We start from the raw sequence: 43,225 nt of genomic DNA on the forward strand, positions 1-43,225 counted from the left end.
CGGGTGGTTTAAAGCTGGGCGCTGCGCGGCCAGCAGACTAAAGTCTTGAAAAAACAAAAGCGCGGCCCAAAAGGCCGCGCACCATCTTTAATTCAGATCTATGTTGCCCGTAACGGCAGCGCCGAGGCAACGCAGGCCCGAGGGCGGCCTTCCTTTCCGGCGCATTCCGCAGGACGAAAGAACCTCCGCCGCACGTAGTGCGCAGCGGAGGTTCTTTCATGTCCGAGGACGCGCCGGAAAGGAAGGCCGCCCTCGGGCCGGACAGGTAAGTCAGCTTACGCGACGGTGTAAACCCAGTTGTGCTTATCTTCAACAGCACCAGACTGGATACCAGTCAGGGTCTCGCGAAGCTTCTTCATCACAGGGCCGATCTCGGTGTAGCCAGCCGGGAAGGTCACGGTCTCGTCGGCGCCGTAAACCTTGTTGTCGATCTCGCCGACCGGGGAGATAACGGCAGCGGTGCCGCACAGGCCGCACTCGACAAAGGTACCGGCCTTGACCTCGGCCCACTCGACGGGACGCTGGTCGACGGTAATGCCCAGGTCCTGAGCAACCTGAACGAGCGAACGACGGGTGATAGAGGGCAGGATGGAGTCGGTGTGCGACTGCGGAACGACGAGGGTGCCGTCCTCCTTCACGAACAGCACGTTGGCGCCGCCGGTCTCCTCGACATAGGTGCGGGACTCGGAGTCGAGATACAGGTTCTCGGCATAACCCTCGCGATGGGCCTCCATCGTGGGTTTAAGGGACATGGCGTAGTTCAGGCCGGCCTTGATGTTACCGGTGCCGTGCGGTGCAGCGCGGTCATACTCGGAAACGCGCAGCTTGACGGGCTTGAGGCCACCCTTAAAGTACGGACCGACCGGGGTCACGAGAATGCGGAACGTGTACTCAGGAGCGGGAGCCACGCCGATCACGTCACCGGAGCCGATCATAAACGGACGCACGTACAGGGTCGCGCCGGAACCGAAGGGCGGAACCCAGGCGGCGTTGGCAGAAACGACCTGCTTGACGGCCTCGACAAACTTGTCCTTGGGGAACGGGGGCATCTCGAGGCGCTGGGCAGAGTTATACATACGCTCAGCGTTCATGTCGGGACGGAAGCAGACGATGCTGCCGTCCTCGGCGGTGTAGGCCTTCAGGCCCTCAAAGACCTCCTGGCAGTAATGGAAGATGCCGCCGCACTCGGAAACATGCAGGGTGTGGTCGGTGGTCAGGCCGCCCTCGTCCCACTCGCCATCCTTCCAATGAGCCTCGTAGCTGTAATCGGTTTTCATGTAGCCAAAGCCGAGGCTACCCCAATCGATATCCTTCTTCTCGACAGTCATATGTCGCTCCTTACATACACAGTTGCATACTCGCGAACCCGCACGCAAAGACCGAAGCCGACCGCGTCGCAACGTCGCACGCCCGGAGCGTAGAGCCGGACGGGACACGCGAACGGCATCAAAGCCGATGGCACGTCGATTCGCATGCACGAGATTGTACTCCCCGTACGCGTCTGATAAAACGCTTTTCTTTAACTAAGTAAAGTATTTTCATTTGACCGAAGCAGAAAGGCCCGCCACCGTAAAGGGTGACGGGCCTCAACGGCACGGTTTGCGCGCTGGCTCGAGCTACGCGTTCTTTTTGCCCAGCTTAGCCTTAACCAGACCGACCACGGTCGGGATGATCGACACGGCGACGATGCCGATAATCAGCAGCTCAAAGTGCTCCTGCACAAAGGGAATGCCGCCAAAGAAGTAGCCCAACAGCGTAAAGACCGTCGACCAGGTAATGCCGCCCAGCACGTTAAAGATGACAAAGTTGCGCCAGTGCATGCCGCCCATGCCGGCGATGAAAGGCACAAAGGTGCGGATAAACGGGAAGAAGCGACCCAGGAAGATGGCCAGGTGGCCCCACTTGTCCAGGAAGTCCTCGGACTTTTTGATTCGCTCGGGCGTCATGGCCTTGACCTTACCCGAAGCGATGATCTTTTTGCCAAAGAAGTGACCGATCATAAAGTTGCACTGATCACCCAAAATGGCAGCCGTCCATGCGACGGCCAGCAGAGCCACGATGTTAAAGCCGCCGTTGTGGGCAAAGAAACCCGAGGCAAACAGCAGCGAGTCGCCGGGAAGGAACGGGAAGAACACCACGCCCGTCTCGATAAAGATGATCAGGAACACGCAGCCGTAGGCCATAAGCGGGCCAGCGGCGATCCAGCTGGCGATCGCGGTGCGCGGATCCTTAAGCAGCTCGGCGATAAAATTGATGAAACCCATGAAGTAAAACCTCTCAGTTGTGGGCGCGGATACGTCCAAGTTGACCAGTATACGGTTGTGACGCGGCAACGCACACGACCTTACAAAAGCGTGACTTCATTACCAGCAAGTTTGCATAATTGACACCTGTCGCGCAAAGCCGAGCAAGATTGCTCTTCCTAATCCCTAGCGAATCGCTATACTTTATTGAATTGCATTGTCGCGGCGCTAAGGGAGGGCGGCCGGTGAGCTTTATCAATACCATTCGCGAGGACATCAAGACCGTCCAGGCACAGGACCCCGCCGCGCAAAACGGCCTAGTCATCTTCCTTTCTTACCCCGGCCTGCACGCCAAGTGGAACCACGTGCCCGAGCACTGGCTGTGGGAACATGGACATCGCTCGCTCGCCCGCGTGCTCTCGCAAATCACCCGCCATATCACTGGCGTCGAGATTCATCCTGCCGCACAGATCGGCAAGCATTTCTTTATCGACCACGCCATGGGCGTTGTCATCGGCGAAACCGCCATTGTGGGCGACAACTGCGTGCTCTATCAGGGCGTCACACTTGGCGGCACCGGCAACGAGACCGGCAAGCGCCACCCCACCCTGGGCAACAACGTCACCGTGGGCACAGGCGCCAAGGTGCTCGGCAACATTCGCATTGGCAACAACGTCAAAATCGGCGGCAACTCGGTCGTCGTCAAGGACGTACCCGACAACTGCACCGTCGTGGGCGTGCCGGGCCGCGTCATCAAGCGCAACGGCTGCCGCGTATTCGAGGAAAGCTTCGACGCCAAGCAGCACCGCGAATACATGCCCGACGATGCCGCCGAGCAGAGTGCCCTCAACCGCCAGGGCATCACCGAGAATGCCCGCCGCGTCAAGGAACTCGAGCGAGAGGTGGCCGAGCTCAAGGCCCTCGTCGCCAAGCTCATGGACGAACGTTAGGAACGCAAGCGGCACAAAACAATATCGGCACCGACGCAAAAGGCGCGCCAGGGAATCAATCCCCGGCGCGCCATTCCTTTTGATGTGACATGCGGGACTGTCCCTTTGTCACATTATGCGAACTGACTCAGATAGAGGTCGGCGTAAGCACCCTCGGCAGCCAGCAGTTCCTTATGCGTGCCTTGCTCGATAATGTTGCCGTGGTCCATGACCAAGATCAGGTCGGCGTCCACGATCGTCGACAGGCGATGCGCGATCACAAAGCTCGTGCGCCCGCGCATGAGCGCGTCCATGGCGCGGCCGATAGCAAGCTCGGTGCGCGTGTCCACACTTGAGGTCGCCTCGTCCAGGATGAGAATCGCCGGGTTGTTGAGCAGCACGCGTGCGATGGTCAGCAGCTGACGCTGGCCCTGGCTGATGCTTTCGGCATCGTTGGCTACGCGCGTGTCGTAGCCCTGAGGCATGGTGCGCACAAAGAAGTCGACCTGGGCGGCGCGAGCGGCCGCAACAATCTCCTCGCGCGTTGCCTCGGGGCAGCCGTAGGCGATGTTCTCGGCAATCGTGCCGTCGAACAGCCAGGCGTCCTGTAGCACCATGCCAAACTGCTGTCGCAGCTCGCCGCGATCCATGCGGCTCGTATCCACGCCGTCGAGCGTAATACGCCCGCCGTCAATCTCGTAGAAGCGCATGAGCAGGTTGATGAGCGTCGTCTTGCCTGCGCCCGTGGTTCCCACCACGGCAATCTTCTGGCCCGGCTCGGCGGTAAACGACACGTCGCGCATGAGCGGCTTGTCGGGCGCATAGCCAAAGCGCACGTGCTCAAAAGCGACGCGGCCCTCAATGCGACCCGGCAGCTTGGCGGCCTCGTCCGGCAGCGGATCGGCCTCTATCTCGGGCTCATCAAGCAGGTCGAAAACGCGCTCCGCACTCGCCAGCGCGCTCTGCAGCGAGTTAAAAGTGAACGACAGCTGCGTCATGGGTTCGGACGCCTCGTAGATAAACTGGAAGAACGCCTGGAACACGCCGACGGTCATGTGACCGGCGACCAGCATGCTGCAGCCCACGAGCGCAATCACAATCTGCGCCAGGCGACCAATAAAGCGAACCGCGGGTCCGACGGCGTTGATCATAAAGTCGGCCTTGGTGCTCACGCGCGCCAGCTCGCCCGAGGCCTCGTGCACCTCGGCAGAGCTCTGGTGCTCGCGGTTGAATGCGCGAATCACCAAACGGCCCGAATAGCCTTCCTCGACCGCGCTCGTGATTTTGGACACCCACTCCTGACGCTCGCCCGTCACATCATGCGTACGGCGCGAAACCACCTTGGTCACCAGCAGCGACAACGCCGTAAAGAACAAAAAGACGAGCGTAAGCGGCACGCTAAACACGAACATCACGCCCACGGCGCCCACCACGGTGCCGATCGACACAAGCAGCTGCAGCAATCCGCGCTGCATGCTCTCGGACATCTTGTCCAAGTCGTTGGTCGCACGGCTGACGACCTCACCGGGACGATGCGCGTCAAAGAAGGCAAGCGGCAGACGGTTGAGCTTTTGTGCGATGCGGTTGCGTAGACGCAGGTTGAGGCGTTCGGCCACGCTCGACATCAAAAAGCTCTGGAGCGCATAGAACAAGGCAGCGGCAGTCCAGATCATAAAGTAGACGAAGATGGTCTTGCCGCAGTTCTCCCAGGTGATGTTGAAGGTGGTTCCGTTGGCAAACGCCACCTGAATGTGGCCCCACAGCTCATCGATCACGCGGGCGCTATATGTCGGTGCAGCGGTGTTAAAGATAACATAGAACACAATGCTCGCAAACACGATGTAGAAGCGCCAATGGTCGCCGACGGCCTCGCTCCACAGGCGGCGCACCGTCGCCCAGGTATCCCGGGGCGTCTCGCCCTCTTCTTCGTCGTCCACGTCGCGCATACGCTCTGCCTCGGCGCGGGCACGCTCGTCCTCGGCACGCTCGTTTTCCTCGTAGAGCGCTTGGCGGCGAGCCTCGCGCTCGACTGCAGCCTTGGCGGCGTCATCCAGCTCGGTCGACGTGACAGCCGTTTCCTCGACCAGCCCCGCGGCAACGGCGTCATCAACGCCGCCCTGCTTCTCGAGCTCCTCGGTCATGCTACTCACCTCCCTTCATCTGCGATTCCGCGATGGCGCGGTACACCTCGCAGGTTTCCATAAGCTCGCCATGCGTGCCCAGGCCCACGACCTCGCCATCCTTGAGCACGACAATCTGGTCGGCGTGCAGAATCGTCGAGATGCGCTGCGCGATGATGAGCACCGCGGCGTCGCGCGTCTCGTCCTGCAGCGCATGGCGCAGGGCCGCATCGGTCTTAAAGTCCAGGGCCGAAAAACTATCGTCGAAGATATACAGATCGGCATGCTTCATGAGCGCACGGGCGATGGCCAGACGTTGGCGCTGGCCGCCCGAAAAGTTCGTACCGCCCTGCACCACCGGGGTATCGAGCCCCTGCGGCTGATCGAGCACAAAGGTGCTCTGGGCAACCTGCAGCGCATGAAGCATGTCCGCCTCGGTCGCGTCTTCGTTGCCAAAGCGCAGGTTGCTTGCCACGGTGCCCGAGAACAGCCACGCCTTCTGTGGCACGTAGGCGATGCGCCCGCGAATCTCACCTTGCGAAAGCTCGCGCAAATCGACGCCGCTCAAGCGAATGGCACCCTTCGTGGCATCGTGGAAGCGCAACAGAAGCTTTGCCACCGTCGACTTGCCCGAGCCCGTCGAGCCCACAATCGCTGTCGTCTGACCACGACGACAGGTAAAGTTCAGATCGCACAGCGTGTCCTCGTCGGCGTCGTCAAAGCGAAACGACATATGATCGAACACGGCAACCGCATCAGCCCCGTCCTTTGAGTCGGACGCGGCCGCATCAAGCGTACGCTGGCCATCGACGATGCTCGGCTCAATCTCCAGCACTTGCTGTGCACGGCTTAGACATGCCGCGGCGCGTGGCAGCGTTAGCACCACCATCTGCGCCATCATCACAAAGAACAGGATCAGAAGCGCGTACTCCAGCACCGCCGAGATGCTCGCGATCTGCATGGCGTGGGCGCCCACGCGGTTGCCGCCAACCCACAGCACCGCTACCTCGGCGATGTTCATCAAAAAGAAGCTTGAGCTGTCGAGGCCCACAAACAGGTGGTTGACTTTGATGGCGTTGGCGGCGTAGTCGCTGAACACCTCGTCCAGGCGCCGCTCCTCGTGACGCTCCTTGTTAAACGCACGGATGACGCGCACGCCCACGATGTTTTCGCGCAGCACCACGTTCATGCGGTCGATAAAGCTCTGCAAGCGCATAAAGATCGGAGCCGCGTTGGCAACCGTAAAGACCGCCGCCACCAGCACAATCGCAACCACGACGCCCAGAAGCGTGCCCATGGCAGGATCGATAAACCAGGCGAAGATGATGCCCGCCACAGCCAAAAACGGCACGGGCAGCACCAGCTGAATCGTCTGCAGAATCGCCTGCTGAATCACGTTGATGTCGTTGAGCGAGCGCGTGATCATCGATCCGGTGCCAAAGCGCTCAAAGTCGCTGGCCGCGAGCTCGAGCGACTTGTCGTACACGGCATTGCGGATATCGCAGGCCACGTTGGCGGCCAAGCGCGCCGAAAGATAGCAGCCCAGCACCGCGCCGCCGCTGGCCATGCCGGTCGCGATAAGCATGTAGAGGCCATTGCGCAAAATGTAGTCGACATCACCCGTGGTGATACCGGTGTTGACCATGTTCGCCAGCATCGTGGGAACCAACAGCGTGCCGACGTTATCAACCAGCAGCACCAGCAGCGTCACTGCGATAAGCCCTCGATAGGGCTTCAGAAACCTCATTAACAGTCGCACGACTCCCCCTCACCTTGATTCTCGGCTTGGCTCTCGGCAGCGATATGCTGCTTAAATGCCTCGCACTCCTCACCGAGCACCTGAGAGAATTTTCCGATCAAGCGCATAATCTCGCGCTGCTCACACGGCTCAAGCGCGCCAAAGGCTCGCTGCTCGGCCTTGAGTGCCGGCAGCGCATAACGCTCGGCAAATCGCCTGCCCTCTTCGGTCAGGCTCACAACCTTGTTCTTACGACTGCCTTCGGCAAACTCCAACGTTGCGAAGCCCCGCGCCGTCAAGGTTTTAATGGCCGAGTTGATGGTCTGCTTGCTGTAGAACCATTCGCTTGTCAGACGGCTTACGGCAATACTGCCGCCCGCCGTGCTGGTATCGACGAGCATCCAGTAAGCGCAGTCCGAAAGGCCGCAGGCGCGCGAGAACTCCGAATAGATATGGTCGAGTCCATTGAGCAACCGGTCGAAGTCGACCAGCGTAACCGCACTATTCATCTATCCCACCATTCGATTGTCCGATTTTTGACCAATTTATGTCTCTAGATTAGTCCGAGTTTTGACTATCGTCAACAGTCGCTCTGCAAATGTTTGCACTTTATGGCCTATCGGCAGAAAAAGACCGCCGGCGCGGGGGCAGCGCCAGCGGTCACGTGAAAATCGGGTTTTATTGCCTGTTAAGCGGCGACGGCCTCATAGACCGTAGCGCCCGAGAAGCTATCATGCAGGCTCTTGCCGGCAATCCACGGCAGCTCGACGACCTCGCAGACCGTGTTGACCAGCTCGGAGCAGTCAGTAAAGTGGCCCTTATCGTTGAGGGCCTCGCAATCCTGAACACGCCAATATCCATCGGTGTGTGTGATGTAGTACTCGTGATCGTTGATCGACACGAAAGCGCGCGTCTTGGAACGCAGCAGCTTCAGAAATCCTTCGAAATCGGTCTCGATGACATCTCCAGCCTGGAACATGATGTTACCTCCTGGCCCGGCGCCACCACGGCGCATTGATAAACGTTGGTACTCCTTTAGTAAAACCTTTATCAGAGGTTATGCGTTCGTCATTTAGGCAAGTGGTAAAAAACCGCAGGGTAGACGGGATAAAACGTTTAACCATCCCATTTGTTTGTCACATTCTGAAGGTACTTTTATGCAAACCTACTTTCCCAATTGGAATCTATCCTTTTGGCCGGGCAATTGACCGTCTATCGTTTGAGCCCGGCGGGTATGAACGGGACATCTGCAACGCCACCGCAAGGAGACACCATGGAGACTATCGAAGCGCTCATTCACCGCCGCAGCTGCCGCAACTACAGCGATCGTCCCGTCGAGGCCGAAAAGCTTGCACGTATTATCGAAGCCGGCCAATATGCACCGAGCGGCATGGGGCGCCAGCCGGTGACGTTTGTCGCCGTCACCGACCCCACGACCGTCAAGCGTCTCTCGCAGCTCAACGCCCAGGTCATGGGCAGCAACGGCGACCCCTTCTATGGCGCCAAGACCGTTGTGGTGGTGCTGGTTGACCGCAGCGTGCCCACACATCTGGAAGACGGCTCGCTCGCCATGGGCAACTTGCTCAACGCCGCCTATGCACTGGGTGTCGATTCGTGCTGGATTCACCGCGCACATGAGGTCTTCGACTCGCCCGAAGGCTTGGAACTGCTGGCAAGCTGGGGCCTGCCCGCCGACGGCAGCCTGCGCGGTGTCGGTCACTGCATTCTGGGCTATGCCGAGGACACGCTACCCGAGCCCAAACCCCGCCGCGACAACGTGCTGTATGTAAAGTAATTAGTTCCGCCGTTCTAACGAACGGCGGACCCGCTCGCAACTTATCTTGCCGGTGGAGTTGTCGTCGTTTCGTTCGTTTGAGTCGTTTCGGCGCCGTCGCCCTGTTCGTCCTCGTCCTTTTGCGCATCGGCGATAGTGGAAGCTGCCGCAACGATTCCGCGCTGGGGCGCGACGCCCGTCTGGACCTGTGCGCCCTCGACAACTTCTATGCCTGCATGTGCGAGCTCGGGCGATTTAAACATTGCGTCCAAGTTGGCGCCGCCGCCGGCGTAGCCAAGCGCAGCGAGTGCGATGATGATTGCTGCAACGACAGCCACGATCGGCACGTAGCGATGCCAGCCGGCGGGATTGAGCCCGCTGCGACGAGCCGCCCCGCGGCTGATGTAACCGAGCGTTCCGTCGTGCTTGAGCTTTGAGCCCACCACGCGCTTGCGGCCCCACAGCGACGACTCGGCCTGCATGGCCAAGCGAGCGCTTGCCGAAGGATAGCCATATTTAGTGCGCTTGAACGAGCCATCAAACCCCGAGGCGTGTTTGCCCCACGTCACCGATGTCGTGCGTCGGTTAACCGGCGCGGCACTCCGCCTTCTGCGGCTCGGTTTTGAAGTCTCAGCCATATGCCCTCGCACGCCGTAACCAAATCGAAACAATAACGCTTTGGACTGTAGCACACGCGTCGCGCGCGGTCACGGGCGCCTCGCTCAACGGTCATCGTCCTTCAGCAAGCGCCACAGCGTTGTACGGCTTATGCCCAGCACCTCCGCCGCACGGGTTCGGTTGCCGTGTAGATGATCTACAACCAGATGCGCGATATCTCGCTCGGTATCGGCCAGCGGTCGCAGGATATACAGGTCACTTTCGAGTGTCGGGGCGCCAAAGGTTGCGGTCTTAATCACGTCCTCTTGGGCGAGCACTTCCTCCGCCACAGCGCGGTCCACCGCGCCCGCCCCCACCAATATATACAGTCGTTCCGAGACCTCGCGGAGCTGCAGATAATTGCGCGGCCAGCGGTAAGCATCGAGCGTCTTCGTCGCCGCGGCGGACAGCGTGGGCGCTGCCGTCCCAAATGCATCAGCGAGATATTCCAAATAGCGCGCAACCTTTGTCGACGCGGCTCCTTGCTCGGCAATCGCCGGCGCCACGCTCACCGCACAGGCGAAGCGCTCGGTCACAAAGGCGGCTTGATCACTTTCGCCGCCGCCCGGCATGTCATTCGCTGTCAGCACCACATGGCAGCGCGTCGCCAACGCGGTGTCAGCCATCGTGGAAACGAGCTCGCGGAGGCGCTGGGGGCCAACCGCGTTCCAGCCCTCAATGCAAAGGGTCAGCCCCGTTTGGAACAGCGGCGATTCGGAGCTTTTGAGCACATGGCGCCAGCCCCGATCGGTGAGCTCATCGAGCGCGACGGAAACAAAGGGTTGATCGGCAAAAGGACCGTCCAGATAGAGGCGCTTGGCGATCTCGACCTGACCCGCGCCCAGCTCGCCCTCGAGCATAAGGGGCACGCCGCGCGCATAGCTCTCGGCCACCGGTGCAGCTACCGCAGCGGCACCCTCAACGACGCCGTACGCGCTCGATTCGTAGCGGGCCTCAACTTCGTCGGCGTTGAGCCACTCGATGCCCGCATGCGCCGCGGCACCGCGCACCTCGCGGACCACAACGACCCAAAGCCTCCCGCCCTCTTTGTCGGTGGGGCGAACGGTCAGGCTCAGGCGCGCACCCGCACGTCCCATAACCAGACGCGCGCCGTCTCCTATACGGTCGAGGCGCTCAGCGACAAAAGCCGCCACATCCCGCTCAAGCGCCGCGTCATTCATGGTCGAAATCGCGACGTCCCCACGCACATCGATTGCCAATGCCGAGGCCCCGGCAGCAGCCAGGGCCTCGGTCAAGATGTTCAGCTTGGCATCGCTATCCATAATTTGCCCCTGTCCGCGGCGACGTGCAGCCGCCGACGGTCGCACGACCGAGTGTTTCAAAATTGAACGATATTGCTCACCAAACACTATAGGGCAGAAAGCGCCGTCCTGCGAGTATAGGTGTTGCCCCGCATCGCCATCCTGGCGGGGCGATAAGAGCTCTTCGGGACTTATAAACCTGCGGACAAGCCATACCCGCAAGAGCTCCTATCGCTCCACCGTGAGAATGCGCTCACCGGCACGCAGCACGCAAATAAGCTACTTCTCTACCAGATTCCCAGCACGTGCTGCATCCCCAAACTCATGCACGCAATGCCAATCCAGCAGCAAAAGCCCAGCGCGATGGGCTTGCCGCCCTTTTTGACCAGCTCGACGATATCGGTATTAAAACCAATAGCCGCCATGGCCATCACAATAAAGAACTTCGAAAGCTCCTTGATGGGCGCCGTAAAGGGCGCGGGAAGCTGAAGCACCGTGGTGATTACGCTCGCCAGCACAAAGAACAGCACAAACATGGGAAACGCGCGTTTAAGGGAGAACGTGCTTTTGGCGTCGCCGCCGGCCTTGCGCGCCAGATGCATCTGCCAGCATGCGAGAACCAGCGTGATGGGGATAATGGCCAGCGTTCTGGTGAGCTTGACCACCGTGGCGCTCTCGAGCACATTGGCGCCGGGATGCATGCTGTCCCAGGCGCTCGCCGCAGCCGTTACGGACGAGGTGTCGTTGATGGCGGTGCCGGCAAACAGGCCAAAGCCCTCGTCTGTCAGCCCGAGCATACCGCCGAGCGTCGGAAACACGAGCGCCGCGATAACGTTAAACAGGAAGATGACCGAAATGGCCTGGGCAATCTCGCGATCGTCGGCATCGATGACGGGCGCGGTCGCGGCGATGGCAGAACCGCCGCAAATCGACGAGCCCACACCCACAAGCGTCGCGATCTTACTCGGCACGTTCATAACGCGGCAGAGCACAAAGGCAATGACAAGCGAAGTCGAGATTGTCGCCACGATAATCGGCAGCGACTGGGCGCCCTTGGACAGAATCTGCGAGAGGTTCATGCCAAAGCCAAGCAGGATTACCGCGTACTGCAAGACTTTTTTAGACGTATAGGTGACGCCGGCGGCGAGCTGTTCGCGACGATTCTTGGGAAAGACGAGCGCCAGGACCATGCCAAAGAGGATGGCGAATACCGGACCGCCGACCACCTCAATTTGTTTGCCGAGCAACGTCGCGGGAATGGCGATGATCAGGCAGAACAAAACGCCTTTCCAGCGCTCGCGTACGATATTTGCCAGTTGCATATGGGATTCCTTCTTTCTATTTCACGTTTGCGACGGCTTATGATACGGCAACATTGAGCGCAGCCTTGCGCAAACACAGACTAAGATGCCGCAATAGTTCTCAGGCAACAGCCGAATTACCCACCGCGGAGAGCTGATTCGCGGCATAATTAACAACTGACATATGAGTTTGATAGAACAGTTGCGAGGCGCTATGGAAGAATCGATGCACGTCGGCGAGCAGGAAACGAGCCTACAGGACCAGTCCTACCACACCATTCGACGCAAAATCGTCTACCTGGACTACAAGCCGGGCGAAAAGCTGGGCGTCAAGCAACTTTGCGACGACCTGGATATGGGGCGCACGCCCGTGCGCGAGGCTTTGGTTCGCTTGGCGCAGGAAGGCCTGGTGCGCACCGTGCCCCAGAGCGGCACCTACGTCTCACCCATCAACCTCACCCTTGCCGAGAGTGCCTGCTACATCCGCGAACATCTGGAAAAGCAGGTGATTGTGGAGTGCTGTGCGCGAGCCACGTCGGCCGGCATCGAGCAGCTCGACCGCGCCATCGTGCTGCAGGAAAAGGCCATGGCCGAAGAGGATCGCATCGGCTTCTTTTTGAGCGACAACCTCATGCATCACATGATTTTTAGCATCGCATGTCGCAGCACCGTTTGGTCGTGGCTCGAAGAGACCAATGCCGACCTGGAGCGCTTCCGCTGGCTGCGCGCCGCCACGCAGGTTCTCGACAATCAGGACATCGTGAACGAGCACAAGCAGATTCGCCGCGCTATCGCCGGTCGCGACCCCATCGAAGCGAGCTTTTTGGTCAGCAAGCACCTGCACATGATGTTCCGCAACCAAACCGAGGTTCTGGACCAGTTCCCCGAGTACTTCGAGACCAGTAAGCTCCGCTAACCTGCCAAAAAGGGACAGGTTTATTTTGGCAGGTTTTATCTGGGCAAATGCAACAAGGCCCGGCTCCGCTGCAACGGAGCCGGGCCTCGGTCACTAGAACGGCGGAACAACAATTATTCGACCGTGACGCTTTTCGCCAGGTTGCGAGGTTGGTCAACGTCGCAACCGCGCAGGATGGCCACCTCGCGGGCGAGCAACTGCAGCGGGACGCTCGCCGTGATGGGGCTGAACACGTCGCGGACTGCCGGCACGCGGATGATGCAGTCGGCGATCTTGTTGATCTCCTCGTCGCCCTCAGTGGCAACGACGATGACCTTGGCGCCGCGCGCCTTGCACTCCATAAGGTTCGACACGGTCTTGTCGTAGGTGGCGCTCTTGGTGGCCACGGCGATGACAGGGAAGCCCGGATCGATCAGTGCGATGGGACCGTGCTTCATCTCGCCGGCGGCGTAGGCCTCGGCGTGCAGGTAGCTGACCTCTTTGAGCTTGAGCGCGCCCTCGTAGGAAATAGCGGCACCCATGCCGCGACCCACGAACAGCGCCGACTGCGCGTCCTTGCACAGCAGGGCGGCCTCATGCACGGCCTCGGTCTGGGTATCCAAAATCCACTGAATCTGCTCGGCCGTATCGGAAAGCTCGCGGAACAGCATGCGCGCCTGTTTGGTGGTCAGACGGTACTTAACCTGCGCCAACAGCAAAGCCAGCAGCGTCAGGCTCACGACCTGGCCGATGAAGCTCTTGGTCGAGGCGACCGCGATCTCCTTGTTGGCCTTGGTGTAGATGACGCCGTCGCTCTCACGCGCCACGGGGCTGCCCACCACGTTGGTGATGCCGAAGACCTTGGCACCCTTGATGCGCGCGTCGCGAATGGCGGCAAGGGTATCGGCCGTCTCGCCCGACTGGGACACGGCAACGACAAGCGTCGTCGGCGTAATGATGGGGTTGCGATAACGGAACTCGCTGGCCGCCTCCACCTCGGTGGGGATGCGAGCCCAGCCCTCAATGAGATTCTTGGCAATGAGGCCAGCGTGATAGCTGGTTCCGCAAGCGATCACGTAGACGCGGTCGATGTCGTTGAGTTCCTCGAGCGAAAGGCCCAGCTCGTCGATGTCGAGCTCGCCGGCCGGCGTCATACGACCGACCAGCGTGTCGCGCACGACGCGCGGCTGCTCGTGGATTTCCTTGAGCATAAAGTCGGGATAACCGCCCTTTTCTGCCATGTCCAGGTCCCAGTCGATGTGGGTGACCTTGGGCTCGATAACGTTGCCGGCCTCGTCGGTATACTCGACGCCTGCGGGCGTGAGTTTGGCAAACTGACCGTCCTCGAGCACCACGACATCGCGGGTGGCGTCGATGAGCGCGATGACGTCGGAGGCGACATAGGCGCCGGTCTCGCCCGCGCCGACCACGATCGGGGAATCCTTGCGGGCCACGGCGATCACGCCGGGCTCGTCAGCGCACACGGCGGCCAGACCATAGGCACCGACCACGTGGGTGCAAGCCTCGCGCACGGAAGCCATCAGGTCGTGCGTCTCGGCATAGGCCTCTTCGATCAGATGCGCGAAGACCTCGGTATCGGTCTCGCTCTTAAAGTGGTGGCCGCGGCCCTCCAGTTCTTCGCGCAGCTCAGCGAAGTTCTCGATGATGCCGTTGTGGACGATGGCGATGCGACCGTCGCAGCTGGTGTGGGGATGGGCGTTGACAACGGAAGGCTTGCCATGGGTAGCCCAGCGGGTATGGCCGATGCCGCAGGTAGCGTCGCTGTCGATGCTGGAAAGCTCGCTCTCCAGGCCCGCAACCTTGCCCACGCGGCGGATGACGTCGAGGTGAGCCGCGGCGCCCTCGCCCACCTCGAGCGCGACGCCCGAGGAGTCATAGCCGCGATACTCCATACGCTTGAGGCCCGTGACCAGGATGTTCTTTGCAATATCAGAGCCGGTGTAGCCGACGATTCCGCACATAGGATAAATCCCTTCGTTCGCGTGACTGCAAGACGTCCACGCACAGGGGGCGCTGAGACGTATAACGTTCGAGTATTGTACTCACGCAAGCGCAAGCTGATATACCAGAAGTGGTATCTCAACTTAGATACCACCCGATGCACACATGCCCAGCCGGTCCAAACCGCCACAATGGGGACAGGAACCTTTGTGGTGGTCGCGCTGGCAACGGCGTTTCCCCAGATAAAACCTGCCAAAATAAACCTGTCCCTTTTTGGTAGGTTTGGGATGCTACAATCTGGCTTGTACTTGAAACGCATCAAAGGGGCCGCTATGGCAAAGGTAAAAATCAGCGACGTCGCGCGCGAGGCCGGGGTTTCGCTGGGCACGGTTTCCAACGCGCTCAACCACCCCGAAAAGCTGCGCCCCGAGACCCTCAAACTCATCAACGAGACCATCAATCGCTTGGGCTACCTGCCCAACCAAAGCGCTCGCCAGCTGGCCGGCGGCACCACCAAGTCCTTTGGCCTGGTCCTCCCCCGTCTCGATCACGGCTTTTCGCTCCAGATTGCCAGCGGTGCCCACAACGAGGCACGCAAGCACGGCTATGACTTGCTCATCGCCAACGCCGACAACGACGACATTCTCGAAGACCATTACCTGCGCTACTTTATGGGCACTCAGATGTCCGGCGTCATGGTTCAGCCCATGGCATCCCCCGACCGGCACCCGGCCATGACTAAAATGCCCGTGCCGATCGTCCATCTGGACGTCCATTGTTCAGAACCCGGTTACTACGTGGCCGCCGACAACGAGGCACAGGGGCGCATTATCGCCGAGCTCGCCATCGCCCGCGGCGCACGCCATATTGTCGTTGTGGGTCGAGCAGCATTCATGCAGCTCACTCTGCGCGTCCTTGGCATCCACAAGGCACTTGCCCTGCATCCCGATATCAAAATTGAGGTCATCGACGCCGGCGAATGGAATACCGCAGCCGACGGCTACAGTATCGGTGCCCAGATTGCCGAGCGCCCTGCTGACGAGCGCCCCGATTTTGTCATCGGTCTGACCGACGTATTAGCCTCGGGCGTTATCTCGGCGCTGACCGACAAGGGCATCTCCGTCCCCGAGCAGGTCCGCGTGGCAGGCTGCGACGGCAATCCGCTCGCCTGGAGCGGGTCGGTCCCGCTGACCACAGTAGCGCCTCCGGGCTACGAGATTGGCCGCAAGGGCGTTCAGTTGCTGATGGAGCAGATCGAGAACAAGCCCGCCGCCAAGACCAAACGCGTCCGCGTCGGCTCTGCCGTACGCACCGTCACCGCGGTCACGGCCATCGAGGACATCAACCGCCAAGAGCTCGTGCGGCCGTTCTTGCTCGAGCGTGCCAGCACTCAGGCAAGCAGCCAGGCCGAAGCCACCGCCATCAACCTGGGTGCCTACCTGTAGCATCTTTCCCCAACAATCCAATCCATCGCCGAACAAAAAAGAGCCCGACAAGCAAACACTTGTCGGGCTCTTCCCTATCGTTTCAGCCGAAGTTAGAACAGCGGAACACAGCTAGCGGCAGACAACGTCCACGGGCACGTTCAGGATCTTGGCGACCTTGAGGATCGTGCCGGTCTGGCTGCCCAGGCAGGCTGCCATGTGGTGGGTCGGACCCGTCTCGTTCCAGCGGTCCATAAACTCACGGGCGCCGATCGAGAACTTCATGCGCATGTTGGTGTCACCGAAGGTAAAGATCGGGCCGTCGACGTTCTCGCCCTCGGCAACCACGAACTTGAAGTTGCCGTTACCGTCCTGCGTGATGCCCAGGAAGGTGATGGTGCCGTGGCCGGGATAGAACTGGGTGAGGTAGCCGCCGCCGGTCTTGCCATGAAACACGGGGACGACCTTGAGCGTCGGCTTCTTGGCGGTCGAGATATCGGCATCGCCAGAGCCGGAGTGGCCGATGATGACGATGTCCTCGGGAAAGTCGATGGAGTACATCTCGGAAAGCTGGCCGGTGCCAGAGATGGTCTTGAGGATGCTCATGGCAATGGCGACCTTCATATCGCCCTCGACCGCGCAGCTCGTGCCCTGCTTGATGAGCATGGAGAACGCCGGGATGAGCATGGAGTCGAGCACGCCGGCCTGGCCCTTGGCATAGCCGTCGTAGTGGCTGGCGACCAGACCGATCTCCTCGTCCTTGACCCACTGCTCAAAGGCGACGACATACTTGGCCATCTCCTGGATGGGCTCGTCGGTGACCTTGGCGCCGCCCTCAACGTCGAAGGTGTCGAGAATCTCGGCAGCCCTGGCGTCCACAGCAGCCTGGTCGTCGATGTTGTCGGCAATGGCCCACATCTTCTCCCAGTCAAACTGCTTGGTGTAGAGGCCCAGACGGTTGTAGAGGTTGGTCTTGTCGATGTAGAGGTCCATCATGCCCGGGTACGGACGGCCGATCTGGGCGATGTTGGTGCGGCGCAGGCGACGACGCACCTGGGCGGCACGGCACCACTGCTCGAGCTGCTCGGTCACAGCCGGGTCGCCGCCCTCGACGACGCCGGTCACGACGGCGTGACGCTTGCCGGCGCGGTTAAGATCGGCCACGACCTCGCCGGGGGCGCCGCAGGCGTACAGATCGCCCAGCCACGTGGGGATGTCGGTGTTGGCGTAGTCGGGCTGGGCCTTCTTCTGCACGTTGACCACGACGACGGGCACGTCCAGGTCGCGCACGACCGGCAGCACGTTGTAGCTCGTGGCATAGGTGAGCATCTGCAGGATAACCAGATCGACGTCCTCGGCGCGGAACTTGTCGCCGGCGACCTGGGCCTGCTCCTTGGTGGTCACCATACCGCCGTCGATAAGCTCGACAGTCGTGGGCAGCGTGGCCTTAAAGTCCTCGTACTGCTGCTCAAAATTGGGCACGAGCTGCGGGAACTGTGGAAGATAGGCACCGAGGGCGATAGAGAAAACGCCAACCTTGGCCTTGGTGTTAACGAGCATGATTTCCTCCCATGGGAAAAGTTGATGATTGCAAGCAAGCGGGCGCGGCTGTTATCAGATCAGCAGCGATATAACGGCGGTTTCCACGAGCTCCCCAGCAACCGGAACCGCCGTTTTTCCTACCTACTAGTCAACAAATGCCTCGTTGATCTTGATACCGAAGTCGCGGCAGGTGTCCTTGAGGCCCTTGTCGCTAATCTTGTTGAGGAAGTCGTCCGAACCACCGTTGGCAGCACGCGCGGCCAGGTAGATCTCGGCGGCCTTCTCGACGGTGTGAGCCAGGCCAAAGGTCGTGTCAAAGTCGGGACCGGCGGCGAACAGGCCGTGGTGAGCCCAGACGATGGTGTCGTAGGTCTTCATGAGCTCGGAGCTCGCCTCGGCGATGGCCGGGCCACCCGGGACCATCCAGGGCACAACGCCCACACCGGTCGGGAAGACGACGACGCACTCGGTCATCATCTGCCACAGGATACGGGTGAAGGCACGGTCCTCCAGCGGCACCACGAAGGACATCTCGATGATGCCGGGGGTGTGAGCGTGGTAAATCACGCGGTCGGCGCCATCGGTACGGGCGGCGGCGACGCAGTGGTTCATGTAGTGGCTCTCGAACTCACTGGTCGGACGGGCGCCGTTGGCAAGGCCCCACACAATGCGGAAGGCGTCGCCGGTCTCGTTGATCTCGACGATGCCGATGTTGGCATACGGATCCTCCAGAACATTACGCATGTACTTGCCCGAGCCGCTGCTCACAAAGTACTGGCTGGCAAGATTCTCGCCGCGCACGCCCATCTTGACCCACTCGCGAGGCTCCTCAAAGAACGGCTTGGCCTCGGCGACCTCATCGTCGGTCATACGGTAGGTGAGGTTGCCGCCGTTGCGCTCATGCCAGCCCTGCTTAAAGCCATCATCGCACAAGCGGCAGAAGCCCTTGATAAACGCCAGATCTTCCATTGCCATTGTTTGTCTCCTCTCCGGGACCCGCAGGTCCAATTGAAAAACTTAGGTAAGCCGATTGACGGCGGCGCGGAGCATGGTTCGTGTAGGGCCTCCGCGCCGCATGTCATCGGAGAGAGCCGCTCGCGCCCGGCAGGAGTCGTTTGCCGCACGCGGGGCTGGGGGTAGGTGAAAGGTGAGTCGGGGCAGGCCCCGCCCTCGTTTAGGCCTGGGCGCCCTTGGGGTCGATGCGCTTGACATCGAAGGAGCGGGCAACGCAAGCGCGGGCATCGGCTAGGTCGGCAAAATCGCCGCCGGCGATCATCTGCACGATAAAGTTGCCGATGCAGGTGCCCTCGATGGGACCGGCGAACACGGGGAGCCCGCAGGTGTCGGCCGTCATCTGGTTGAGGTAGTAATCCTGGCAGCCGCCACCCACGATGTTGATGCTCGTGTAGTCGTGGCCCGAAAGCTCACGCAGGCCCTCGATGGCCTTGGCATACGAGCGGGACAGGCTGCAGTAGTTGGCGCGCATGATCTCGCCCACGGTGTGTGGGATCGGCTCGCCGCCCTCGGCGCAGGCCTGCTTGATCTCCTGGATCATGGAATCGGGGGCCAGGAAACGGTCGTCGTCGACATCGACATACGCCTCGAAGGGCTCGGCCTCGCGACAGAGCGTACGGAGCTCGTCAAAGCCAACCTTATGATCCATGAGGGCCTTATGCGAGGTCTTGCCCTCGACATAGTCGACGCCGTTGATCTCGCGGCGGACGGACTGGTTCATCCACAGGCCCATGATGTTCTTGAGGAAACGGTAGCGCTTGAGGTATCCGCCCTCGTTGGTAAAGTTCTGCTTGCGGGCGAGCTCGTTGGTGATGGCGTGCTGGTTCTCAACGCCCAGCAGACTCCATGTGCCGCTCGAGACATAGACGGCGTTGTCATCCTTGGCGGGAACGGCCAGGAAGGCAGAGCCGGTGTCGTGCGTGGCAGGCAGCACAACGGTCGCAGAGTAGCCGATCTTCTCGGAGATGTCCGCCGTGAGCTCACCGAGCACAACGCCGGGCGTGGTCGGCTCCAGGAAGATGCCCTGGGGAATACCAAAACGCGAAAGAATCTCGGTGTCCCACGTGCACTTCTCGGCATCGAGCATGCCAGTAGTGCTCGCGTTGGTGTACTCGTTGGCCTTAATGCCGGTCAGACGCCAGTTAAGATAGTCCGGAATCATCAGGAAGGTGCGAGCCGCCTCGAGCTGCTCGGGATGCTCGTTTTTAAGGGCGAGCAGCTGATAGAGCGTGTTGAAAGGCTGACGCTGAATGCCGGTACGGGCATAGACCTCGGCCGGATCCATAATTTGGTCGGCAACTTCGTAGATGCCGTCCGTGCGGGCATCGCGGTAGGCAACCGTATCGCCGACGATCTTGTTGTGCTCGTCGAGCAGCACAAAATCAACGCCCCAGGTATCGATTCCAATGGTGACCGGGGCCTGTCCGGTCTGATCCTTAACGGCGCGCAGGCCTGCGACAACATGGTCAAACAGAGCCTCAACGTCCCAGCAGTCGTGGCCGTCTACGCGCTTCTGCTCGTTATCGAAGCGGTAGACCTCCTGATAGGACATCTTGCCATCCTCGACCCAGCCAGCAAGAACGCGACCGCTCGAGGCACCGATATCGACCGCTGCGTAATGCTTGGACTCGATGCAACTCTCCATGTGCTCTCCCCTTTTTGAAGCGATTCATTTATAATTTTCATTATTATTTGAACCGTTTCAATTTCAATATGAGTCATTTTTAGTCCGGCGAGCGGTTGTTTTTAGTCGGTTAACGGTAGTTTTTGGGTTAAACCTCTTCCAAAGAGAAAGATGCGGCCAGCCGAGCTAAGCGGATGGCCGCATCTTTAAAATGCTATTGAAATGGCTCGGGTGCAAACGCTAGCGCACGGCCTTGACCGCCGCCGTCAGGTCGAACAGCGTATCGAGCACGACCTCGCAGCCATCCACCACGTCCTGCGGCAGCGGCACGATGTCGGGAACGGCAAAGACGTGGCAGCCGGCCGTGATGCCCGAGACGCAGCCGTTGCGGGAATCCTCGACCACGGCGCACTCCTCGGGGGCAAAGCCCGCGCGCTCGCAGGCGAGCAGATACATCTCGGGGTCGGGCTTGCCGTGCACGACGTCCTCGCCACACGTTACCGTTTCAAACTTGTCAAAAAGACCGACCATCTTAAGGTTGCGCTCGGCCGTAACGAGGCGCGACGACGTCGCTAGACCCACGTGATAGCCCGCAGCCAGCAGCTCGTCCAGGCACTCGGCGGCGCCGGCCTTAAGCTCCAGCTCGGTCTTGACCATCTCGTCGCGAATCTCCTTGTGGCGATGATAGATCGCCACAGCGGTTTCTCTACTGCCGTAATGTGCCTCAAGGATGTCCATGACATCGGGCAGCGTACGACCGATAAACTGATGAATCAGCGTATCATCAATCGCGACACCCAGCTCAGCAGCGGGCGCTTTCCATGCCTTGATGCCCAGACGCTCGGTATCGACCAGCGTTCCGTCCATGTCAAAAATAACAGCCTTGATCATATCGGTCCCCTCACCGGATTGCATTACTGCCACTCTACCGCACTTTACAAACTTGTATATAACGTATATAGCATATTGCACTTTCGTTACATAGGTAGAAATCTTATGACAAGCAGCCCGGTAGGATTATAGTTTTCGACCGAGTACTCAATGGCAAGGATCGTTTCATGTTTTCAGACACCACCGCACCTGCAGAGGAGCTTCAGGACAAACTCGCAGCGCTCGAGCAGCTGCTTTTGGCATATGGACGCGTCGCCATCGGCTTTTCCGGCGGCGTCGACAGCAGCTTTTTGGCTGCGGTCTGCGCCCGTATCATGCCTGCCGACACGCTTCTCGTCCACCTCACCACGCCGCTCATCGGCACACCCGAGCAGGCTTCGTTTGAGCGGTCCGTTGACGGACAAACCGATGAGGGGCCGCATTTTAAGCTCCCCGTGCTCAATCTTTCGGTCGACCAGCTGCAACTTCCCCAGGTAGCCTGCAACGATGCTGACCGCTGCTACCACTGCAAGCGCGCCGGCTTCACCGCCATCGTCAACCACGCCAAGTCGCTAGGCTTTCCCACCGTCATCGATGGCAGCAATGCAAGCGATCGCGGTGACTACCGCCCCGGCATGCGTGCGGCACAAGAGCTCGGTGTACGCTCACCCCTTATGGAGGTCGGCTTTACCAAGGACGAAGAGCGCGAGCTGCTGCGCGCATGGGGCTATCCCGTCTGGAACCTGCCGGCAGGCGCCTGCTTGGCCACGCGCATTCCCACGGGCGAGGAGCTTACGCGCGAGAAGGTCGATTTAATCCGCGCCTGCGAGGATTATCTGCACGATCTTGACCTGGCGCAGGTCCGCGCACGCCTGGTCGGCGGCTGCATGCATATCGAAGCCGCCCCGGCAGATGTCGCCAAGATCGCCGCCCTCGGCGGTACCGTGGTCAACGACGAGGGAAAGACCCCGCTGCCCGCCGCCATCGAGTCCGCGCTGCGCAACCTAGGCTGCGGACACATCTCCCCCGAGGTCGCCCCCTACATCCACGGCAACATGAACCTGTAGGTTGCGCCGTTTTACAAACGGCGCAACTGCTCGGCGCTGCGCGGGCTCCGAGCACGGCAATCTGACGTTCAACTTCACGGGCGCGACCAAAAGATCAGCGCCCGCTTTTTTCACGTCACCTTACCGCGCCCGGAGCCCGCTCGCTCGCATATGCTCAACCTGGACTGCGTTAACCGACCTGTCAATAAGGGACAGGTTTATTTTGGCAGGTCTTATCAGGGGAAACGCAAACAGGGCCGCGACGCCATGAAGTGTCGCGGCCCTGTTCTATTTATGCCAGCACGTACTGATACGTATCTCCCATGGGGACAAAGGTAACCGGCAGACCTGCGCCAGCGTCCCCGAGCGCGGCGGGCAGCCATTTCGCCATATACTCCATGCCCGGCTCCTCGCCATTAAAGTGACCCATATGGATGGCGCATTTTCCCTGACCGAGCATTGCGGCGTCGCGGATGTACTCGCTCACCGTAAAGTCGATAAACTCCATGGTCAAAATGCAATCGATGCCTTCGGAGTCGATATGGGCAATCTCGTCGTTATCTCGCCCCATGATGTGCATTGGAATCTCGACATTGCGAACGAGCGCGTCACCGTCGCCGATCAAGCGCGTTCCGTTTAATCCAAGCTTGTGTACGAGCGCCTGCGCAAGATCGCGGGCCGGCGTTGGCTCAATGCGGTACCTCATGAATGTCTCGTCTACCGCGGAGACAAGCCAATCCATCTTGACCGCAAATCCGTAAAAGATGCCGTCGACCATCGAACCGTCCGAGGCGAGCGGCACACCAGAGTGGATATAGTCATGGCAACGCCAGACCGCGCCACCCCATTCGTCAAGCAAAGCGCACTTTGCCTCAAAGGTCTTGTTCCCCGCAACCACTTCACGGCGGTCTCCGTGGTTCCAGAACAGCGCCTCGTGAGGAACAATCAGGTTAGCGCCAAGCTCCTTGGCACGACGAATCACCTCCGCCGTAGCCCAAATGCATGTAACGATTCCGGTACATTGCTGATCGATGTCGCCGTATAGCACCTGATCGCGCGTCGTCGCAAGCTCGATGGGCTTGCCGGTAAAAGCATCGATGCCGCTGCAATAGTCCTGGATAGATTGAATTGCCTCGCTGATAAGCATATGTAACAACAATCCCTTCGACATAATATGCAGGGCGGCAGCAAACATACCGCCCTGCGAAATCATCTATAGAAGGCACTTTTTGAGCTGAACCACCTATATGCGACCGCTTTTCTAGCGCTCGGAAATTGGGCCGTTCTCAAGCTCATCCTCGCTAAAGCCAAAGAACCAGGCAACAGCAAAGCTTACGATAAAGCCAGCCGCCGAAGCGATAGCGGCACAGATCAGGTTCTCGTTGCCGCCGCCGACAAACGTCATAATATTAAGCACGTTGGAAGCAGCACCAGCAAGATAGGCATTCACATGCAAAGCGAGCGCCGCGGCACCGGCGACAAACGAACCCGCCATGCAGGCAACGAACAGCTTACGATAGCGGAACAGCATGCCATAGATGAACGGCTCACCGACGCCTCCAATGAGCTGGGCGACAAGATAGCCGGCACATTGGCTCTTTTCCTCCTTGTTACGGAGCTTGAGCCATGACGCAATCTCCACTCCATAGGCAGCCCACAGCGCAACCGTAGGGGCGACCAGAATAAAGCTGTCAGAGCCCGTCGACATGAAGTTTGCAATGGCAATCATAATGACCGCGACATGCATGCCCGTAATGACCATGGGCAACCAAATTGCTGCAAGCAAGCCGCCACCAATAATCGCCACGATACCTCCCTCGGCACCGAGGAACTCAAAGACAACCGCCAAACCGTTACCGCACCAAGAACCAAGAGGAGCAAGCAGGCAAAGCGCAAAGGGGACAGTCAGGGCAAGCGTGCAAAGCGGCGTAAAGACCGTGGTGAGCGAATCGGGCATGTGCTTGCGCAAGAACTTCTCGAACACGGACATCAACGCAACCGTGAGCAGAATGGGAATAACCGTCTGCGCATAGTTTGCAGGCACGCAAGGGATGCCATAAACGCTAAAGGCTTTTCCCTCGGCTGCCATTTGCATAAACGTCGGTTCGATAAGCACACCGCCCATAAAAGCGCCGTACATGGGCGTGGCGCCAATGCTCTTGGCAGCCGTAAAGCCCAAGAAGATCGGAATGAAATAGAACGTCACGTTGTAGAGCATATTGAGCAGGACATAAAGATCGCTCGTATCCGCAATGAGATTGAGCATCGTTGGCCCGAGTACGACGGCAACGGTTTTGAACATGCCCGACGCGAGCAGCAATGGAATCATCGGAACCATGGAGCCCGAGAGGTAGTTAAGAATCGCATTGCCAACGGCTGCCGGGGTAAGCGGTGTTTTGACTCCACTTGCGTCGAGGTTCTCGTCGATGCTCTCCTGCTTGGCCAACCCGCTCATCTTGATGAGCTCGTCATATACCTTAGGCACGTTTTGCCCAATAATCACCTGGAACTGCCCGCCAGATATTTGAGCGCCGATGACGCCGTTAATTTTTTTAACAGCGTTAATGTCGGGCAACTCCATATCCTTAAGGTTAAAACGCAGACGCGTCATGCAGTGGGCTGCAAAGGTGATGTTGTCTTTGCCACCCAGCGCCTCGAGCACATCGGCTGCGATCTTCTTATTGTCAGCCATATCATTTTCCCTTTCGAACGATCCGGTTCCTCCCTCGCTGCGCGCGCGAGGAGACAAAGCGGACGGTGGCCCGTCGCCCGCACGGAAGTATTCGATTGTTGAGGGAAACGGCGTAAAGACAAAAGCTCCAAAACGAGACATCGACAGGTCGCCCTGTCTTTACGTCACGCTTCGGAAGCTCAGCTCTCGAATAACACCTTATGTCGCGCTAAGGGTATCAGCTTCACCATGCGAACGGCGGCCTCATGATGCCCAAAAGTCTGCGAACGGTACGCTTTCTTTGATGAACGGCATAGAAAGCGCCTATTTGTCGGCTGGCACCTCGCCCGTTACGTTGCCGGCATAGACCCGATTGACATGGAGCATGAGATACACCTTCTCCTCGGGCACGATGGAGGCATGATACGTTTCCTCGATAACATCTGCCATTTTGTCAACACAAGCCGCTATAGCCGGATGCTCCTCACAGAGAGGACGATAGAGCGCCGCATTATCGGTATTAAGCGGCTCCCCGGTGCGGACGCGCTCTAACAAGTAGCGTACATGAGTGTCATAGCGTGCATAGTCAAAAGCGTCGCGGTCAACGGCGATAGCAAGATCTTTCTCGATGATCGCTACGAGCTTTTCGATCAGGCGTTCCTCGCGGCGGACGTCGTTTGACTTCGCCTTACTAGAACTTGCCATAACGCTGTTAACGATGCAGAGTGCGATGCCCGCCCTCTCCCCGCGTGGCATAGATATACCGAATTCGCGCTCTATGCCAGCATGGGCAAGCATCGCGATCTTAAATTCAATGGGATATTGCTGTTGAACGTCACAAGAAAGCGGCATCTGAACATACATGTGCTCACGGCAGCGCTTGATGGCAAAACTAATGTGGTCGGCGAGCGTAAAAGGAAGGTTCGCCGACAGCTCGCGCGAAATGTTGGTGCGCGCGACATCGGCAATCTGCGCACTAAACTCCATTACCTTGGGATCGATCTCGTTAAGAAGTGGCAGATAGCGCGCATCAACGTTGTAAAACGTGCGCTCAATCTGCGCAAGCGAAACCTCATCGGGGCCGTCAGGAAAACCAATGCCTTTCCCCAGTGCCACAAGCTCGGTTCCCTTATCGTTGACAAGCAAGGCGGCATTGTGATTAATGCGCTTAACGACCCTCATGATGCCTCCGAAAATAGGCGCAGCCGAAGGGCAAGCGCAATGAATTCTAGTTAAGATGGTTCGCCTCGATTATTCCACGCAACGTCACGCGAAACAAGCAAACCCGAGCCCCCGCAACCTACTAAAAAAGGACAGGTTTATTTTGGCAGATTTTTATCGGGGAAAACGCGAAGAGGGGCACGCCATATCACCGTTGTGGGCAGAGCGGCATTCATGCAGCTCGCTCTGCGCATACCTGGCATCCACAAGACCCTCGCCCCGTATCCCGATATTAAAATTGAGTTCATTGGCACCGGAGAGTAAAATACCGCATCCGACGGCTACGGCATCGGCAGCCAGATTGCCGAGCGCGTCAGCACCCGGGCAAGCAGCCACGCCAAAGCTACCGTCATCGACCTCGGCACATACCTTTAGCACACGGCCTTGACCGCCGCCGTCAGATCGAACAGCGTGTCGAGCACGACCTCGCAGCCATCCACCACGTCCTGCGGCAGCGGCACGATGTCGGGAACGGCAAAGACGTGGCAGCCGGCCGTGATGCCCGAGACGCAGCCGTTGCGGGAATCCTCGACCACGGCGCACTCCTCGGGGGCAAAGCCCGCGCGCTCGCAGGCGAGCAGATACATCTCGGGGTCGGGCTTGCCGCATGCGACGTCCTCGCCAAAGGTCACCGTTTCAAACTTGTCAAAGAGGCCGACCGTCTTAAGGTTGCGTTCGGCCGCAACGCGGCGCGACGACGTCGCAAGGCCCACGTGATAGCCCGCGGCCAGCAGCTCGTCCAGGCACTCGGCGGCGCCGGCCTTAAGCTCCAGGTCGGTCTTGGCCATCTCGCTGTGTAGCTCAACGTTGCGGGCAAAAATCGCGTCGGCGGTTTCGCCCTTGCCGTAATGCGCCTCAAGGATGCCCTTAACATCGGCATTCGAACGGCCGATAAACTGATGAATCAACGCATCATCAATCTCAATTCCCAGCTCAGCAGCGCCCACCTTCCATGCCCTCATGTCCAAACGCTCGGTATCGACCGGCGTTCCGTCCATGTCAAAAATGACAGCCTTGATCATATCGGTCCCTTCATCGGCTTGCACGGCCTTCGTTACCGTCACTCTACCGCGCTTTACAGCTTGTATATAACGTATATATCATATTTGGCTTTCGTTACATGAATCAATAGCCTGTCAAAAAGGGACAGGTTTATTTTGACAGGTTTTATCTAGGGAAACGCCGGATAGCCCCACATTCACAACCGCCGCAGCTCCATATGAGGCAAATGAACCGGCGGCATTTGTCCCAAATCTTGAGTATTTGTTCGGCGGAGCGGCCTCAGCCGGCTCCTGCTAGACTGGTAGATTCGCAGCCGAACAACCAGGAGCCCCCATGTCGCGCAAGTCCGCCTACAAGCAAGTACTTTCCATCGGCACCGCCGTGGTGCTGGGATTTGCGCTGTTTACGGGATCGCTCGACGGGGCGCCCAAGCTGCTGTCGCCGCAAAGCGATGAGCAGGCGGCGGCCCTGGCCGAGAAGCAAAGCGAGAGCCCCAACCGCACCGACGACGAAGCGGGCTTGGTCGCCCGGCTCGAATCGGGAACAGCGAGCTCCGAGGACTCCGAAGGCGGCCAAAGCACCGGCGATGGCTCCGAATCCACCACAACCGGCACCGGCGACGACACTTCCGCAGATAGCACTGCCATCCCCATTGATGAAGTCGAAAATCCCGATCAAGACCGCGCGCGCGGCGTATACCTCACCAGCATTCCCGACTACGCCGGTAACCCCTACGTCGCCCTTCGCGCCGATGGTACGCACTCGCTCGGCACGCCGTCGTTCACGCTCGATGAATACGAGCGCGCCACCGAAGAAGGCTGCTTTAAGAAGTTCTCTAAACTCGACAGCCTGGGCCGTACCCGCAAAGCACTCGCCTGCATAGGACCCGAATCGCTCGGTCAGGGCAAGCGCGGCGATATCTCGCGTATCCACCCCGCCGGATGGCACCAGCAGCGCTACGACTTTATTCCAGGCCAGAGCCTCTATAACCGCTGCCACCTTATCGCTTGGTCGCTCTGCGGCGAAAACGCCAACCGCAAAAATCTCCTGACCGGCACGCGTTATCTCAACGAAACGGGCATGCTGCCCTTTGAGGAGCAGATCCTCGACTACATCCGCGACACGGGCAACCATGTGCTCTACCGCGTCACGCCCATGTACAACGAAGAGGAACTTCTCTGCCGCGGCGTGCGCCTTGAGGCCCAATCGGTCGAGGATCACGGCAAGACGCTGTGTTTCCACGTGTACTGTTATAACCTGCAACCGCATGTGCAGATTGACTACGCCACCGGCCGCAATCAGGCCTCAGGGGACTAGCCCTACCCACGACAAGAACCGATTTGCAATCCCCTAGGGATCAAAAAGGGCCGCTCCGGATCACCCAGAGCGGCCCTTGCATCAACATGCGTGGCGCAGGCAAAACCACACGTTACTTGGCGCGGCCCTCCTCATAGCGCTCGACCAGCTTGGCCTGAACGTCATAAGGCACCTGCTCATAGCCTGCGGGCTCCATGGTAAAGTCGCCCGTGCCGCGCGTAATAGAGCGCAGGCGCGTCGAGTAATCCGTCAGCTCGGCCAACGGGGCCTGGGCAATGACCACGGTATCGCCGCGCTCGTCGGTCTCCATGCCTGTCACGCGACCGCGCGAGGCCGAGATGTCGCCCATCACGGCGCCGGCATAGCTCTCGGGGATTGTCACCGTGATTTTCTCGATGGGCTCCAGCACCACCGGGTCGGCATCGGCGCACGCCTTGCGCAGGCCGATGCGGGCCGCCGCGCGGAACGCCATCTCGTTGGAGTCGACGCTGTGATACGAGCCGTCGTACACAGCCACGCGAATGCCCGTAAGCGGGTAGCCGGCAATGATGCCGTCCTTCATGGTCTCCTGAACGCCCTTGTCCACGGCGGGGATCAGCGAGCGCGGAATACGGCCGCCCACGACCTCGTCCACAAACTCATAGCCGTCGCTCGTACCGTCGGCGGCAATCATCGGCTCCACGCGCAGCCAGCAGTCACCATACTGACCGGCACCACCAGTCTGCTTCTTATGACGACCCTGGGCACTTGCCGTGCGGCGGATGGTCTCGCGATACGGAATACGGATCGGCACGCTCTTGGCAGCGACCTTGGTGCGGTCCTCCAGGCGATTGAGCAGGACCGAAACCTGTGCCTCGCCCACCGCCGAGATAATGGTCTGGCCGGTCTCCTCGTCGCGGTCGATGCTCATGGTTGGATCGGCCTTGCAGGCCTTCTCGATAAACGTGTAGAGCTTCTCCTCGTCGCCGCGATTCTCGGCCTCGATGGCGATGCGGTACTGCGAGTTGGGGAACTTAAACGCCGCCGCCTCGACCTTACCGGTAATGGAGAGCGTATCGCCCGTCTCGGCCGCCAGCTTGGGCGCCACAATAATGTCGCCGGCATAGGCGTGACCGACCTCGGTCATGTCGCGGCCGCACATCACATACAGGTGAGCCAGGCGATCGCTCTTGCGGGTACGCGCGTTGATCAGCTCAAGGCCCGGCTCAAGCGTACCCGTCAGTACTTTGATAAAGCTGATGCGACCCTGCTGCGGATCGGCCAGCGTCTTAAACACAAACGCCACCGGACGATCATCGTCACTCGAGATCTTAAGCGAATCGCCGTCGATAAGCGGCATCTCGCCGTAGTCGGTCGGCGCCGGGAAGTACGTGGCAATGTCGTCCATCAGCGAGTTGACGCCCTGCTCCTTAATGCAATCGCCCGCAAAGACCGGCACAAAGATGCGCTCGGCGATCGCCTTCGACAGCAGGCCTTCAAGCTCCTCCTGCGTCAGCGTCTCCTCGCCTTCCAGGTACTTCATCATCAGCTCATCGTCGGCCTCGGCCACCAACTCGCACAGATGGTCATGGGCTTCCTCGGCCTGGGCACGATACTCCTCGGGAATCTCCGACTCAACGGCCTCGGCGCCGTTGCAGTGGCGCGCCTTCATGCGCACCAGGTCGATGATGCCGTCAAAGTCCTCGCCCTCGCCCCAGGGAAGAGTCACGGCGCCCAGGCGCGTACCAAAGCGCTCCTGCAGCAGGTCCATTGTGGTCGCAAAGCTGGCCTCGGAGCGCGACAGGCGGTTTACGAACACCGCACGCGCCAGGCGCAGGTCCTCGGCGGCATACCAGAGCTTAACCGTCGTAGGCTGCGGGCCGGCCTCGGCGTCGACCACAAACAGAGCCGTCTCGCAGACGCTCATCGCGGCAAAGGCGTCGCCGATAAAATCGGGGTAGCACGGGGCATCGAGCACATTGATGCGCGCGCCCTTCCAGTCGATCGGCGCAATGGTCGTCGAGATGGAAAATGCACGCTTGACCTCTTCGGGGTCATAGTCGAGCGTGGGCCTGGTGCCGTCGTGGCCGCCCAGGCGGGCGGTCTTGCCGGAAAGGTGGAGCATGGCCTCGGCGAGTGAAGTCTTGCCCACCCCGCCTTGGCCTACGAGCACCACGTTCCTTACGTTACCGGTCTTGGGAGCACCCATGATGACCTCCTTGCAGGGCCGCGCGCAATGCGCGACGCCAACGGGGAGAGTTCGCGGTCGGTGCCGTCCCGGGAGCAGCATGGTCGGCAGCCGAGCCGACTCACCCTCCAAATGTCCTATGCCACCACCCTACCCTCACGGACGGCTGTCCATGCATACCTTTCGGCACACGTATGAATACAGGCGGCGAGAGGAAGAGACAAGCTTGTGGGGCAATTATTGAACCCCGTCGATGTAAACAAAAAGCCGCCACAGACCGTAAGACCTGTGGCGGCTTCGCCTCAATTAATAGTTGAGTAAATACCTGAGTCTACCCCTCGATACGGCTCAAGAACTCACGCGTGCGCCGCTCGCGCGGATGGTCGATAACCTGTTCGGCAGATCCCTCCTCGACAATGCGACCGCCGTCCATAAAGACCACGCGGTCGGCAACATCGCGCGCAAATTGCATCGCGTGGGTCACGATTACCATCGTCATATTCTGCGCCGCCAGGTCCTTAATGACACGCAGCACCTCGGCCGTCAGCTCGGGATCGAGCGCCGAGGTCGGCTCGTCAAAGAACAGGATCTCCGGGTCGAGCGCTAGGGCGCGGGCAATACTCACGCGCTGCTGCTGACCGCCCGAAAGCTCACACGGAACCTTATTCTCGTTGCCCATAAGCCCCATCTGAGCAATCAATTCATACGCACGAGCTTCCGCCTGCTCGCGCGGGCGCTTAAGCACGCGGATCGGCGCGTCGATGATGTTTTTCATCACGGTATAGTGCGGGAACAGGTTGTAATTTTGGAACACCAGGCCGAATCGCGAGCGCGCCTGCTTGGGAACATCTCCCTTCGCATAGACCGCGCCCGATCCCACATCCGTCGCAACCGCAAGGTCGCCAAACGAAAGCGAGCCACCGTCGAGTGTCTCGAGCAGCGTAGCGCAGCGCAGCAGCGTGGACTTACCGCCACCCGAAGGCCCGATAATCGCCACGACCTCACCGCGCTTTACCTCGAGCGAGATATCCTTGAGCACCTCATTGCCGCCAAACGCCTTGCGCGCGTTCGTTATCATCATTACCGTTCCGGACACGGGAACCTCCATGTGTTTGAGAAGTCAGCGAGCGTGTGGCTGACGAGACAATGTGCTTCGAAAGAGGAGCGCCGCGTACTTCTGTACGCAAGCGACGGTTTGAGGAGCAGATTGGCCGTCAGGCACGCGCGCAGCGTCGAGCAGTCCGCCGTTCGCTAGAACGGCGGAACGATCTAGTCATGATAATAGTCCAGCTTCTTTTCGGCAGCGCCCAGCAGCATCTCGACCACAAAGTTAAAGACCCAGTAGATCAACGCCGCAATCGCAAACGGCACCATGCTCACCTGCGAGGCGACCAGCGCCTTGGCGGTCGAGAACATCTCACCCACGCCAATGGCAAACGCCAGCGACGTGTCCTTGACCAGTGTGATGATCTCGTTGCCCATCGCCGGCAGAATACGCTTGGCGACCTGCGGCATCACGATATACAGAAACGTCTGCAGACGCGAGTAGCCCAGCACCTCGGCGGCCTCATATTGACCGCGCGGAATCGACTGCAGGCCCGAGCGATAGATCTCGGCAAAGTAGCCGGCGTAGTTGATGATGAATGCCACGACGCACGCCGTCCATTTGGAATCGGGCGTGAGCGAGATGCCAAACACGTAGTACGGGGCAAAGTAGATCGCAAACATCTGCAGCATAAGCGGCGTGCCGCGCATGACCGAAATATAGATGCGCGCGATCCAGCGAAGCGGCGCAATTTTGCTCATGCGCATAAACGCCACGGGAATTCCCAGCGGAATCGACCCCAACAGCGTCAGCACAAACAGCTGCAAGCTGACCAAGAATCCCTGGCCAAGCATCTGCATCATGACCTGAATAGACAACCCAAGCTCTCTTTCACAGTAACGGAACAGCGAACCCAATGCTAAAGCGGGTTTTCCAGGTGCCCGAGTTTGCCGTGAAAGAGGAGCGCCGCGTACTAAATGTACGCAAGCGACGGTTTGAACGGCAAAATCGGGTGCCTGGGAAAGCCGCTATTTGAGCACCCAGTTGTCGAAGGAAAGACCATAGCTTGAATACTTATCGCACAGGTCCTTGACCGTACCGTCCTCATAGAGCGCCTTGAGCGACTCGGTCACGGCGTCGGCCGACTTGCTGTCGCCCTTCTTAAAGCCGACGGCGTAGTGTTCGCTGGACAGCGGCTCATCAAGCTGCGTATAGGCATCGGGCTTGGCGGCCAGCTGATACTGAGCGATCGAGAGGTCACAGGCAACGGCATCGACCGCACCACTCTCGAGCTGCATAAACGCCGTGTTGTACTCACCGATGGTATCGAGCGTGGCAAACGTCGCGGCCAGATCCTTCTGGTCGCCCTCGAGCACATCCTGCGCAGCGGAATCAGTCTGGGTAATCACGGTCTTGCCGGCAAGATCGTCCCAGCTCTTGATACCCGCGTCCTTCTTGACCACCAACACCTGCTCGTTGAGCATATACGGCTCGGAGAACGTGTAGTCGTCCTCGCGGCCCTCCATGGTAAAGCCGTTCCAGATGCAGTTGATGGCGCCGGAGTTGAGCAGCGTGTCCTTGGCATCCCAATCGATGGCCTCGTAATCGACATCCCAGCCCTGCTTATCGGCAACGGCCTTGGCAAGGTCAAGGTCAAAGCCCGTGTACTCGCCGTCATCGCCCACAAAGCCGTACGGAGGGTAGGACTTGTCAAAGCCCACCACGAGCTTCTTGGACTCCGCGGCGCCCTTCACATCCTTGGCCGCGGCAGAACCAGCAGCGGAGCCCTTGCCAGCACCACCGCCGCAGCCGACAAGACCAAGGCCAAGCACCGTGGCGAGCGAGCCGGCTAGACCAACAAACTGACGACGAGACATATCGGTATTCATGGTATTCCCCCTCGATAGCACTTTAGTTAGGTAAAGTGAGTCATGTAACGTTCAGAATCATACACTTTAGCATGATAGAGCACAAGGCGAGTTTGCCCGCCGCGTGAGGGGTGTGGGGGTTAAGTTTCCTGCTCTACAGTCCTGCTCACGACGGAGGCCACATTAAGTGGCCTCCTGTTCGTGCGGAACTCGCGATAAACTTAACCCCCACACCCCTCACGCGGCGGGCAACCGTCGTTGGGCTTATCACTGACACGAATAAACCGCTTGTATATCGTCTGCTGGCTTGGCACGGTACAATACTTGCAGCTTTAATTCATGAATTAGTGGAGTTATTGATGGCAGAATCTCGTGCGGAGCGTAAGGCTCGTCGTGCTTTGATCGAGGCAGCTGAGGGGTCGGAGGAGAAATCTTCCACGAAATCCAAGTCTTCTAAAGCTGCAAAAAGCAAATCGACCAAGAGCAGGGCTAAGACCAAGCGTTCTGACTCTCGTCGGGGCGGGGACAAAGCACCTCGGACTCGTTCCAAGCGTCCGCATAATGATTCGGTTCCATCCGTGCGTAAGGCCACGGACCCCAAGTCTCCTTGTTCCATCATGAAAACTTGTGGTGGGTGCACGGCGCTCAATCGTCCTTATAAGAAGCAGTTGGCGGCCAAGCAGGCTGCTATGGAGGAGCTGTTTGCTGAGCTCTGCGAGCGCGAGGGCATTAGCGTCGACCCCATTCGCGGTATGGGAGTCACCCTGGGAGACCCGGGCAAATATCCTGCGCCGCGTGGTTTTCGTCATAAGGCTGCCACTCCGTTTGCTCCCGGCAAAGAGGGCGCTGTCCGCTGCGGCTTTTTTGAACGTGGGACACACAGAATCGTTGCTGTTCCTGAATGCCCTGTCGAGGCGCCGGGCGCTCGTCAGATTCTCAACGGCATCGCTCGCGAGGCCGAACGTCTGCATATTCCCGCCTTTAACGAAGACAAGCATCTGGGGCTGCTTCGCTATGCCGTCGTTCGCTGCGGCTGGCGCACCGACCAGATTATGGTCACCCTCGTGACCGCTCAGCGCGACCTGCCGCATGCGCAGGAGTTCTTTGAGGCTGTCGCCGCACTCGATCCGCATATCGTCACCGTCGCTCAGAACATCAACGGTCGCCCCGGAAATGCCATCTTGGGCGAGGAGACCCGTATCGTCTATGGCGCCGAATGCATGCGCGACCAGCTGCTCGGTTGCGAATTCGACATCTCCCCTACCGCGTTCTATCAGACCAATCCGCAGCAAACCGAGCTGCTCTATCGACTTGCCATTGACGGCATGGGCCTGCAGCAGGGTGACATTCTTATGGACGCTTACTGCGGCAGCGGAACCATCGGCCTGTGCGCCGCAAAGGATGTCCAGGACAAGGGCATCGGCATTATGCTGCTCGGCGTAGAGCGCAACCCGGCGGGCATTGCCGACGCACGTCGCAATGCCGAGCTCAACGGCCTCACCCGCAGCGCTTGGTTTATGGCCGACGACGCCACCGATTACATCCTGGACGCCGCCGACAACAACGAGCGGATCGATGTCCTTTCCATCGACCCGCCACGCGCCGGCTCCACCCTCGAGTTCCTCGAAGCCGCCTGCGCACTCAAGCCGCGCCGCATCACCTATATCAGCTGCAACCCCGTGACCCAAGAGCGCGACCTGCACCAGCTCCTCGACGGAGGCTATCGCCTGCTCAAGATCACGCCCGTCGACATGTTCCCCCATACCGACCACACCGAAACCGTAGCGGTCCTCGAGCGCCGCTAATCCACCCCGGTAGATTTTCGAGACAAGAAAGGGGGCGACCCGTCTGGACCGCCCCCTTCGCTTGGTTTATGAACTCCGCTACACCCCCTTGCGCAGGTCACACACGCCGGCTGCCGCCATCTCGCGCAGCAGCGTCTCGCGGTCGCGCGTCACGATCAAATCCAGCGGGAAGTGAATCTCGTCGAGCATCTTGCGCGCGTGATCGAGCTTGCCAATGGCCATGCCAATGTGGGCATCGGTCGACACGCCAATGCCCACGCCCAGTTCGGCACAGCGCTCGGCGATCTTGCGGCATACGGCCCAATGCTCAGTGTCGACACCGTGTTCAAGACTATGGTTGTTGATCTCGATAATCTTGTGCTTGGCCTTAGCCGCCAACAGCACCTCGTCGATATCGAACGGCACGCCCGAGCGCCCTGTGTGGCCCAGCATGAACACCTTGGGGTGCTCCAGGGCATTGATATACATCTCGGTCGTCTGGGCCAACGTCGCGCCCTCAGCGATCTGCGGATTATGCACGCTTGCCACCAAATAATCCAAATTACGCGTAACCAAATCGAACAGCGAATGCTCACGACTATACGAATCACCGGCGATATCGAGCGTGACAGGAGTATCCTCGCCAAACAGGCTTCCGTCCAGCGAAACGATATCGGCCTCGGCGCCGCGAAGCACCAGCACGCCGCTCCAAATGCGCGGCCAGATATCCTGGTTAATAAAGAATTGGAAACTGCGCAGGTCATTGGGACAAGGCGTAACCATCGAGCTTAAATGATCGGCGGAACCGAGCACCTGAAGGCCGCGCTCCGCCGCCCAATAGATGTTCTCCTCGATGGTTGAGTACGCATGCGCAGAGAACATCGTATGAGTATGAATATCACAAGAAAGAAGGTAGGGCATCGGGTCTCCTTGTCCAGTATGGCCGTCGCGTATATTCATTGTACGCATAGCTTTCGGCAGTCGTAAAACTGCTTCATCCCAATCACACAACGGCATAGACAACGGGGTCTGGCTTAAAACCAAACCCCGTTTCACGTAAAACATTGTAAGCAGAGCGCTTTACTTTCGACGATATTCGTCGGCCAGCTGCTTCCAGGCAGGCAGCGAGTTGACGATTGTCTCATAGCTCACGCAGTAGCCCAGGCGGAACCAGCCCGGCATGCCAAAGCTATCCGAAGGCACCGCGAGCAGCTCATACTTCTTCGCGCGCTCACAGAACGCATTCGCATCGGACTCCAGCGCTTTCACCCATAGGTAGAACGCGCCATCCGGCTCAACATAGGTGTAGCCGTACTCCGCTAGTGCATCGGTAAGCGCGGTGCGGTTGCGAGCATAGGCCTCGACATCACTCGGCTCATCGATGCAATCGATGATCACGCGCTGGAAGAGCGCCGGTGCGCACACGAAGCCCAGCGTGCGGGCGGCACCGGCGACGGCCGGCATAAGACGGGCAGCCTGCGGATTCGTATTGGGAACCAGGATCCACCCGACGCGCTCGCCCGGTAGCGAAAGCGACTTGGAGTACGAGTAGCACACGATGGTGTGCTCGTAGATCGAAGGCACCCAAGGCACCTCGGCGCCATAGACAATCTCGCGATACGGCTCATCCGAGATAAGCATAATCGGGTTCTCGGGATCGCGCTGAGCGTTGGCCTCGCGCAGAACATTGGCCAGTCGCGTCAGCGTGTCGCGTGTATATACGGCACCGGTCGGATTGTTGGGTGAGTCGATAATGACGGCAGCGGTCTTGTCGGTAATCGCCTTGAGCACGTTACTCACGCTCAGCTGGAACGTATCTTCATCGGCGAGCGCCTCAACACACGTGCAGCCGGCCTTCTCAATCCACACGCGATACTCCGGAAAGTACGGGGCGATAACAACAACCTCATCGCCCGGGTTCGTAACGGCGTTGAGCGTGCAGGTGAGCGAAGCCGCGGCACCCACCGTCATAAAGACGTCCTTGCCCTCATAGCTCGTGCCAAAGCGACGGTTGAGCGAGTCGGCGACGGCCGCTCGACATTGCGGCAGACCCGGCGCAGGCGTGTATCCATGCAGCTGGTCGCTCGGCAGCTCCAATGCCTTCTTAATGGACTCAGCAACAGCAGCGGGCGCCGGAACACTCGGGTTGCCCAGCGAAAAATCGAATACGTTCTCCGCACCGATCTGTGCCTTGCGCTCAAGGCCATAGCTAAAAATCTCACGGATGATGGAGCTTTCCGCACCGCGAGCATACATAGTTTCGTTGATCATCTGTTCCCCTTTCGCATAGGCGCTATTGTACGCTTTAGCCAACTAGAGCGCCACAATGTTGATTGGGGACAGACTTAAATGCGTGAAAACGCTCATTTAAGTCTGTCCCCAATCAACATATCGCTCAAAAGAAAAAGCCTCCACAGGTTTCCCCGCAGAGGCTTTCGCTACAAGAACTATTTGTCGGCGTCGGTGTTGCCGTCAGCGTTGACAGCATTGCCATCACCGGCATCATCGGATGCGGCTTCGGCATCCTCCTGCATGGCCGCCTGCGCAAAGGCCGCAGCATCAGCCGCCAGCTCCTCCTCGCTCATGCGAGGCGAGCACTTCTTGGTCGGCATGCCGGCCGCCTTGGCGTTGCGCTCCTCCTTGGCCGCCAGGATATCGCCCTCGCGCTCAAGGTAAGCATCCCACTCGTTGTCGAGCAGGGCGTTCACGGCGTCGCCTTCGACGGTCTCGCGCTCAAGCAGCACCTTCGCCATCAGATCGAGCTGATCGCGACGGGCATCCAAAATCTCGACCGCACGGCGATGGGCTTCGCGCATGATGCGCTGAACCTCGATATCGATGCGGCGCGCCGTCTCCTCGGAATAATCCTGGTGATCGGCGTAATCGCGGCCCAGGAACACCTGATGCTGCGCCTCGCCAAACACCTGCGTGCCCAGTTCCTCGCTCATGCCCAGACGCGTGACCATCTCGCGCGCCATCTTGGTCGCGCGCTCCAGGTCGTTGCTCGCGCCCGACGTGATGTCGTCGCACATGAGCTCCTCAGCAACGCGACCGCCCAAGAACACGGCAAGCTCATCGAGCATCTCGTTCTTGGTCTTGAGGAAGTGATCCTCCTGCGAAAGCTGCAGTGTGTAGCCCAGAGCCTGGCCACGGCTGACAATCGAAATCTTGTGAACCGGATCGGAGTGCTCCAGGATATGACCCACCAGGGCATGACCGCTCTCGTGGTAGGCAATCGTGGTGCGCTCGGCTTCGGTCATCACGCGACCCTTGCGCTGCGGTCCGGCAATCACGCGCTCCATCGACTCCTCGACCTCGTCCATCGAGATCACGGAACGATGGCGGCGAGCAGCCAAAAGCGCAGACTCATTGAGCAGGTTCGCCAGATCGGCGCCGGTAAAGCCAACGGTCATCTGGGCGAGCTTCTCAAACTTAACGTCCTCGTCCATCGGCTTGTTCTCGGCATGCACGCGCAAGATCTGCTCGCGGCCCTTCACGTCCGGACGGTCGACCGTAACCTGACGGTCAAAACGGCCGGGACGCAGCAGCGCCGGGTCCAAAAAATCGGGGCGGTTGGTCGCGGCGATCAGGATGACCGACTCGCTTTCCTCAAAACCGTCCATCTCGACCAGCAGCTGGTTGAGCGTCTGCTCGCGCTCGTCGTGGCCGCCGCCCAAACCGGCTCCACGCTGACGTCCCACGGCATCGATCTCGTCAATAAAGATGATCGACGGAGCCTGAGACTTGGCCTCCTTAAAAAGGTCGCGCACGCGGCTGGCGCCGACACCCACGAACATCTCGACAAAGTCGGAACCCGAGATGCTAAAGAACGGCACGCCCGCCTCGCCGGCAACGGCCTTGGCCAGCAACGTTTTACCGGTGCCCGGAGGGCCCACCAGCAACACGCCACGCGGGATCTTGGCGCCCAGCTTGCGATAGCGATCCGGATCGCTCAAAAAGTCACGGATCTCCTCGAGCTCCTCGACTGCCTCGTCCACGCCGGCAACGTCCTCGAACTTGACCTTGGGACGCGTAGCCTCGTTGGTCTTGGCATTGGTCTTGCCAAACTGCATGTTCCTATTATTGGCGCCCATCATCTGGCGCATAAAGTAGAACATGATGGCGATCAGGGCAATCGTCGGCAGCACACTCATCGCCAAGTCGCCCCAAAAATCGGGGTCGTTGGTGTTGACGATGTACTTGGTGTCGGGGTGCTCCGCCATAAGCTCGGCAAGCGAATCGGAGCCGACATAGGTCGAGGAGAAGCTCTTGAGCTCGCTCGTATCACCCTTGTCCTTTTTCGTCTTCCAGTAATGACCCGCCACGCTTCCGTCTTGAACCGTATAGGTCAAATCTTCGACGCGATCCTGCTTAATGGCGCTCACCATCTCGCTCGTCGCGAGCTTAACGGTATTGCTGGAGCTGGCAAAGCCGGAGCCCATGTTAAAGAAGGCGTAGCCCAGAAGCGCGCAAGCCAAAATAAAATACAGCCAGCCCGTACGCGTGGGCTTCTTGCCTCCGGGCATCCCCGGGATCTTAGGCTCCCGGGGAGTCTGGGAATTGTTATCGTTACGGTCGTCGGGCATCTTACGAATAAACCTCCGGTTTCAAAATGCCCAGATACGGAAGGTTGCGATAGCGCTCGGCATAGTCGAGGCCGTAGCCCACCACAAAGGCATCGGGGCAATGGGTTCCAACATACTTGGGCGTGACGGCCGAGGTACGGTCCTCAACGTCCTTCCATAGGAAGGCGGCGACCTCCAGAGAAGCGGGCTTGCGGCTCTCGAGGTTCTTCATCAGGTACTTGAGGGTCAGGCCCGAGTCCAGAATGTCCTCGACGATCAGCACGTCGCGACCACGGATGTCGATATCCAGGTCCTTAATGATACGCACGATACCCGAAGACTTCACACCGTCGCCATAGCTCGAAACAGCCATGAAATCGATGTTGGTCGGCAGCTCGATCTTGCGCATCAGGTCGCCCATAAAGACCACGGCGCCGCGCAGGACCGCGATCAGTACCAGATCCTTACCCGCGTAGTCGCGAGTAATCTGCTCGCCTAGGCGAGAGACGATACCGTCGATATCCTCCTGCGTAAACAGAACCTTCTCGATATCCGGATGTTGAGAAGCCATGACAACCCTTTCTTGTGCTTAATCGCCCACACACCGCCGTATGGACGCGAACTACACATTCTAGCAGCGCACGGGGTATATTTTCCAGCCCGCGCACCATCAGCGCGGGAATACCGTCAACGCCGCACAGAAAAGCTGGTGCGAGGAGCTAATCCGCGTCAACCACGCGAAGCAGATAGGCCACGCGCGTCGCCGCCGTGCACTTAAAACGTTCGTCCGCGCGAACGCCCGCGACCCATACTACGGCACCCCCCGGAGCCGTTCTTACCACGGGTACGCCAGAGCGGTCTGAAACAGGAATGCGCGCCTCGTTCAACAGGTCTGACACTTTCTTGCTTCGGCCGTTCATCCCCAACGGGCACATCACGTCTCCCGGCACAGGGCTATCCACCCACAGGCGCGCCGATCGTGCCTCGGTGGGAATCTCCCCGCGCGAGCCGGCTAACATCCGCTCGCCATCGCAGTCGGCAAACCCCAGGGCCGCCGCATCCACCAAGGCCGCAACCTTTCCGGCAGCAGCAAGCTCGCGGGCACGGTGCACGATATCGCACCCCGGCTCCACAGCCATCGGCTCCGCTGTCAGCATATGCCCCGCCCCCAGCGGCAGACGACCGGGAACGGAGATCCAATCGGCCACTAAACCCTCGCGCGCCGCCGGGGCCTTGAACGCCAGCATGCCAAACTCCACACGGGCATCAATTCCCGCAGGAAGCGTAACCGAGCCCGAGCCCGCAGCGACGCAGGCGAGCACGCGCTCCACGTGCCGCATCTCCGGTCGCGCGTCGGGATCGATGCGCTTAATCGCCAACCGCACGATACGCCGTGCAATCACAACCTCAGCGGCGGCAAGACGGCGCGCATCGAGCACCAGTGCGCCCGCCGCTTCCTTGCGCAGGCAGCTTCGAAACGCCTGTGCCGAAAGCTGAGAAAGAAAGACATCCTCATCGCCTAAGATCTCGCAGGCGGCGCCAATCGTCTTACAGACGCTCGCGTTGCGCCGTGCCACCACCGGCATCACCCGATGGCGTACATAGTTGCGCAGGTACGAAACGTCCTCGTTGCTTTCATCTTCCCGCCATGGCTGACCGTGCACCTGCAGATAGCTCACGAGCTCGCCATGAGTTAGGTCAAGCAAGGGGCGCACCACGATATTCCTTCGACGGGGAATGCTCGAAAGCCCAGCCGGGCCCGACCCCTTAATGGCGTTCATCAAAAATGTTTCCGCGCGGTCCGACGAAGTATGCGCGGTACAGATACGAGCCGCCGTCCGCGGTGCGCCCGATTCGGCACAAAGTTCGCGAACATATCTCCGTGCCGCGGCATAGCGCACCTCGCGAGCCGCAGCCTCGATATTGCCCGATTCGTCATCAAAATAGGCATGCTCAACACACAGCGGCAAGCCGTATTGCGCGCACAGGTCACGTACAAAGGCCTCGTCGCCATCGGATGCCTCCCCGCGCAGATGATGGTTTACATGCAGCACGTGCAATCGCTCGCGCGCAATGGGAGCGACGCCGCGCCCGTCCTGGATATCCAGCTTTGATGTGCAAGCCATAAGGAGCAGCGCCGTCGAGTCCGCACCGCCTGATACCATGAGCACTACGGGGGCAGCGGCCTGCCGCGTTGCCAGGGCGCTCTTATCCGTCCTCGGCGCGGCATGATGTCCATAGTGCTGAGATACCGTTGGCATTCGCTTCCTCCTCTATTCATCCGCACCCATTGTATCCTTTGGAATCTTATGTCTCGCCTGCACCTTCATATCCTCGGCAGCGGCTCAAAAGGCAACTGCGCACTCGTCGAGGGGCCTCAGGGGCTCATCATGATCGACAACGGCCTGTCCCGCCGCGAGACACTTAAACGCATGGCGGAGCTTGGCCTCTCGGCAGACGACGTCGCCGCTCTAGTAATCACCCATGAGCATGGTGACCATATCAAGGGGCTCAATGTATGGTGCAAGCACTGGCATGGTCCCCTCTTTGCCAGCAGGGACACCCTTTCATGCAAAGAAAACCTCGCGCACCTGCCCGTAGAGGAATTTGACCCCGGCGACACGCTCCCCATTGCCGGCATCCACGTGCAAACCTACTCAACATCGCACGATGTCATCAATCCTGTCGGCTATCGATTTAATGCTCTCGATGATTCCATTGGGTTTGCCACCGACACCGGAGAGTTATCGAGCAAGGCCATAGGCATCCTCAAAGACTGTCGAGTTCTCGCGCTCGAAAGTAACCACGATGTAACTATGTTGCACGAAGGACCGTACCCACGCTTTCTTCAGGAGCGCATCCTGTCCACAAAGGGGCACCTCTCCAACAACCAGGCCGCCGAAGCCGCGCGAGAACTTGTTACCGATCGCACCGAACAGCTCATCGCCATGCATATCAGCCAGGACAATAATCGTCCAAGCCTTACCGTCAAAAGCTATGCCAACGCGCTTGATGCAAGTCTCGATGATGAACTCGGCAGCTCAGCCACCTGTCTTCAAGGGCCACGGAAGCTCTCGATACGCCCTGCAAGTCAGTATCAACCGACAACTATTCAATAGCCCACTCAAGACAATCAAAACCACCCCTAAAAGGGGTGGTTTGCTCTTAGGGTATAACCCTTGGA

At 59.5% G+C, this 43,225-nt stretch carries 36 protein-coding genes; 8 read left to right on the forward strand and 28 right to left on the reverse strand.

Annotated elements, in window-relative coordinates; all coding sequences use genetic code 11:
- Positions 1 to 275: 275 nt before the first annotated feature.
- Positions 276 to 1,328 carry a branched-chain amino acid aminotransferase gene (locus tag DXD77_RS08220; RefSeq protein WP_117582948.1) on the reverse strand — a complete coding sequence of 351 codons (1,053 nt, stop codon included), beginning with the start codon at positions 1,326 to 1,328 and terminating at the stop codon, positions 276 to 278.
- A gap of 288 nt (positions 1,329 to 1,616) precedes the next feature.
- Positions 1,617 to 2,264, reverse strand: coding sequence for a DedA family protein (locus DXD77_RS08225; protein WP_117648380.1), 648 nt, complete (start codon positions 2,262 to 2,264; stop codon positions 1,617 to 1,619).
- A gap of 224 nt (positions 2,265 to 2,488) precedes the next feature.
- Between DXD77_RS08225 and cysE the strand changes: the two genes are divergently transcribed.
- On the forward strand, positions 2,489 to 3,193 hold the full coding sequence (gene cysE, locus DXD77_RS08230; protein WP_117648381.1) for a serine O-acetyltransferase: 705 nt from the start codon (positions 2,489 to 2,491) through the stop codon (positions 3,191 to 3,193).
- A 113-nt stretch (positions 3,194 to 3,306) separates the two neighbouring features.
- Here the strand turns inward: cysE and DXD77_RS08235 are convergent, their stop codons facing one another.
- The 4 genes from DXD77_RS08235 to DXD77_RS08250 form a co-directional block, all read right to left on the reverse strand.
- The gene (locus DXD77_RS08235) at positions 3,307 to 5,313 is read right to left on the reverse strand and encodes an ABC transporter ATP-binding protein (RefSeq protein WP_199409022.1); all 2,007 of its coding nucleotides are present in this window, start codon (positions 5,311 to 5,313) and stop codon (positions 3,307 to 3,309) included.
- A gap of 1 nt (position 5,314) precedes the next feature.
- A complete protein-coding gene (locus DXD77_RS08240; protein WP_117648382.1) occupies positions 5,315 to 7,039 on the reverse strand; it encodes an ABC transporter ATP-binding protein in 1,725 nt (574 codons plus the stop codon).
- Complete coding sequence (locus DXD77_RS08245; RefSeq protein ID WP_117648383.1) at positions 7,039 to 7,539, reverse strand: MarR family winged helix-turn-helix transcriptional regulator; 501 nt, start codon at positions 7,537 to 7,539, stop codon at positions 7,039 to 7,041. The genes DXD77_RS08240 and DXD77_RS08245 overlap by 1 nt, the downstream gene beginning before the upstream one ends.
- Positions 7,540 to 7,718: 179 nt before the next feature.
- Positions 7,719 to 8,009, reverse strand: coding sequence for a CDP-alcohol phosphatidyltransferase (locus DXD77_RS08250; protein WP_199409023.1), 291 nt, complete (start codon positions 8,007 to 8,009; stop codon positions 7,719 to 7,721).
- A gap of 294 nt (positions 8,010 to 8,303) precedes the next feature.
- Between DXD77_RS08250 and DXD77_RS08255 the strand changes: the two genes are divergently transcribed.
- Complete coding sequence (locus tag DXD77_RS08255) at positions 8,304 to 8,825, forward strand: nitroreductase family protein (protein WP_117648384.1); 522 nt, start codon at positions 8,304 to 8,306, stop codon at positions 8,823 to 8,825.
- A 41-nt stretch (positions 8,826 to 8,866) separates the two neighbouring features.
- On the opposite strand, the gene DXD77_RS08260 is transcribed toward DXD77_RS08255, so the two are convergent.
- The 3 genes from DXD77_RS08260 to DXD77_RS08270 all read right to left on the reverse strand — a co-directional run bounded on the left by DXD77_RS08260 (position 8,867) and on the right by DXD77_RS08270 (position 12,045).
- Positions 8,867 to 9,373, reverse strand: coding sequence for a hypothetical protein (locus DXD77_RS08260; protein WP_117648385.1), 507 nt, complete (start codon positions 9,371 to 9,373; stop codon positions 8,867 to 8,869).
- A gap of 153 nt (positions 9,374 to 9,526) precedes the next feature.
- Positions 9,527 to 10,744, reverse strand: coding sequence for a helix-turn-helix domain-containing protein (locus DXD77_RS08265; RefSeq protein ID WP_117648386.1), 1,218 nt, complete (start codon positions 10,742 to 10,744; stop codon positions 9,527 to 9,529).
- A gap of 266 nt (positions 10,745 to 11,010) precedes the next feature.
- Entirely contained in the window at positions 11,011 to 12,045 is a 1,035-nt protein-coding gene (locus tag DXD77_RS08270; protein WP_117648387.1) for a YeiH family protein, read from the reverse strand.
- 163 nt (positions 12,046 to 12,208) lie between these two features.
- Between DXD77_RS08270 and DXD77_RS08275 the strand changes: the two genes are divergently transcribed.
- On the forward strand, positions 12,209 to 12,940 hold the full coding sequence (locus DXD77_RS08275) for a GntR family transcriptional regulator (RefSeq protein ID WP_006235626.1): 732 nt from the start codon (positions 12,209 to 12,211) through the stop codon (positions 12,938 to 12,940).
- 113 nt (positions 12,941 to 13,053) lie between these two features.
- Here the strand turns inward: DXD77_RS08275 and glmS are convergent, their stop codons facing one another.
- On the reverse strand, positions 13,054 to 14,901 hold the full coding sequence (glmS, locus tag DXD77_RS08280) for a glutamine--fructose-6-phosphate transaminase (isomerizing) (RefSeq protein ID WP_117648388.1): 1,848 nt from the start codon (positions 14,899 to 14,901) through the stop codon (positions 13,054 to 13,056).
- A 312-nt stretch (positions 14,902 to 15,213) separates the two neighbouring features.
- On the opposite strand from glmS, the gene DXD77_RS08285 reads away from it, so the two are divergent.
- Positions 15,214 to 16,326, forward strand: coding sequence for a LacI family DNA-binding transcriptional regulator (locus DXD77_RS08285; RefSeq protein ID WP_233506776.1), 1,113 nt, complete (start codon positions 15,214 to 15,216; stop codon positions 16,324 to 16,326).
- Between the two features lie 111 nt (positions 16,327 to 16,437).
- On the opposite strand, the gene DXD77_RS08290 is transcribed toward DXD77_RS08285, so the two are convergent.
- The 4 genes from DXD77_RS08290 to DXD77_RS08305 form a co-directional block, all read right to left on the reverse strand.
- Positions 16,438 to 17,865, reverse strand: coding sequence for an arabinose isomerase (locus DXD77_RS08290; protein ID WP_117648390.1), 1,428 nt, complete (start codon positions 17,863 to 17,865; stop codon positions 16,438 to 16,440).
- A 126-nt stretch (positions 17,866 to 17,991) separates the two neighbouring features.
- The gene (gene rhaD, locus DXD77_RS08295; protein WP_117648391.1) at positions 17,992 to 18,822 is read right to left on the reverse strand and encodes a rhamnulose-1-phosphate aldolase; all 831 of its coding nucleotides are present in this window, start codon (positions 18,820 to 18,822) and stop codon (positions 17,992 to 17,994) included.
- Positions 18,823 to 19,021: 199 nt separating this feature from the next.
- The gene (locus tag DXD77_RS08300) at positions 19,022 to 20,506 is read right to left on the reverse strand and encodes a rhamnulokinase family protein (RefSeq protein WP_117648392.1); all 1,485 of its coding nucleotides are present in this window, start codon (positions 20,504 to 20,506) and stop codon (positions 19,022 to 19,024) included.
- Positions 20,507 to 20,725: 219 nt separating this feature from the next.
- On the reverse strand, positions 20,726 to 21,376 hold the full coding sequence (locus tag DXD77_RS08305; RefSeq protein WP_158549118.1) for an HAD family phosphatase: 651 nt from the start codon (positions 21,374 to 21,376) through the stop codon (positions 20,726 to 20,728).
- A 167-nt stretch (positions 21,377 to 21,543) separates the two neighbouring features.
- On the opposite strand from DXD77_RS08305, the gene DXD77_RS08310 reads away from it, so the two are divergent.
- Positions 21,544 to 22,422, forward strand: a complete 879-nt coding sequence (locus DXD77_RS08310) for an ATP-dependent sacrificial sulfur transferase LarE (protein ID WP_117648394.1) — start codon at positions 21,544 to 21,546, stop codon at positions 22,420 to 22,422.
- A gap of 271 nt (positions 22,423 to 22,693) precedes the next feature.
- On the opposite strand, the gene DXD77_RS08315 is transcribed toward DXD77_RS08310, so the two are convergent.
- From DXD77_RS08315 to DXD77_RS08335, 5 genes are all read right to left on the reverse strand, one after another.
- A complete protein-coding gene (locus DXD77_RS08315) occupies positions 22,694 to 23,548 on the reverse strand; it encodes a Nif3-like dinuclear metal center hexameric protein (protein ID WP_117648408.1) in 855 nt (284 codons plus the stop codon).
- A gap of 114 nt (positions 23,549 to 23,662) precedes the next feature.
- Positions 23,663 to 25,093, reverse strand: a complete 1,431-nt coding sequence (locus DXD77_RS08320; RefSeq protein WP_158549120.1) for a PTS transporter subunit EIIC — start codon at positions 25,091 to 25,093, stop codon at positions 23,663 to 23,665.
- 303 nt (positions 25,094 to 25,396) lie between these two features.
- Entirely contained in the window at positions 25,397 to 26,254 is an 858-nt protein-coding gene (locus DXD77_RS08325; protein ID WP_117648396.1) for a PRD domain-containing protein, read from the reverse strand.
- Positions 26,255 to 26,407: 153 nt separating this feature from the next.
- Positions 26,408 to 26,671, reverse strand: a complete 264-nt coding sequence (locus DXD77_RS10420) for a hypothetical protein (protein ID WP_158549119.1) — start codon at positions 26,669 to 26,671, stop codon at positions 26,408 to 26,410.
- The gene (locus DXD77_RS08335; protein ID WP_117648397.1) at positions 26,665 to 27,315 is read right to left on the reverse strand and encodes an HAD family phosphatase; all 651 of its coding nucleotides are present in this window, start codon (positions 27,313 to 27,315) and stop codon (positions 26,665 to 26,667) included. Before DXD77_RS08335 ends, DXD77_RS10420 begins: the two co-directional genes overlap by 7 nt.
- 313 nt (positions 27,316 to 27,628) lie before the next feature.
- Here DXD77_RS08335 and DXD77_RS08340 point away from each other — a divergent pair, with 313 nt between their 5' ends.
- Entirely contained in the window at positions 27,629 to 28,612 is a 984-nt protein-coding gene (locus tag DXD77_RS08340) for a DNA/RNA non-specific endonuclease (RefSeq protein ID WP_117648398.1), read from the forward strand.
- A gap of 112 nt (positions 28,613 to 28,724) precedes the next feature.
- On the opposite strand, the gene DXD77_RS08345 is transcribed toward DXD77_RS08340, so the two are convergent.
- The 4 genes from DXD77_RS08345 to DXD77_RS08360 form a co-directional block, all read right to left on the reverse strand.
- Positions 28,725 to 30,800 carry a translation factor GTPase family protein gene (locus tag DXD77_RS08345; protein ID WP_117648399.1) on the reverse strand — a complete coding sequence of 692 codons (2,076 nt, stop codon included), beginning with the start codon at positions 30,798 to 30,800 and terminating at the stop codon, positions 28,725 to 28,727.
- A gap of 310 nt (positions 30,801 to 31,110) precedes the next feature.
- The gene (locus tag DXD77_RS08350; protein ID WP_199409024.1) at positions 31,111 to 31,860 is read right to left on the reverse strand and encodes an amino acid ABC transporter ATP-binding protein; all 750 of its coding nucleotides are present in this window, start codon (positions 31,858 to 31,860) and stop codon (positions 31,111 to 31,113) included.
- A gap of 188 nt (positions 31,861 to 32,048) precedes the next feature.
- Positions 32,049 to 32,687 carry an amino acid ABC transporter permease gene (locus DXD77_RS08355; RefSeq protein WP_089573491.1) on the reverse strand — a complete coding sequence of 213 codons (639 nt, stop codon included), beginning with the start codon at positions 32,685 to 32,687 and terminating at the stop codon, positions 32,049 to 32,051.
- Between the two features lie 165 nt (positions 32,688 to 32,852).
- On the reverse strand, positions 32,853 to 33,713 hold the full coding sequence (locus DXD77_RS08360) for a transporter substrate-binding domain-containing protein (protein ID WP_117648401.1): 861 nt from the start codon (positions 33,711 to 33,713) through the stop codon (positions 32,853 to 32,855).
- A 338-nt stretch (positions 33,714 to 34,051) separates the two neighbouring features.
- On the opposite strand from DXD77_RS08360, the gene rlmD reads away from it, so the two are divergent.
- Entirely contained in the window at positions 34,052 to 35,497 is a 1,446-nt protein-coding gene (rlmD, locus tag DXD77_RS08365) for a 23S rRNA (uracil(1939)-C(5))-methyltransferase RlmD (RefSeq protein WP_117648402.1), read from the forward strand.
- A 78-nt stretch (positions 35,498 to 35,575) separates the two neighbouring features.
- Here rlmD and DXD77_RS08370 read toward each other — a convergent pair whose 3' ends face one another.
- The 5 genes from DXD77_RS08370 to tilS form a co-directional block, all read right to left on the reverse strand.
- Positions 35,576 to 36,397 (reverse strand): phosphatase, encoded by an 822-nt coding sequence (locus tag DXD77_RS08370; protein ID WP_117648403.1) that lies wholly within the window; start codon positions 36,395 to 36,397, stop codon positions 35,576 to 35,578.
- A gap of 159 nt (positions 36,398 to 36,556) precedes the next feature.
- Positions 36,557 to 37,747 (reverse strand): pyridoxal phosphate-dependent aminotransferase, encoded by a 1,191-nt coding sequence (locus DXD77_RS08375; protein ID WP_117648404.1) that lies wholly within the window; start codon positions 37,745 to 37,747, stop codon positions 36,557 to 36,559.
- Between the two features lie 176 nt (positions 37,748 to 37,923).
- Positions 37,924 to 40,062: an ATP-dependent zinc metalloprotease FtsH gene (gene ftsH / locus DXD77_RS08380; RefSeq protein WP_117648405.1), complete on the reverse strand. Its 2,139-nt coding sequence runs from the start codon at positions 40,060 to 40,062 to the stop codon at positions 37,924 to 37,926.
- A 1-nt stretch (position 40,063) separates the two neighbouring features.
- The gene (gene hpt, locus DXD77_RS08385; RefSeq protein ID WP_055251779.1) at positions 40,064 to 40,612 is read right to left on the reverse strand and encodes a hypoxanthine phosphoribosyltransferase; all 549 of its coding nucleotides are present in this window, start codon (positions 40,610 to 40,612) and stop codon (positions 40,064 to 40,066) included.
- Between the two features lie 148 nt (positions 40,613 to 40,760).
- A complete protein-coding gene (gene tilS, locus DXD77_RS08390) occupies positions 40,761 to 42,302 on the reverse strand; it encodes a tRNA lysidine(34) synthetase TilS (protein WP_199409025.1) in 1,542 nt (513 codons plus the stop codon).
- A 48-nt stretch (positions 42,303 to 42,350) separates the two neighbouring features.
- Between tilS and DXD77_RS08395 the strand changes: the two genes are divergently transcribed.
- A complete protein-coding gene (locus tag DXD77_RS08395; protein WP_117648406.1) occupies positions 42,351 to 43,160 on the forward strand; it encodes an MBL fold metallo-hydrolase in 810 nt (269 codons plus the stop codon).
- Positions 43,161 to 43,225 lie beyond the last annotated feature (65 nt).

Source organism: Collinsella sp. TM09-10AT (genome assembly GCF_003436275.1).
Lineage (GTDB): Bacteria > Actinomycetota > Coriobacteriia > Coriobacteriales > Coriobacteriaceae > Collinsella.

Excerpts from the sequence above, each read along its gene's own strand:
- DXD77_RS08220 (WP_117582948.1), bottom strand. The coding sequence starts at position 1,328 with ATGACTGTCGAGAAGAAGGATATCGATTGGGGTAGCCTCGGCTTTGGC.
- DXD77_RS08225 (WP_117648380.1), bottom strand. The coding sequence starts at position 2,264 with ATGGGTTTCATCAATTTTATCGCCGAGCTGCTTAAGGATCCGCGCACC.
- DXD77_RS08235 (WP_199409022.1), bottom strand. The coding sequence starts at position 5,313 with ATGACCGAGGAGCTCGAGAAGCAGGGCGGCGTTGATGACGCCGTTGCC.
- DXD77_RS08240 (WP_117648382.1), bottom strand. The coding sequence starts at position 7,039 with ATGAGGTTTCTGAAGCCCTATCGAGGGCTTATCGCAGTGACGCTGCTG.
- DXD77_RS08245 (WP_117648383.1), bottom strand. The coding sequence starts at position 7,539 with ATGAATAGTGCGGTTACGCTGGTCGACTTCGACCGGTTGCTCAATGGA.
- DXD77_RS08250 (WP_199409023.1), bottom strand. The coding sequence starts at position 8,009 with ATGTTCCAGGCTGGAGATGTCATCGAGACCGATTTCGAAGGATTTCTG.
- DXD77_RS08255 (WP_117648384.1), top strand. The coding sequence starts at position 8,304 with ATGGAGACTATCGAAGCGCTCATTCACCGCCGCAGCTGCCGCAACTAC.
- DXD77_RS08265 (WP_117648386.1), bottom strand. The coding sequence starts at position 10,744 with ATGGATAGCGATGCCAAGCTGAACATCTTGACCGAGGCCCTGGCTGCT.
- DXD77_RS08270 (WP_117648387.1), bottom strand. The coding sequence starts at position 12,045 with ATGCAACTGGCAAATATCGTACGCGAGCGCTGGAAAGGCGTTTTGTTC.
- DXD77_RS08275 (WP_006235626.1), top strand. The coding sequence starts at position 12,209 with ATGAGTTTGATAGAACAGTTGCGAGGCGCTATGGAAGAATCGATGCAC.
- glmS (WP_117648388.1), bottom strand. The coding sequence starts at position 14,901 with ATGTGCGGAATCGTCGGCTACACCGGCTCTGATATTGCAAAGAACATC.
- DXD77_RS08285 (WP_233506776.1), top strand. The coding sequence starts at position 15,214 with ATGGCAAAGGTAAAAATCAGCGACGTCGCGCGCGAGGCCGGGGTTTCG.
- DXD77_RS08290 (WP_117648390.1), bottom strand. The coding sequence starts at position 17,865 with ATGCTCGTTAACACCAAGGCCAAGGTTGGCGTTTTCTCTATCGCCCTC.
- rhaD (WP_117648391.1), bottom strand. The coding sequence starts at position 18,822 with ATGGCAATGGAAGATCTGGCGTTTATCAAGGGCTTCTGCCGCTTGTGC.
- DXD77_RS08300 (WP_117648392.1), bottom strand. The coding sequence starts at position 20,506 with ATGGAGAGTTGCATCGAGTCCAAGCATTACGCAGCGGTCGATATCGGT.
- DXD77_RS08305 (WP_158549118.1), bottom strand. The coding sequence starts at position 21,376 with ATGATCAAGGCTGTTATTTTTGACATGGACGGAACGCTGGTCGATACC.
- DXD77_RS08310 (WP_117648394.1), top strand. The coding sequence starts at position 21,544 with ATGTTTTCAGACACCACCGCACCTGCAGAGGAGCTTCAGGACAAACTC.
- DXD77_RS08315 (WP_117648408.1), bottom strand. The coding sequence starts at position 23,548 with ATGCTTATCAGCGAGGCAATTCAATCTATCCAGGACTATTGCAGCGGC.
- DXD77_RS08320 (WP_158549120.1), bottom strand. The coding sequence starts at position 25,093 with ATGGCTGACAATAAGAAGATCGCAGCCGATGTGCTCGAGGCGCTGGGT.
- DXD77_RS08325 (WP_117648396.1), bottom strand. The coding sequence starts at position 26,254 with ATGAGGGTCGTTAAGCGCATTAATCACAATGCCGCCTTGCTTGTCAAC.
- DXD77_RS08335 (WP_117648397.1), bottom strand. The coding sequence starts at position 27,315 with ATGATCAAGGCTGTCATTTTTGACATGGACGGAACGCCGGTCGATACC.
- DXD77_RS08340 (WP_117648398.1), top strand. The coding sequence starts at position 27,629 with ATGTCGCGCAAGTCCGCCTACAAGCAAGTACTTTCCATCGGCACCGCC.
- DXD77_RS08345 (WP_117648399.1), bottom strand. The coding sequence starts at position 30,800 with ATGGGTGCTCCCAAGACCGGTAACGTAAGGAACGTGGTGCTCGTAGGC.
- DXD77_RS08350 (WP_199409024.1), bottom strand. The coding sequence starts at position 31,860 with ATGATGATAACGAACGCGCGCAAGGCGTTTGGCGGCAATGAGGTGCTC.
- DXD77_RS08355 (WP_089573491.1), bottom strand. The coding sequence starts at position 32,687 with ATGATGCAGATGCTTGGCCAGGGATTCTTGGTCAGCTTGCAGCTGTTT.
- DXD77_RS08360 (WP_117648401.1), bottom strand. The coding sequence starts at position 33,713 with ATGAATACCGATATGTCTCGTCGTCAGTTTGTTGGTCTAGCCGGCTCG.
- rlmD (WP_117648402.1), top strand. The coding sequence starts at position 34,052 with ATGGCAGAATCTCGTGCGGAGCGTAAGGCTCGTCGTGCTTTGATCGAG.
- DXD77_RS08370 (WP_117648403.1), bottom strand. The coding sequence starts at position 36,397 with ATGCCCTACCTTCTTTCTTGTGATATTCATACTCATACGATGTTCTCT.
- DXD77_RS08375 (WP_117648404.1), bottom strand. The coding sequence starts at position 37,747 with ATGATCAACGAAACTATGTATGCTCGCGGTGCGGAAAGCTCCATCATC.
- ftsH (WP_117648405.1), bottom strand. The coding sequence starts at position 40,062 with ATGCCCGACGACCGTAACGATAACAATTCCCAGACTCCCCGGGAGCCT.
- hpt (WP_055251779.1), bottom strand. The coding sequence starts at position 40,612 with ATGGCTTCTCAACATCCGGATATCGAGAAGGTTCTGTTTACGCAGGAG.
- tilS (WP_199409025.1), bottom strand. The coding sequence starts at position 42,302 with ATGCCAACGGTATCTCAGCACTATGGACATCATGCCGCGCCGAGGACG.
- DXD77_RS08395 (WP_117648406.1), top strand. The coding sequence starts at position 42,351 with ATGTCTCGCCTGCACCTTCATATCCTCGGCAGCGGCTCAAAAGGCAAC.